We start from the raw sequence: 57671 nt of genomic DNA on the forward strand, positions 1-57671 counted from the left end.
TACGGTTAGTTCTCTCCGATAGTTCTCTCGCATTTCGAACTGTCGGAAGCAGCCAAAACGGAGATGGTAACCACTTTTTGCGGACAAGAGCATTTACTCTTAAAATGGGGCATTTTTTCTCAAAATCCGCTAAAGTGTGTTGGGAGTAAAACACTCAGCGACAGTGACTACGCCGCATTAACACGAGAAGCTATGCTCTACAGCCTTGACAAAGACTGCGATGATTACGAAATTCATAAAAAGTCTGACGATACAGACATTTACAGCTCACTCGACTATGAGGACATCGACTTCGGGGAAATACTGTCATTTGACTAACAAATTCCGCACCGAAAAAGTATTGAAAATAGCTTGAAACAATATTTTTGCATTGCAAATAAAATAATTGCAATCGTTATTTTCCGAGCTGAAATCTATGTGCATTTTGCAAAGTTTTTGTCGCAAAAAGTCTTTGTATTTTTAGAATTGTATGATTTACTTTTTTACTCTGTTGTGCTATAATTCATACGAATTTAAAGTTATTATAGCTTATTTTTATTTTTTACAATAATTTTTAATAAAGGTGGTTGAACATTTGTGGCAGAGTCAAAATCAATAAGAAATCTTACGCAGGGAAAAATATTCAGTCAGATTTTGCTTTTTGCTATTCCTGTAATAATCGGAAACCTTTTGCAGGAATTATACAATGTAGTTGATACTCTCATAGTAGGTCAAACTCTTGGAGAAATAAAATTAGCGGCGGTCGGCTCTACAAGCTCGTTAAACTTTTTTGCACTTGGATTTTTTATAGGACTGTCGGCAGGCTGTTCGGTAATAACCTCTCAGCACTTTGGCGCAGGAAATATAGAACGGGTAAAGAAAAGTGTTGCCGCACACATACTCATCGGTGTAGTGTCCTCGGTTGTACTCACCGCTGCGTTTGTATTTTTGGTAAATCCGTTTCTTACAATGCTCGGCACAACAAAAGAAACCTTTGACTACGCAAGCCAATACCTCACTATAATTTACCTTGGCATACCTGCAACAATGCTCTACAATCTTACCGCATCACTTCTCCGCTCGGTGGGCGACAGCAAAACTCCGCTGTATCTGCTGTTATTTTCTTCTGTACTCAATGTAGGACTTGACCTGCTGTTTATAGTAGTATTCAAGTGGGATGTATCGGGTGCGGCAATAGCAACGGTTATTTCTCAGCTTATTTCCGCCGTACTCTGCTGCATTTATATATACTTCAAGGTTAAAATGCTTTTGCCTACAAAAGATAGCTTTAAAGATATAAAAAGAATGATTACAGACGAGCTTAGGGTAGGCTGTCCTATGGGGCTTCAAAATTCCGTTATCTCAATAGGAATGATGGTTTTGCAGTATTTTGTAAATCAGTTCGGCTCTTATGCGGTTGCGGCTTACACCATTGGCAACAGAGTACAGCTGCTTATTCAAAATCCTATGAACTCTATGAGTACGGTAATTGCCACCTTTGCAGGGCAAAATGAGGGCGCAGGCAAGTATGACAGAATCAAAAAAGGCGTTAATAACTGCCTTATGCTTTGCATTGCCTACTCAATAATTGTGGGCGCAATTTCAATGCTTTTTGCCACACAAATTACAGGAATATTCACAAGCGGCAGCTCTCAGCAAACAATAGATTACTCCGTACAATTCATATTCTGGAACTGTCCGTTTGAGTGGTCGCTCGGTATGCTGTTCATTTATCGTGGCACAATACAGGGACTTAAAAACGGCATTATTCCAATGATTGGCTCTCTGATTGAGGTTGCCATGAGAATATGCACACCTGTTCTTTTCAGCTCAATAATCGGCTATGCGTCAATATGCGTTGCAGGCCCTGCCGCATGGACTGCAAGTATGCTGCTTATGCTTGTTGTGTATTATGTAAAAATGAAAGGCTTTGCGAAGGAAAAATCACTTGCATAAAATTAGGGAACTTTTCAAATGAGAAGTTCCCTTTGATTTTTATTGACAGAAATTTTTGATTGCTATAAAATTATTAATGGTGATAAAATGAAAATTTAAACTGAAAGGCTGTATCTTCGGGAGCTTACGCACGAAGATTTTGACGCTTTATATAAAGTGCTGGCGGATTCCGACATTATGCAGCACTACCCCTACACTTTTGATGAAAGCAGGGTACAAAATTGGATAAACAGGAGCATTGAGCGCTACCATATTTTCGGATTTGGATTGTGGGCGGTTTGCCTTAAAAACACAGGTGAAATGATTGGCGACTGCGGAATTACAATGCAAATGATTAATAATCAAATAAAGCCTGAAATCGGGTATCATTTAAGAAAGGATATGCAGCATAAGGGTTTTGCAAAAGGGGCAAGCATTGCGGTAAGAGATTGGACATTTATTAACACTCCTTTCAATACCGTGTATTCCTATATGAAAAAAGATAACATTGCCTCCGCCGCTGTCGCTGTGTCATACGGTTGTAAAAAACTTGATGAATTTATTGACAGTGAAAATGAAACAACTGTTGTGTACGGAATCACAAGGAGAGAGTGGGAGAAAATTCAAAATATAATTTTATACAAAAATTAACTTGATGTATATTGAAAAACATTTTATATGCTGATATAATAAAATTGTAAATTGTTGACTAAGCCTTGGCTTTTTCATAAATATTTTTATAAGGAGATTAGTGTTTGACAAAGACTAATACAACGGTAATAGTAGCATAATCGGGAGGTTTGCTGCTTTTACCGACAAACCTCCCAAAAGGTTTTTGATTTTACTTTTTGGAGGATTATGCTCTATGAATAGAGAAAACAAGAAAAAATCATATAAAAAAGGTTATTATAAATCACACGTCTGCAATGAAAGTTTTACCTGCAAGGTATGCGGCAGACTTGTTGTGCCAAACGGTGCAGGAAGTGACCACCGCAACCACTGCCCTTACTGTCTTACGAGTATGCACCTTGATATTGAACCGGGTGATCGTGAGGCTGACTGCGGAGGAGCAATGGAACCCGTTGCAGTATGGGTGCGCAAAAACGGCGAATGGGCAATTATTCACCGCTGTAAAATCTGCGGAGCATTAAGTTCAAACAGAATTGCCGCTGATGATAATCCCATGAAACTTATGTCCATTGCAATGAAACCCGTATCATCTCCCCCGTTTCCGCTTGAAAAAATTGAGGAAATGACAAAACTTATGGGCGGTGACGGCGAGCTTAAATGGTAATAATCTGACTGCAAATCAAAATGACTCCTTGTCGGTTGGCGAGGAGTCTGATATTATTTTTAAACATTTACATATTAAATTATTTTTAGAAAACAATAACACAAGGAGGTTTATATATGTGTACTGCCGCAACATACAAAACAAAGAATTTTTATTTTGGACGAACTCTTGACTATGAATTTTCGTACGGTGACGAAATAACCGTTACTCCGAGAAACTATGCCTTTGATTTTCGCCACACAAGCGCTTGCACCTCTCACTATGCTATAATCGGAATGGCACATATTGTGGGAAATTATCCCCTTTACTATGATGCAATCAACGAAAAAGGCCTTGGAATGGCAGGACTTAACTTTGTTGGAAATGCCGTTTACGCAAAGCCTGTAAGCGGAAAGGAAAATATTGCTCAGTTTGAATTTATACCATACATTTTAGGCAAATGCGCAAATATTAACGAGGCAAAAAGCTTGCTTGCAAGCATAAATCTTACAGATACACCGTTCAGCGAAAAACTCCCGACCGCTCAACTTCATTGGATAATTGCCGATGAGAACGGCTGCATTACAGTGGAATCTATGGCAGACGGACTGCATATTTACGATAATCCGGTTGGCGTGCTTACAAACAATCCGCCGTTTGAAACACAAATGTTTATGCTCAATAATTATATGTCACTTTCTCCCAAACAGCCGCAAAACGCCTTTGCAAACGGGCTTGCGCTTAACTCGTACAGCCGAGGAATGGGCGCACTCGGACTTCCGGGTGACCTCTCCTCTGCCTCACGCTTTGCACGAGTTGCGTTTACAAAAATGAATTCAATTTCTGCCGACAGTGAAAACGAAAGTGTAAGTCAGTTTTTCCATATTCTCGGCTCGGTAGACCAACAGCGAGGCTGTTGCGAAGTGAGCGAGGGCAAGTATGAAATTACGATTTATACCTCTTGCTGTAACACAACAAAGGGAATTTACTACTACACAACCTATAATAATCATCAGATTTCCGCCGTTGATATGCGCAAAGAAAATCTCGACAGCACCGAGCTTATGCGCTATCCGCTGATTGAAGAACAGCAAATTAATTTTCAAAACTAAAGCAACAGACCGACACAACAAAAGTGTCGGTCTGTATTTTATTCTGCGTTTTTGAGCGCCTCTTCCATTGGAATTTTTTTGATTTTTCTAAACTGCAAAGCGCCTACAACCGCATATGCGAGTATTCCGAAAACGAGCATTTTTACATAAACCATAGGTTCTATGTAGAATGAAAGCCAACCCGAAAAACTGCTTATCAATTCACTGTATATTATCTTCATCAATAAATATGAAATTGGCAGGCTGATTATTACCGAAAAAATTGCTACAATAGCTGTTGAAATAATGTAAAGCCTTGTAATTTCACCGTTCTGATAGCCGAGTATCTTTACTATTGATACCGAATTTGCATTCTTTTCTATTATGATTTTAGAAAGCAAATATACAAGCAGCATATAGAGAAGTATTGCAAATGCCGAAACCATTGGGAACATTCCACCCATTGAATCGGTCAGTTGGTCAGAGATTACTGTCAAATCCTTTTGAGTAATCTTGCTTGCAATCAGCTTATCGTCAATGTCTGTTATTTCTTTATTTGAAAAATATCCGCTGAAATAATCTTCTGACTTATCAAACTCGGTTCTGAAATTTTCTATATCCATAAATACCGCCAATGACGCAGGATATTTATATGTACCGCTAATTGTAAGGCGATAGGTTTTGTCATCATACTTTGTCTTTAGGTCAAGATTATCTCCAACCTTTAAGCCGAATTTTTCCAAAATACCCTCAGATACATAAACCGAGTTTCTGTCTATAAATCCTGCTTTTACATAGTCCGACTCCTTATCCACACCATATACCGTAATTTCATCGGATTTTTCGGAATTTTTAAAATTGGTTTCAAGCGTAGTTACCGCATATTTTTCTGCACCCTTAGTATCGGTTTCAACGGGCATTTTCAATATATACTGATAATCGCAAATCATATTGTCGATTACCTCTGTCTTATAATTATCAAGCAACGGCGGCAACATAAGACTGAACATAAGAATTAGGTTTGAAAAAAGTATACCTACAAACAAAACAATGTAGCTTGACTTGTTTTGAAAAATAACACGAAGTCTGAACCTTGTCATAAACTTAAAGTTAGGTAACTTGGCAACCTTTTTCTTTTCCTTTTTGCTGAGGTCACGACGCAAAAATTTAAGCGGTGAAAGCGCCAGCTTTTTGCTGAGAATAAATATATTGACTATCACCATAATAATGCAAGGCACAACGGTTGTTATTACAAACGCATAACCGTTCCACAATGTAACATACGGACCGAGGCTGTAACTTTCGTAATAAATATTGGCAACAATATCCTTAAGCACAGTATAGCCGAGCACATTACCGAGTATTGCACCCACGATTGTAACCACAACAGGGAGCAAAAGATAGTGCCTTAAAAGCTCGCCCTTGGTATAACCCGACGCCCTCAGTGTTCCGATAACGGCTGATTCCTTTTCAATGGTATTTGAAGTAGTGACTGCAAATACAAATGCCATAATTGCAATTACAATGTATAAAAGGGTTATCATCATTGAGGTATCAGAACCAATGTCATCGCCCGAAAAATGTATAGCCTGATTGTCAAGCTCGGATACAAAGTTATTCATCACAGCATTTTTAGCAATTAATTCTTTTAGGTCGGTGTTTTTATCGTGCTTTTGCTGTTCGGTAAGTGAGCTGTCGTTGAAAGTATATGAATAGCAGTAATGTAAATGCTTATCCGATATTTTGTCAAAGGCATTGTCGGTAACCACAGCAACGGTAAAATTCTGCGCATCAAACATCATATCGGTATTATTTTTAAATAATGCCGTATAATCGGGAAAAGCAACATAACCGCTCACCTTGTACTGCCTGCCGTCAAGCTCTGCCTTGTCGCCGATATTAATATTGTTGTTCTCGCCAAAAAGTCTGTCAATCGCAATTTCATCGTCCTGTTTCGGGAACTCGCCCTCAAAAAGCTCGATTTTATCTACATCATTTCTGTTCTTATAAATTCTGTATGCAGCGTTTTTATAGCTTTCTTCCTTGTAAAAATTCTCGTACAATTTAATGTCCTGATTTTCGAGCTTAGTATTCAGTTCATCGGTCATTTTATCATCGAGTACAAAGTAGCCGTCCTCAATGTTATTTTTATCAAAGCTCTCGTCAAAAGCGGTTTTCATACTTGAACCTGCAACAAGAAAACCCGATACAAATCCTATTGTAGCCACCAAAAATATGAAAATAACAATATACTTTCCTATGTCGCTTTTAAGCTCTCGTGGCAATCGCCTGTTAAGCGGATTTTTCATAAATTCATCTCCTTACCAATCAAGATCTTCGGCTTTTACCTTTTCGCTGTTCTCGTATTCCTTACGAATGTTTCCATCTCGCAGTTTAATAACCTTGTCTGCCATCAGCTTGATAGCGTCATTATGAGTTACAATAATTACTGTATTTCCGTACTTTTGATTTATAGTTTCAATCAGCTTTAATATGTCCTTTGAAGTCTTGTAGTCAAGTGCGCCCGTTGGTTCATCACAAAGTAAAATATCGGGATTTTTTACAATAGCTCTGCCGATTGAGGTTCTCTGCTGCTGACCGCCCGAAAGCTGACTCGGCACTTTGTCCTTATGCTCCCACAATCCGAGTGTGTGCAAAAGCTCATCGGTATTGAGTGGATTTTTGCTCAAATATGCGCCAACCTCTATATTTTCTTTAACAGTCAAATTCGGAATCAGATTGTAAAATTGAAATACATATCCGAGGTGGTTTCTGCGGTAAAGCGAAAGCTGTTTTTCGCCCATATCTTCAATTCTGCTGCCGTCAATAGAAATACTTCCGCCGTCTGCTTTTTCAATACCGCCAATAATATTCAAAAGCGTAGATTTACCCGAGCCTGACGGGCCAAGTAAAACGCATATCTTGCCCTTTTCAACACCCGTAGTAATACCTTTGAGTACCTTTGTGCGGTTATCCCCTGTTCCGTAGTATTTTTCTATACCCTTAATTTCAAGAAACATACTTTACCTCCTGTTATTATATGAATATATGTTTATCTGTTCATATGTTCGTTAATGATAATTTATCACAAAAAATCAAATATTGTCAAGTAAAAATAATTAATAAAAACTTTAACATATCAATTTAGTTAGTTTTAGCTAACTCTTGCGTTTAAAAATATCTGCCATGTATGGAATTTGCCGACATAGCAGATAAAAATTATACTTTTTCAACTTTCATAGGAATATATCCTGCTTTGATTACAACATCACGCAGAACTTTTTCTTCAACTGCCTGCTTTGCTCTTACAAAAGCAGAATTTTCCGACAGCTTAACCTTTGCAAGGTAATTTTCATCTGAATTAAAAGCGTTTTCAACACGCATTGCACAATTCTTGCAAGTCATACCGTCAATAACGATTTTATATTCATAATTGAAATTTTTTGCATTGCTGTCCTTTGGCTTAACCTTTTTTACACTGTCGCCGCCTGCGCCACAGCAACCGCTTTTAAGGTTTTTTATGTATTTTAAAACACCAAACACACAAATAACAGCGATAATTGCACAAACAATAATTGTAGAAATAATAGTATCCATAGTAATCCACCCTTATAGTTAGTTTTTGCTAACCTTAGTATATCACTCTCTTTTTACCTTGTCAAATAAAAAATTGTGCTGATTTTGCGGTAATTTTGTATATTATAAATGTTTGGGGATTTTGAGGAATTGTGGTTAAAAACAGAGTTTAATAAATCTAAAATTTAGGTCAACCCTTTTTAAAGGGTTGCGGGTTTGGGCAGAGCCCATTAAATAATTAAAACGGACTAATTTTCAATAAAAATAAACTGTTAAATTTATATCATAGAATAACTAAACCTTAGACTAATCAATACTTTAGTAAGAAACAAAAGCTAAGACCAATGAGTGGCAGAGAGTGAGAAAGTTACACTTGAAAGGTCTTAGAGAAAAGATATTCTAAAGGATGAAAAAGCTTATATGCGTATCTGATTTGCCCTTGAAAGTGGAAAATTAGTAGTTTAGTAGCGTGGCTTTTCTTTTGTTGCTGTCGCATTTGGCTTTCGCCGTTGTGTTCAAACCGCCAAACGGCAAGCCGTTTGGCTATCAAAAGTTTGCGATAGCATAAAGCATTTGTGGGCGTTGCCCACACCCACAAACTTTGAAAAGGTTGACCAAACTTTTATAATTGCTTGATAAAGCAATTTTCTAAACCATAATTTATTCCAATTTTTCAATAAAAATCCAAAAGCAATCCCTCCGAAAATATCGGAGGGACTACTGCGTGACTATCAAAAATTATATTAATTTCTAATTACCAAGTTCCGACATTATAGCCTGTACCTGTCTTTGTTGTTTTAGCATAGTAATCGGTGTCTTTTGAACCTGTGTTAATATCAACTGTCTGTGAAGAACCGTTAGTAAAGATTACGCTGTCGCAAGAAGACGGAACAGTCAATGTATAAACTGCCTGACCGTAGTCATTATTCTCTACAAAATTCATTTTTGTACCCGGCCAAGCAACTTCACCCTGACTGCCGCTTGTCCAATAATAACAGTAAATTGTACCGTCCCAGTTAAGTGAGTTTGTAAATGTTACTGTGTATGTACCGCTTGGAGTTGTTGTAGGCTCTGTTGTCGGTTCTGCAGTTGTAGGCTGTGTTGTCGGTGCCGCTGTACTTGCTTGTGTTGTTGGCTGTGTAGGCTGTACAATATACTTATACTGACCTACTAAACTGCCGTCTGCAATATTATAAACCAAGTACATCTGAACAAGTGTAGCGTCAATTACATCAACACTGCCATCATCATTTGCATCTGCCGCAATAAGCTGCTTGTCTGTAAATGTGGTCTGCTCACTGATAAACATCTGTAAAAGTGATACATCATTGATTGAAATTCTGCCGTCCATATCTACATCGCCAATCCAAATTTTCTCGGCAGGAGTTGTAGGCTGTACTGTTGGTGCAACTGTCTGAGTAGGAGCAACAGTAGCTGTTGTCGGCTGAGTTGTTGGTTTTGCGGTTGTTGGCTGAGTTGTAGGAGCTGCTGTTGTAGGAACTTCACCTGAATCGTAAAGATATACAACATTGATTACGCCTGCGAAATAATTGCCTGTTGCATTTAAAGGAGTAATTACATTTTTACCTGCAACTGCAGAAGTTGTGTATGTGTCGCTTGAAGTAACCTTTGTTTTCTCGCTTACAACATCAGCGGCAATCTTTTTGCCTGTTGCAATATCAATATGGCTTGTAATTACTGTACCGGTAAATGTGATAGCACCGTTATTAATCCATACTTCGCCCGATGCAGGATAACCGCTTGCGCCCTGTCCCGGCTCCTGAGCTGTATTTGAAGTTGGGTGGAACATTACATAGCAAGCTGATGCAGGAACTGTACATTTGTACCAACCGTCGCCCTCGCTTGTCATTACTGTAGCGGTATTCCATTCGCCTGTCGGATTTTTGCCATCGTCTGTATATGAATAGCAACGAACATCTGACCAGCTTGACGGTTTTTTGTAGTGAACTACTGTGCTTGTAGAATTAAGCTTTTTGTACTTAAATGTAATAGTTGTGTCAGTACCCGAGAAAGTACCGCTTGTGTTTGCAGGGAAACTATCTGTATCAAGCTGATAACCCTGAATTGTTGCAGGACTTACAGAGTATTCATCTCCGCTTCTCATTTTGTTCTTAACAGAGTCTTTAACCTTTGTGCCGTTTGCATTTACATAGTTTACTGTAAGGTAACCTGAGGAAATACCCGAAGATTTGTATGTAAATGTTACAGTGTATGTCTTGCCGCTTTCAACTTTACCTGTTGTTGTGCCTGTTGTATTAACAAGATTATAGTCATAAAGAAGTGTTGTATCAGGTAAAGCACGGTATGTTGTACCTGTCTTATAAGTAGCTGATGTGCTCTTTAAAACATCGCCGTTTTCATCAACATGGTTTACCTTAAGTGTACCGTATGTAGGCTCTGCATTCTGAAGATTACCGAATGTAGATGACTGAACAAGTACGCAAGTACTTCTTGCAGGGATAGAATATGATTTGCCCGAAACTGTGCCAAGACTTTCAAGTCCTGCCTTTGTGCCGTTTGCAACAACTGTCCAGTCGCTGCCGTCAAGACCGATTGTGCAAGCCTGTGTACCGCTGTTTACGAGTACGCAAACCTTGCCCCACTCGCCTGCTGTATTGTTTGAATATGTATAAGCAACAACATAGCCGTATGATGACTGGAATGTAGGAGTTGAGAAGTTACCTCCCTTGAGCGGTGAGTAATTCTCTCTGATTTTAAGGAGACCCTTATAATAATCGGCTGTTTCAGAATATGTCTTTAAACGAGTCCAATCAATGGCATTGATTGAATCGGCTGATTTATAACTGTTGTGGTCGCCCTGCTTTGTACGGCAGAATTCCGAACCTGCTGTCATAAATACTATGCCCTGTGAAGTCAAGAGAAGTCCCATTGTGGCTTTCATCTGATCTGTAAGCGAAGAGGAAGTAGAGTTCCAATCCTTACTGCCGTTACTAAGCACCATCTTATCCCACATAATAAGGTTATCGTGGGCATCGGCATAAGCAATTGTCTGTGAAGGAGCTTTTGCACCGAAGCACTGACCCTTTACACCGTTTACAACTGTGTAAGTTTTACCATTATTACCCTGAATAAAACCGGTTGATGCATCGTTTGTACCACCCTTAATAGCATCACGGTATGAGTCGCAGAACATACCTACTCTTGCATCAAGCTGAGAAGCTTTGCTCTGAAAACAACCGTCGCTGATTGCGGATGAACCGCCTGTCCAAGGCTCACCGTACATAAGAATCTTCTTACCCGAACCGTCCGAATAAAGATTATCAAGGCTTGAGCGAATCTGATTCATAGTAGTAATGTCGTGAAGTCCCATAAGGTCAAAACGGAAACCGTCAATGTGGTACTCGCTTGCCCAATAGAGAATTGAGTCGATCATATACTTTCTGTACATAAGTTTATCGGATGCAGTTTCGTTGCCGCAGCCCGAACCGTTTGAATAAACGCTTGAACTTGTTTTTCTGTAATAATAGTTAGGAACTGTATCTGTAAAACATGAACCCTCGGTTACATATGTATGGTTGTAAACAACATCCATTACAACAGAAATACCTCTGTCATGAAGTGCCTGAATCATCTGCTTGAACTCTGTAATTCTTACATTACCGTCATATGGGTTAGAAGAATATGAACCCTCGGGAACATTGTAGTTTACAGGGTCATAACCCCAGTTTCTGTTTGTTGCCGAACCTGTGATTGTTTCATCGACAGAACCGAAATCATATACAGGCATAAGCTGAACGCAGTTAATACCTGATTTTACAAGGTAATCGGCGCAAGTAGATACAGCGTTTGCACTTGTGTCTGAGCTGATTTTTGTGCCGCCCTCTGTGAAAGCAAGGTACTTGCCCTTGTTGTCATCGCTGACGCCTGATGTGTCCGATACAGAGAAGTCACGAACATGAACCTCCCATACCACTGCCTCCTGAGCATTGTTGAAAAGCACATGGTTATCGCTGTCCCAACCCTCAGGGTCGGTTGAATCAAGGTCAACAACCATTGAACGGTTACCGTTTACACCTGTTGCTTTTGAATAAACATCCTGTGTTTCGTTTGTTGTACCGTTTACGGTAACAAGGTAAGTATAGTATGTGTTCTTAAGGTCACCGTTTACAGTAACCGACCACATACCTGTAGAGCTGTTCTTTTTAAGGTTATAAGTGCCGAGAACAGCTGCGCCTGATTCGGAATCGGAACCTGTTGCATAGAGTTTAACCTTTACGGCAGATGCCTCAGGTGACCACACCTTAAACTCTGTTGAGCTTTTTGTGTAATTTGCACCAAGATTTTTCTCGTTGTAAGCATTGCTCGCATAGTTTTCAAGATAGCTTGCATTGTAGTAATTACCTGCCGACACTGCTTCGGTATCTGTGGTTGCCGCTGTTGTTGACAACGAAGTCATACCAAAGAGCATTGTAGCACTAAGTAAAACTGCAAGCGTTCTTTTTAAAAACATTTCTTTCTCTCCTTTTTTCTATTTGCTTTATATATTCAAATTTTAGCAAATATTTCAAAGTTTTGATTTCTTTTACAGAAAATAAATAAGCACATTAAACCAAAGTTTTACTGTGCTTATTGTGTATAATTAACAAAATTGTTTTCTGCCCAAAAAATCAGTCAAAATCCGTAATAAGCTGCATATCAGTCGAAAACACAAATTTAACAGGAATAAGTATTTTCTTGTTCTACACGCAAGAAATATTATTGCAATTTAACACGGCATGGCAACAATAAATACAGAACTGATTTAATTATATATGACAGCATATGACAGTGTTCACTAAGTCAACACATTTCAAATATTTGTTCCGAATATTATTTATGTAATTAACAAATTTGTATAGCATTTTAACTATAATACTCATCAATGATATTTTTATGGTTACAAATTTATACTTTTTTGTTTAGTTCTGTATCTGAAAAATGACAAAAAATTTACAATAAATCTATATAAAAAACAAAATTGTATTTTGTTAAAATATACAAAGATAAATATATATCTATACTTTTGTGCGTATTCGCCTTGACTTTTATCGTAAAACGATGTATTATCTTGCCTAAGGGTGATTAGTAATCACAAAGAAAGGTTACTTTTATTTTATGTTACTGTTCAGAATTAATACTTATTCTAACAATGCTAATATTACCTACGGTATTGATGTAATTGACAAAGAGCGAACTGTCAGGCAATATGCCAATCTGTCCGATAATGCGGAGGAGATAAAGAAACTTGTTATTCTTTGCAATTCTCTTGATATTGAGGAATGTCACATTGACGATATAGTAGAAGATTTTTTAACTGATTTCAAAACATATTAATATAGCTATTTTCTTGCAGATGTGCTATACTTATATCATAACTTATTAGGGTGATATCAGTGATATGTAATTTATGTCCAAGAAAATGCAATGCACAAAGAAGTGAATCAAGCGGCGGCGGCTTTTGCCGAATGGGAACAAATCCCGTAATAGCGAGAGTTGCACCTCATTTTGGCGAAGAGCCTTGCATCAGCGGAGCAAACGGCAGCGGTACAATTTTTTTCAGCGGTTGTACTCTCGGTTGTGTTTATTGCCAAAATTACGAAATTTCTTCTTTACACAGAGGCAGAGAAATTACACCGCAGGAGCTTGCCGACTGTTATAAACGACTTGAAGAGCAGAATGTTCATAACATTAATCTTGTTACAGCAGATCATTTTGCGCCTGCAGTTGTAAAAAGTTTTGAAATTTACAAACCGAAAATTCCGATTGTGTATAATTGCAGTGGTTATACAAGTCCTAAAATCTTAAATATGTTTGACGGAATAGTTGACATCTATCTTCCTGATTTCAAATACAGCAATAATGAGCTTGCACTTAAGTATTCACTCGCACCAAACTATGTAGAAACTGCAACCGTAGCAATTAAAGAAATGCTGTTTCAGGTTGGGTTTCCACAGTTTGATGACCGACAGATGATGCAGAAAGGCATAATAGTAAGACATCTTATTCTGCCGTCACACACAAAAAACAGTATGGGCGTTCTTGATATACTCAAGAAAAACTACGGCAATCAAATACTTGTCAGCCTTATGGGGCAGTACATACCTATGGGCAATGCTGATAAATATGAAAAGATTAACCGTAAAATTACAAGGCGGGAATATCAGAAAGTAAAAGATTACTATATGATGCTCGGCTTTGACGGCTTTACTCAAGAGCTTGACTCAGCCGACCGTAAATATGTTCCCGACTGGGATTTTTAATGTTGTGTAAGAATCAAATTTATTGATTAGTATCAACATTCATAATATAAATCAAATTTTTAAGCGACAGTTAGTTTATGCTGTCGCTTGTTTTTATTCGGTTAATTCTTGTTGCCATTCAATTTTATGCGTGTTATAATTAAAAAAATTACAGAGTATCAGGGAGTTATTATGGACACATTACTTACCCTTGGTTTAAACCTTGTTTCTTTAAGCCTTACGATTATAAGTACCGTTGTATTTATACAAAATTCATACAGTCAAAAGATGTCACGATATTTTACCGCCTGTCAGATTTTAATTATAAACTGGATAGTATGCCATATTTTTGACATTTTCACCACAAACCTTTCGGTAAAAATAATTCTCAGCAATATCGGCTACCTGTCTGTATGTTCTATAGGAGCCATGTTTCTCACCTTTGCTCTGCATTATGTAAAAGCCGACATAACGAACAGCAAGATTTTTAAAGTAATAATATTTTTGCCATCTGCCGCTCTGTTCTTTCTTAAAATCACAGATCCTATTTTTCATTTATTTTTTAAAAGTTATCAGAGCAACGAAGTAATCGGCGGAAACGGATTTTACATAACGGTTGCATATAATTACTTGTTGCTGATAATATCCGTTTGTTTAATGGTAGGAAAAAACATTAAATCTTTTAAAGAGAATTTTCCGCAGATACTTTTGATTTCGCTTTCGGCAATAATTCCCATTACTTTCAACTTAATTTCTTTGCTTGATGTTTTTTCAATAAGCTATGATTTTACTCCTGTATCTTTTTCAATAACTTCTTTACTGATATTTTTAGCTGTTTATAAATACGAATTTATTACCATTCCTCCGCTTACCGTAAAATATCTTATGAGCTCAATAAACGAAGGAATAATTGTTACAAATCAAAAACATAAAATTACCTATATTAATGACGCAGTAAAAAAAGCCTTTAATCTTGATGACAGTATTTTACATAAAGATTGTATTACAGCATTTATGCGTATTGCGGAAATCACAAACAGCGATATTTCAAAATTCAGCGATTTACTGAATAAAAACTCAGGTTCATTAGATGTTTCCGTTTCGGAAAACAAATACTTTGAAATCAGCAAAATGCCCGTTTGCAACGAAAAAAGAATCGTATCCGAAATATTTGTTTTTTATGATGTAAGTACATACTATATGCTGAATAAAAAACTGTCAGAAAAAAATCAAGAACTTACAAAAGCAAATACACAGCTTGCTAAGATGAATGTAATAGAAAAACGACTTGCCGTTGAAAAAGAGCAGTCAAGAATTGCTCAAGAACTTCACGACTCTATAGGACACAGCCTTGTTTCAATTATGACCTTACTCAAGCTTTCACAAATTGATAAGAGCAGTTCAGATGAAAATATTGCAAAAGCCCTGCAAGCATCGGAATTATTGCTTAGCGATGTAAGGAATTGTGTATCGGGCATAAAAACAAACTCGCAATCAAGTGTTACCCAAGGAATAAAAAATTTCATTCAAAATTACAATTCTGGCAACAATAATATTAAATTTACCGCAATAGGCAGCGAAAAGGAATGTCACCGTTTTGCCGCCGACATAATTTTAAGCGTTGTGCGTGAAGCGATTACAAACTCTGTAAGACATGGCAAAGCAAACAAAATTGAAGTAATAATTAAATTTTCAGAGAATTGTATTCGACTTTATATAATAGATAACGGCATAGGCTGTGACAAAATAATTGCCGATTACGGACTTAACGGAATGAAAGAAAAAATAGAATCAATAGCCGGAAACATTGATTTTTCGTCATTTACGGGCGGCGGCTTTTCCGTAAAGGCATATATTCCCTTGGAGGTGAATCAGCTTGATTAAGGTAATAATTGCAGATGACGATGACATTTTCAGAAACGGCTTAAAAATTATTATTGAGCAGGATTCCGACATAAAGGTATGCGGTCTTGCAGGCGACGGTAATGCCGCATATAATTTGTGCAAATCGGAAAATCCCGACATTGTACTTATGGATATGCAAATGCCATATTGTGACGGCTCAGATGCTACCTTTAAAATAAAGCAGGAGTTTCCTAATATTAAAATACTTGTACTCACAACCTTTGATGACAAAGCAACAATAACTAAAGCTTTGTCAAGCGGAGCAGACGGATATGTGCTCAAAGATGTAGACGAAATAAAAATAGTTAATGCTATAAAAAGCACAATGCTCGACATAAATGTTTTCGGAAAAACCGTTTTTGACAGCTTGAAAGGAAAACTTGCAAAAAACAATACGCACACAGTAAAACTTACAAACAGAGAAACCGAATTACTTGTCAATGTGGCAAAAGGACTTAGCAACAAAGAAATTGCTAAAACTATGTTTTTATCGGATGGAACTGTGCGAAACAATATTTCTGCACTTCTTTTAAAACTTAATTTAAAAGACAGAACTCAACTTGCGGTTTATGCAGTAAAAAATGATTATATTTAAAAAGCTTAACGGCTCATTTTAAATTTATTGAAATGAGCCGTTTTATCTTAAAAACAGTGACAAATGTCATCTATCATTATATTCTTTTATATGCTATATTAATGGCATATAAAAGAAGTGTAGGTGATGTTATGAAAAAGCAAAATAAAAAATTACTGTTAGGTCTTGCTGCCATTATGTTGGTATCTGTTTGCATATTTATTTTTATCACTCAAGGTTTTTCGGGTACTCACAGATGGGGCGGTTTTCAGTACGAAAACAACAAATATTATAATAACAATACCGCTACCATAACAAAAGCATACTATCCTAAAAAACAAATGGTTATTCCCTCTACAATCTGTTTTTATAAAGTTCGGGCTTTGGGCGGTTATGTTTCAAGTCGCTCACTATGGGGTGTTGACAGAACCGGAATGTTTGAGAATGATAAAGTTGTCGAAGAAGTCATAATATCAGAAGGTATTGAAGCAATCGTTGACGGATGTTTTCATAATGCGATTGCCTTAAAAAGTTTGGAATTTCCAAGCACAATAAAAGATATATCCGTTACTGCTTGCAAAAATCTGACAAGTGTAAAATTTTCAGAAAATACAGTTGAAATAGAAGATTTATCATTTCAGGATTGCTCTTCATTGGAAAAGATTATTCTCCCTGAAAATATCGCTTGCGACGGTATATCCAATTATGCTTTTTACAACTGCACATCTTTACAAGAAATAAACATACCCGATTCAGTAACCCGTATCAATAATTGGACATTTTATAATTGTGTTTCGCTAAAACAAATTGATTTATCAAAAAATATTACAGAAATATCTAAATGTGCTTTTAGCAAATGCTCCGGTTTAGAAAAAATATATATTTACGAAAAATGCACCTCAATAGCAGACAATGCATTTGACGGGTGCTGCAAGTTAACCATATACGGAATAAAAGGTTCATATGCAGAACAATATGCAAACGAACACAATATACCTTTTGAAGAATTAGATACAACATATGAGCCTACAAACTAGAAAGTAGTAGTTTGTTAAAAATCAGCGGAATATAGAGGATATTGCATATTCCGCTGATATTATTTTTATAATATTTATTTTACCAAGGTGATATGATGAAAAAAATAAAAAAATATAAACTACCTATCGGGATATTGTGCGTAGTGTTAGTGATATTTATATTGTTGCAAATCTTTTCAAGTGAACATTGGTGGTTTGGGTACACATATGAAACCGATGGATATACAAATAAATCGGCAACAATTGTAAAGATAAACTACCCGTCAGAGAAAGTTGTAATTCCTTCAACAATATTTTTCCATAAAGTAAATGCTTTAGGCGGATATGTTACAGGATACAATTTGTGGGGAGCAGAAAGGAAAGGAATGTTTGAGGATAACGATATAGTAAAAGAGATTGTTGTTTCTGAAGGGATAGAGTATATATTTAACAGATGTTTTGACCATTGTATTTCATTAGAAAGCATACAACTCCCAAGTACTATAAAACAATTCTCTTTTACGAATTGTGAAAGTCTGAAAAATGTTAATTTTAATGGTGATGTAAAAGAAATTGAAAGTTTATCATTTGAAGGCTGTTCTTCATTAGAGACTCTTGTAATTCCGGATAATATTACTATTAGAGGTATCGCGTCCGGTGCTTTTGATGGATGCACATCTTTAAATAGCATAAATATTCCTGATAATATTAGAATTATAGAAGATTATACATTTAGTGATTGTACATCCTTAAAACAATTGTTTTTGTCCAGAAATATTTCACATATTTATTCGAGAGCTTTTGAAAATTGCACTTTGTTGGAGAAAATTACTATCTATGATAAAATTGAGTATATTGCTGATAATGCCTTTGAAGGTTGTGATAAGCTCACAATCTATGGAATAAAAGGCTCATATGCAGAACAATATGCAAACGAACACAATATACCTTTTGAAGAATTAGATACAATATATTAGCCTACAAACTAGTAAATAGCTGTACAACGGATAAATTTTATTTGACCTAAGGTGAGACATTATGAGAAAAATTATATGTATTCAGATATCTATTCTGTTACTATTTTGTGGTTGTACGCAAAAAGAAACAACAAAACAAGATTTTGAATATTACAAAACAAGCGGATATAATTATACACTAAAAGATGGAAAAGCGGTACTTATTGAAAAAACGGTTAATAAAGATGATGTGATTGTTATTCTACCTGATGAAATAGACGGATATCCTGTTATAGGGATAGGCAGGTATCATTATACTTTTATTTACGGAGAAACAACAAGAGGAATGTTTGAGAATAATGAAAGTATCAAAACGGTCGTATTGCCATCAAAATTGAAAATGATAGATTCACAGGTTTTTAATTGGTCTTCGATTCAATGTATTGAGTTTCCAAATACGCTTTGCAATGTTGAGCAATTTGCATTGTCAAGCTGCGCTTACTTAACTGATGTAAAGTTTGGTGAGGGACTAAAAACAATTTCTATGGGTATGTTTTCGCATTGTACAGCATTGGGAGAGATTTCTTTGCCCAAAAGTATTGAAAAAATTGCTTCATATGCATTTGAAGGATGCGAGTCTTTAGAAAAAATCGTAATTTATAACAATTGTGTAGAAATAGATGACACCGCTTTTGAAGGCTGTGACAAACTCACAATCTATGGAATAAAGGGTAGTTATGCAGAACAGTATGCAAACGAACACAATATACCTTTTATGGAAATAAAGGAATAATTAAAACAATGGATAAGGAAATAATTAAAGATAACAAAATAAAACTCATCATATGTATTATACTTTCATTATCAATTTTCAGCATATATATTCCTATTAATACAGGCGGATATTTTACAATAATAATGTGGTTTGTTCAAATTATCATACCAATTATTTTCGGAGTGCTGATAAAGGAATATAAAAACTTTTGTATTTGTATAGCCGGTCTGACTTTATCAAATATACTAAGCAGTATTTTTATATGGATATGGGTACAAAACCAAATTACAATGGTAAAAGAATCAGTTAAAAACTATGGATCGGTATTTGCAATTGCCACATTCGGTATAATTGCAGATCTTTCAATTATATTTACTGTCTTTGTATGCATAGAGTGTATTATATACTTTATTGTACGATATAAAAATTACAAACAAAAATTAAACAGCTGACTTTAACCGACAGACAACAGATTTATTATAGTCTTTGCCTGTCAATTTTTTTATATTTTGTTTTTAAAAAAATTAATATTCATTATGTATTGTTTTATTTGTAGAATTATGGTATAATCAATTAAAAATTTCTTAAACGAGGGATATATTATTATGGAAAAGAAAAGAAGTAACTTTTCCGGTGGCCTGGGATTTGTATTTGCTGCGGCAGGCAGTGCAGTAGGCCTCGGAAACATCTGGCGATTCCCATATCTTGCCGCACAGTACGGCGGCGGTATTTTTATTTTGGTTTACCTTATATTAGCCGTAACCTTCGGTTTTGCAATGCTTACCGCTGAAATTGCCATAGGCAGAAAAACAAAATTAAGTCCTGTACTTGCTTACAAAAAGCTCAACAGCAAATTCGGCTTTTTGGGCGTACTTGCAGTTATAGTTCCTATCATAATCTGCCCTTACTACTGTGTAATCGGCGGTTGGGTAACAAAGTATGTTACAGTATATGCACAAGGTCTTGTTACACAAGCGGCAGGAGATAATTATTTTTCCGACTTTATCAGTAATCCGTGGTCACCGCTTATATTCTTTCTTATATTTATGGGAATAAGCGTATGCGTAATTTTGCTCGGTGTTAAAAACGGCATTGAAAAAATCAGTAAATTCCTTATGCCTATGCTCATTATTCTTACAATCGGAATTTCGGTTTATGCACTGACACTTCCGGGTGCGCTTGACGGTGTTGCCTACTACCTTGTACCGGATTTCAGCAAATTCTCCATAATGACGGTTGCAGGTGCTTTGGGACAGCTTTTCTACTCTATGAGCCTTGCAATGGGTATTATGGTTACCTACGGTTCGTACACAAAGAATGAAATTAACCTTACAAAATCCGTAAATCAGATTGAAATTTTCGACTCAGCCGTTGCTCTCCTCGCAGGTCTTATGATTATTCCTGCTGTTTATGTATTCAGCGGCGAAGCAGGTCTTGCAAACAGCGGCCCCGGACTTATGTTTATGACACTTCCAAAGGTATTTAATCAGATGCCCGGCGGCGACATAGTTGCCCTGCTGTTCTTTATCCTCGTATTCTTTGCGGCAATCACAAGTGCCATTTCAATTATGGAGGCTATCGTATCCTCGCTTATGGATAAGTTCCATGTAAAGAGATGGGTCGGCTGTATCGTAGTAATCGGTCTTTGCTTATTGATGGGTATTCCGTCATCACTCGGCAACGGAATTTGGTCTGATTTTAAGATTTTCGGAATGGATATTCTTTCATTCTTCGACTTCTTCAGCAACAGTATTCTTATGCCGATAGTAGCATTCTTCACCTGTATCCTCATAGGCTGGGTTACCAAGCCAAAGACTATTACAGACGAAGTTACACGCAACGGTGAACCCTTTAAAAGAAAAGGCTTGTTCAATGTTATGATTAAATATGTTGCTCCTGTTTGCCTCATAATTATTCTCGTAACATCAATCCTCACCCAGTGCGGAATTATCAAAATCTAAAACAAACCAAAACACTCTGCCATATTGCAGGGTGTTTTTTATTTGCCAAAATTAATAGTACCGCTTTTTTTCGTACTTTTCGGGTAAAATAAATTTAACATTTACTCGGAGGTAACAACGATGGAAAGCCGGTTTTTAACAGCAGAAAATCTCTGCAATTTTAAAAAGCATTTAATTTTACAAGAAAAAAGCAAGGCAACGATAGAAAAATATTTGCGAGACGCAAAAGCTTTTTTGACTTTTGTCAGCAAAAACGAAATAACAAAAGAAACAGTTATTGCATACAAAGAACATTTAAAGGAAAATTATGCCGTACGGAGTGTAAACTCAATGCTTGCAAGCATAAACTGCCTATTTGATTTTTTGGATTGGCTTGATTTAAAAATTAAAGCCTTAAAATTACAGCAACAGGTGTTCTGTTCTGAAGAAAAAGAACTCACAAAAGCGGAATACACAAGGCTTTGCACAGCGGCAAATCGCAAACATAACGAACGATTAAATTTAATTTTGCAAACCATATGCGGAACAGGTATTCGAGTAAGCGAATTGCAATTTATAACCGTTGAGGCTGTAAAACAAAGCGAGGCGATTGTATCGCTCAAGGGCAAAACACGCTCGGTATTTATCGTAAAAGACATAAAGAAAAAACTGCTTTGCTATGCGGCAAAGCAGAAGATTAAAAGCGGTATGATTTTTATAACACGAACAGGCAAACCCATAAATCGCACAAATATATGGCGTGAGATGAAAAACTTATGTAAAGAGGCAAATGTAAACCAGAAAAAGGTATTTCCGCATAATCTGCGTCACTTGTTTGCTCGCGTATTCTATGCTATTGAAAGGGATATTGCAAAACTTGCGGATATACTAGGTCACAGCAGTATAAACACAACACGAATTTATATTATTTCCACAGGCACAGAACATCGCCGCCGTATGGAAAATATGCATTTGATTATTTAGTTTATAAAAAATAAAAAGAGCTATCCAAAATGGCGATTACAACATAATCAGCATTATGTTGTAAATTGATATAATTATAAGTTCAGTATATCATATTTTAATCAATTTTACAACAGATACAGATACATAAAAGATAAAAATATCCAAATTGTCACTTTTTAATACAAAGCAAATAAGCCTTTTCAAGATTGATTATGACAAGGCTTGCTTTTTTATGCTCATTTTTAGTTTTTAGCACTCACAAATCATTGGTGAGTGCTTTTTGTTTTTCCGCAGTACAACATAATGCTGATTATGTTGTTTATTATTTAGGTGAGTTATATGAGTATAAATATATCAAAGCAAAAGCGTGAGGATTTACTTGCTAAAATCAAAGAAATTCGCACTTTTATATCCAATGCACCGCAGGACGAGAACACTGGAAATCTACTCTCTTACCTTTCCGATTTGGAAAAGGATATAAATGGAAAGAAATATGGACTTGTTTTTGAGGAACACCGAGAAGAAATCGATGAAGTACTTGATACGCATACGCCGGTTTTGACAGAAAACAAAGACTTGTTCATTGATAATGGTGGACAGATGAATTTTCTTATTGAGGGCGACAACCTTGCATCGCTCAAGTTGCTTGAAAAGACGCATAAAGGCAAAATTGACCTTATTTACATAGATCCGCCATATAATACAGGTAAGAATAGTGATGAAGGCGGTGGCTTTATCTATGATGATGCATTTGTTGATGAAAATGACCTTTTCATTCACAGTAAATGGATTTCGTTTATGGAAAAGCGATTGAAAATTGCTAAAAGACTTTTATCACAAGATGGCGTTATTTTTATATCAATAGGGAAAGAAGAAAACGCTTCATTGAGAATACTATGTGATGAAATATTTGGCTCAAAAAATATTTTAGGTCAAATTGTAAGAAGAACAAAAACAACGAGTTTTCGTGGTAATTATTTTGCTTTGCGTTTGGATTATATTTTATGCTATTGCACTGGCTCGCAATTTCCCACAAAATTTATGGATATAACAGATAAATCAAAATATATAAAAGTTGAAACAAAAGGAAAATATAAAGGCGAAATATACAAGGATGACACGGCATTTTATTTGTCAACCTTAGAAACCCGTCCCAATCAAAGATATTGGATTGAATGTCCTGATGGTGAATTGGTGATTCCTCCCGGAACTACATTTCCGCTATTCAATGCTGATGGCGAGAGGGCTACGCCCAATAGTGGAGATGGTGTTTGGCGCTGGGAAGTGGAACAATACAAGCTAAAGAAAGAATACTTATCTTTCAAAAAAACTAAACGTTCCCCTTTGATTAACAAAAAAGGTGAACAAGCTCATTGGAATATTTATACTAAATCATATTATCGTGAAAAAAAAGATAACGGTAATATTCCTACCGAATTACTTTTGGATTTTATTAATAGATCTGGTACAAAAGAATTAAAAGACTTAAACATCAATTTTTCTTTTCCTAAGCCAAGTTCTCTTATATCATACTTGATAAAGATAACAAACAAAACAAAATCAATAAACATACTCGACTTTTTTTCAGGTTCAGGTACAACAGGTCACGCAGTTATGAAATTAAATGCAGAGGACGGCGGCAACCGTAAATTCATTCTCTGCACCAACAACGAAAACAACATCTGCCGTGATGTAACCTACGAACGCATTAAGCGTGTCATCGACAAAGAAAATTATTCAGCGAGTTTAAAATACTACAAGGTGGATTATATTCCTATTTCAGACCGTATGTATTACGAATATGCCGATGAACTACTTTTGCATATTCGTGAACTTGTTGAACTCGAAAACGGTGTTAATTTTACGGGTAACAATGAAATTGGAATCGTGCTTACCGAGGAGGAACTGGCAGATTTCGTTGCCAATGCAGATACCCTTACAAAATGCAAAAAGCTCTATATGGGTCACGATATTTTGCCAACGGGCAAGCAAGAGAAAGATCTGCAAGCACACAATATTGAAATCAGCATTATTCCCGATTATTATTATCGTGATTTACAGGAGGGTTGATTATGGAATTAAAAGAGTTTCAGCTTAAAACGGTAAAATTGCTTTTTGAGGCAATGGAAAAGCCTGTTCGTGACATAATTCTTAAAAGTCCCACTGGAAGCGGAAAGACGATTATTTTAACCTATTTTATGCACCAATACATACAGTCTTATTCTAGAACAGTTTTTGTATGGCTCACACCGGGCAAGGGTAATCTTGAGGAGCAAAGTAAAAAGAAAATGGACAAGTATATCCACGCCTCGCATACCAAATTGCTTTCCGATGTAATGACGGCAGGCTTTGAAGAAAATGACAACTGCTTTATAAACTGGGAAAAACTCACTAAGAAAGGCAACAACGCACTGAAAGAAAGTGAACGCACCAACTTTTTGGAGCATATTCAGCACGCATTAAATGACGGATTGCATTTTGTAATCATCGTAGATGAAAGTCACCAAAACGACACCATAAAAGCAGATGAAATAATACAGTACTTTCACACGGATAAAATTATCCGCTGCTCTGCAACACCGAAAGGTATTACAAAAGCGGAAATGATTGAAATATCTGAGGAAGAAGTAATTGCATCAGGACTTATCAAAAAATTGGTTGTTATCAACCAAAATTTTTCTCAGAGTGTAGAAACAGAAAACCAAACAGAATTTTTAATTAAAAAGGCACTTGCAAAGCAGCAAGAGCTTCGTGCCGCATATTTACAACACAACACGGACATCAATCCGCTTATTGTTGTTCAATTACCGAACAAATCGAATAATTTACAAGATGATGTTGAACGCTACTTTGAAACACAAGGCTTAACCTACGAAAACGGTCAGCTTGCGGTTTGGCTGTCCGATATGCACGAAAATTTAAAGGACATTAACAAGTTAAATGCGACATCAACAGCAATTATTATCAAACAAGCAATTGCAACAGGTTGGGACTGCACGAGAGCGCAAATTCTTGTAAAACTTCGTGATAATATGGATGAAACCTTTGAGATACAAACAATCGGTCGTATTCGACGTATGCCGGAAGCAAAACATTATGGCTACGATTTGCTTGACAGCTGTTATCTTTATACTTTTGACAGCAAATTTACCACAGGAGTTAAAACAGCGTTGGACAAAAGTGCCTTAAATGCTTGCACTTTATTTCTTAAAAACGAGTATAAGGATATTACTCTTACCGGCGAACAAAGGACAATGATTACTTCTTCACGAAATCCCAAAAAAGCATTGCAGGCTATAGTTACCTATGCAGAAAAAGAATACGGAACAGGCACAAACAAAATGGTAAACCGCACTCGTTTGCAAGCTGCCGGCTATGAATTTAGTAAAAATATCATAAAACACACCCTTTCTGGTGAATCGGCTACACTTAATTTTAAATATTCTGATATGAATGATATAGCAGTTACAGAAAAATTAAACACTCATATACATGGGCGAGATTATCATAACAAAATCGGTAAAATTGGTTTTGAAATTGGTATGGAATATTCATATATGAATACCATTATCCGCAAATTATTTGATAAAAACTTTAAGTACAGCCGTAAAATTCTCACATTAGAGCCGAGAGAGGTTTACGCTTTTGTTATTAACAATGTTGACATGCTGCGTCATTTAGTGCGAGAGGCAATGGCGTATGAAATGGCACAGATGCAAATTGATGTGCCGTCTAAATCGCTTTATGAATTTCATATTCCGCAGTCTTGTTTGTTTACATACAACGCAGAAGCAAAAACGCAGCTGATTATGAGTAAAAATGTTTATCAAAACTATCTTTCATCAGCCGCACCCCGTTCTACTCCGGAAGTGAAATTTGAAAAATTTTGCGAACATTCAAACAGCGTAGAATGGTGGTACAAAAACGGAGATAAGGGCAACGAATACCTTTCTATTGTATATCAAGATAATTCGGGAAAACAAAAACTCTTCTATCCGGACTACATTCTAGGTGTAAACGGAAAAATTTGGATAATAGAAACAAAGGGCGGATTTGACTGCAACGGAAACAGTCAGGATATTGATATTTATACATCAAAAAAATTCAAGGTGCTAAAAAATTATCTAATTGAACACGGACTTAAAGGCGGAATTGTACGCAATGATGCAACCACGGATGAGTTATGTATCTGTATGGATAACTATTCTGATGATATAAGCAGCAACAATTGGCAAGTGCTTAGAAATATATTGTCGTAATAGGGCTTAGAACATTTCAAACATGATTTTTAATGATCAGCTATATAAAGCACTGTTTTTTTCGTCTTTTAATTTTCGTTTATATTCTCTTCCTCGACAAGTAATTTTTCCCTTCGACAAATATAGTAAAAAAATCATAACCACCCGTCAAACGGGTGGTTTGCACAGGGGCTATAAGCCCTGTTACCAGCTCGCGTCTCAAGGCGCGGGCTTTCACTTTGTTCAAGCCTTATTGCTTTTGCCACTTTGGCTACCCCTTAAGGGGTTTATTTAGCAAATGGATCTTCGTATTCTTTTACGCTTAATTTATCCAAGGCTATGTCTGCTTTTTCTTGATCTTGTATATATTTTCTTATTGTTGATTCGTTAAGCCCAACTGTCGACACATAATAACCCTCTGCCCAAAAGTGCCGATTGCCAAACTTGTATTTTAAATTTGCGTGTCTGTCAAACATCATAAGTGCACTTTTACCCTTTAGGTACCCCATAAAACTTGACACACAGACTCTTGGTGGTATACTTAAAAGAAGATGTACATGGTCGGGCATCATATGTCCTTCAAGTATTTCTACACCTTTGTATTTACACAATGTTCTTATGATCTCTTGCAAATCTTTTCTATACTGATTATATATTATTTTTCTTCTATACTTTGGTACTATTACTATGTGATATTTGCATAACCACTTTGTGTGTGATAAACTATTATATTGATTTGCCATAAATATTCTCCTTTCTTCTACAATAAGACTTGAACATCCTCATTGTATCAAGATTGGAGAATTTTTTGTATAACATTCGACGCGCACCCGCATAGCGGGTGGTTGTTTGTTCTGCACTTGCGTGCAGAACTGCCTAAAGGCAATAATCAAAACCGCTCAACAGAAAATCAATCTGTTGAGCGGTAATTTATCATGCGGAATATTTTCTTATTCTAAGGTGAATGCCCATATCGTCAGCAATTTTCTGACAAGCCTCTATATCCTCTTTCGGAATGGTATCTACAATAGAGAACTGAGTGTGACCAAAGTATTTTTTAGCGTCTGCCGCAAATTTAAGCATAGATTCATACGCATTATTAAATACAGGTCTGCACACCTCGTCATATTTTTCTGACGAACAGGTGTTAAGGCTGATTGATACCGAGTCAATATATTTTGACAAAAGCTCTGCAACAGGCTTTTTGTTTATAACATCACCAAGACCGTTTGTATTAAGTCTTAGCTTAATATCCGGGTGCTTTTCTCTGACATACTGCGCAGTAGCAATGAGATTGTCGAGGGCGTTGGTAGGCTCGCCGTAGCCGCAGAACACAAGCTCGTTAAAGCCTGTAAAATCGAAATCATCAACTGCTTTTTTAATCTCCTCAATACTCGGATCGTGCTTATGCCACAGTGTATCTGCATTACCTATTGCATCGGTATTGTTGCGTATGCAAAAAGTACATCTGCATGGACATTTGTTAGTCAGATTAGCATAAATTGATGTTTTATAAACATAAAGTATGTCAGCCATTTATTTTCTTCTCCCTTATAAATACATTATATTTCTCCGTTAATCATTTTTATAAAATAATTATGTACGGTTAAATCATTATTTAATTCAGGGTGAAAAGCAGTTACCAACTGTTTCCCCTGCCTTGCCGCTACTGTTTTTCCGTCAACTTGAGCAAGAACTTCTACACCGTCGCCAACTCGGCTTATATACGGAGCTCGTATAAAAGTCATAGGAATTTTTCCTTCGTTCGCAAAGCTGTCTTCGGCATAAAAACTTCCGAGCTGTCTGCCATAGGCATTTCTTACGGCCTCAATATTCATAGAGCAAAAATACTTTCTCGTATCATTCTCTATGCTGTCGGCCAAAAGCAATAAGCCTGCACAAGTGCCAAAAGTCGGCAGTCCGTCATTGATCAACTTTTTAATCGGCTCAAAAAGCCCGAGTTCAAAAAGTAATTTTCCGATAACGGTGCTTTCGCCGCCCGGAATTATAAGACCGTCAAACGGCTTTTTCAAATCATCTAAACAACGGATTTCAAAAGAGGACACACCGAGTTTTGCAAGCATTTGTTCGTGCTCAATAAAAGCTCCCTGCAAAGCAAGTACACCTATCTGCATAATTATTTGCCTCTCTCAGCCATAAGGATTTCAATTTCCTGCTCGTTAATTCCTACCATAGCTTCGCCTAAATCTTCTGAAAGTTCAGCAAGCATTTTAGCGTCATTAAAGTTTGTAACAGCTTTAACAATAGCAGATGCTCTTTTTTCGGGATTACCCGACTTAAAGATACCCGAGCCGACAAATACACCCTCTGCGCCGAGCTGCATCATAAGCGCAGCATCAGCAGGAGTAGCAACACCGCCGGCAGCAAAATTAACAACAGGCAATTTCTTATTCTCGTGAACATACAAAACCAAATCATACGGAACCTGTAACTGCTTTGCAACTTCAAAGAGTTCATCTTTTGCCATAGATGCGATTCTGCGAATTTCAGACTGCATCATTCTCATATGACGAACAGCCTGCACAACATCGCCTGTACCCGGCTCGCCCTTTGTACGAATCATAGATGCGCCCTCATTAATTCTTCTTAATGCCTCGCCTAAATCTTTGGCGCCGCATACAAAAGGTACATCAAAAGCGGTTTTATCAATGTGATACTTATCATCTGCAGGAGATAAAACTTCGCTTTCGTCAATGTAGTCAATCTCAATTGCCTGTAAAATCTGTGCTTCTGCAAAATGACCGATACGGCACTTTGCCATTACAGGAATAGAAACTGCGTTCTGAATACCTTTAATCATCTTAGGGTCGCTCATACGAGAAACTCCGCCTGCCGCACGAATATCGGCAGGAATTCTCTCTAATGCCATAACTGCGCACGCACCCGCAGCCTCGGCAATTTTAGCCTGTTCGGGAGTTGTTACATCCATAATAACTCCTCCCTTGAGCATCTGCGCAAGGTTTTTATTTAATTCAAATCTATTTTCCATTTATTATACTCCAAATTCCTAAAATAAGCAAATGTGCTTATTTTAAAGCAAGTTTTTTCTTAAAATCAATTCTGTCGAGGGCAAAACCGAGAACAATGTAAATCAAAGCACCCATACCCGGCTGTAACCACCAAGTAGCAAGCTCTGCAACTGCGCCTTCAAAACCGTACATCAAACCGTTTGCAATGAAATAACCGCCAACTGTTACCATAGTAGTCGGAATAATCATTAAAAGTGATGACCAGTTAATAATCTTATTGTCCTTGCCACGCTTTCTCATAGCCATTCTGCAAAGAACAAACGGAACAGCATTAAAAGCCTTGATGATAGCGGTAGGAATTGCCCACTGAGGATAACCGGAAATCAAATCTGCAAGCGCACCGCCGATTGATGAGGCAATAATGCCATACGGACCGGGCAAAATGCTTGCGGCAAGATAAATCATTGAGTCACCGGCGTGTGAATATCCGAACATTGACGGAATTTTAATAAACGCAGTAGTAACTGTTACCAAAGCCGCACACATTGCTGTAATAGCAATGAGCTTTACATTAATTTTTGACTTAGATTTTGAAATTGTATTTGATTCCATAGCTATCCCTCACAAAAGTATTTTTAAGTGTTTTTCAAACTCAATGCCCTCATTGCGGTCAATACCCAACGCTACGGTATCACGCAAAGAAGTTTCTATGAATTTTACTGCCAGACTAACGGTATCTCTCAAAGTGTCGCCTCTTAAAAGTCCGGAAAACATTACCGAGGCAAACAAATCTCCCGTACCCGAATAGCTGCCACCTATTTTTTTACAGCTTACAGTGAATATCTCATCTTCAGATGCAATAAGATTTTGCACATTAACAGTGCCGTCAGCGGATTTATGCTCAATGCCCGTAATTATTACGATTTTTACACCGTAGCGTTTTAGCAAGGATTTGCCAAGCTCGGCAACTTTATCCATAAAATCGAGATTGTCTGCACTTTTTATAAAGTCGCTGTAATCTATATCGCAAAGGATACAGCACTCTGTAAGATTAGGTGTAATTACATCAGCAACAGTCACCAGCTTTTTCATTTTACAGGCAAGAGCGTCTGTAAAAAGGCTGTATGTTCTGCCGCCGTCACCCATAACAGGGTCCACAAGTACAAGCGTGTTCTCTGTTTCAAAGCTGTGTATAAACTCAAGAATTTTATCAACCTGTTTTTCACTTGATAAAAAGCCTGTGTAAATGCCGTCGGGCTGAAAACCGAGTTTTTTCCATTCCGATGTGTAGTAATCGAGCTTGTCGGTGCAGTCGTTGCAGTAAAAACTCTTAAAGCCGGTCTGGCTTGTAAGCACCGCAGTCGGCATAGGGCAAGCCTGAATACCCATAACGGACAAAACAGGTATAGCCGCAGTGAGCGAGCATTTTCCAAGACCTGAAAGGTCATTTATTAAAACAGCTTTTTTTGTCATTAAATCACGCCTCAAAATTTCTGAACAGTTCAACATTTATCTTGTGATGTTCCCATTATACAACAATAGTGTCACTATTAAAATAGACAATTTTCGTAAATTTTATAAGGACAGTTTGCGAAGCATAAAAATTCCGCCTGCACTTTTTTCTGCGAACAGGCGGTAATAATTGATTTTAAATGAATATAAATTTGTAGTGGCGATTTATTTTCAGTGGGCAACAAATTAAAAAAGCAACTGACAATTCGTTCCGAATATAAAATTTATTAGTTGTTGTAATACGCAATGTCCTCGCACAATTAATCTTCGCACTTTTGAGCAATCTTTTTCCTATCCTCTGCCTCGAACACCTCAAGACACATATTATAAATAGAATTTACCTCAACATCGAGGTAAACCTCATCCTTAAAAAGTGCATATTGCAGTGTTGATGTTATATAAAGATAATACAATGCCTGTATGCTTTCAAAAGAAACATCAAGATTTTTAGCTATATGATGAATAAATGTATCGTATCTTTTTGGTATTCCCGAAAAGAAGTCATAACCCTGCTTTTTATATTTAGGCGAAGTATACACCTGATAAACAAAACGCATATGCTCGCCGTAGTTTTTTTGCATCCAACGGGGGAATTTTTCGAGATAATTCTTTAAATCGGCTCTTGAGCGTGGGGCTTTTTTCATAAACTCTCGCTCAAATTTAATCATAGCATACTGCACCGATTCGGTAATTATCATATCTTTACTTTCAAAATAGTGATATAATGCTTGGTTAGTTTTAAATCCGCAATATTTGCATAAAAGCTGTAAACCTGTATTTTCAAGTCCGTTATCCATAAAAGCCTGAAAGCACTTGTCAAGGCACTCACATTTACGCTTTTTATAAACAGCTGCATCAAATTTTTTCATTCTATCACCCCATACTGCTCTTGTGTCAATTATAAATGTACCGGTAGTTTTTGTCAATAGCAACGCGAATTATTCTGAAAGTCCGGAGTTTAAATTAAGAGAATAGTTTTTTGAATTATGGTTTAGCTTAGTTTCAGTCGGGCAACAAAGTAAAGCAAAGCCTAAACTTTCCGCCCCAAAATTAAAAGTTTGGTCAACCTTTTCAAAGGTTGTGGGTGTGGGCAACGCCCACAAATACTTTATGCTATCGCAAATTTTAATAGCTAAACGGCAAGCCGTTTGGCGGTTTGAACAAAACTGCGATAGCTAAATACGAGAGTATAAAAAAGGAAAAACACCAAAAATTGCACTATAAATGCTTGCGTTTATAGCGGTGCGTTTTAATTATTTTTTCCTAAAAGGCTATCGCCTGTTTTCAAACATTGTCTAAGCACGCAAACAGCAAAGCTGTTTGCGCCCGATAATTTGATGTAAAGGAAACTTTTTATGGGCTCTGCCCAAACCCGCAACCCTTTAAAAAGGGTTGACCTAAATTTTAAATTTATTAAACTAAACTTTATGCACTAAACCACCATTTACCAACACTCATAAAAACAGCCTTGACTGTAAAGTCAAGGCTGTAAATAAGCTATAAACTATTAAATTAGTTGTTGATAAGCTTGTCTTCGTTTGACCAGCTGTAAAGCTTTCTAACTTCCTTACCAACTACTTCAGCCGGATGCTCAGCAGCTTTTCTTCTCATAGCACGGAAGTGAGCCTGACCGCCTGCCGGTGACATATCGAGGAGGAAGTCCTTAGCGAATGTACCGTCCTGAATATCAGAAAGGATCTTCTTCATAGCCTTCTTAGTATCCTCAGTAACAATCTTTGGACCTGTGATGTAGTCGCCGTACTCAGCTGTGTTAGAAATAGAATATCTCATACCCTCAAAGCCTGACTGATAAATAAGGTCAACGATGAGCTTCATCTCGTGGATACACTCAAAGTAAGCGTTTCTTGGATCATAACCTGCCTCGCAAAGTGTTTCAAAACCTGCCTGCATAAGTGCGCAAACACCGCCGCAAAGAACAGCCTGCTCACCAAAGAGGTCTGTTTCTGTTTCTGTTCTGAATGTTGTTTCAAGAACGCCGGCTCTTGCGCCGCCAATGCCGAGTGCATAAGCAAGTGCGAGATCCTTAGCCTTACCTGTTGCGTCCTGCTCAACAGCAACAAGACATGGTACACCCTTACCGGCCTGATATTCACTTCTTACTGTATGACCAGGGCCCTTAGGAGCGATCATAGTAACATCAACATCTGCCGGAGGAACGATCTGACCAAAGTGAATTGCAAAACCATGAGCGAACATAAGCATATTGCCTGCCTCAAGGTTAGGAGCGATATCCTTCTTGTACATAGCTGCCTGCTTCTCATCATTAATAAGAATCATAATAATATCGGCACGCTTTGCAGCCTCAGCAGCTGTATATACCTTAAAGCCCTGTGCCTCTGCCTTTGCCCAAGACTTACTACCCTCATAAAGACCAATGATTACATCACAGCCTGAATCCTTAAGGTTAAGAGCATGAGCGTGGCCCTGGCTACCATAACCAATGATTGCAATTGTTTTGCCGTCAAGCAAAGAAAGGTTACAATCTGACTGATAGAAAATTTTTGCTGTCATATTTTCCATTTTAAAAATCCTCCTTACCGCTATGCGGTTTATATAAAAAGATTTATGTAAATCTGCAAGATTAAACGGACACCGCAGCAGCACCCTTATCAAGTGCAACTGTACCTGTTCTTACAATCTCACGGATACCATAAGGCTTCAATAGCTCTACCAAAGTGTCTACTCGGCTTGTACACTCGCAGTACTCAACGGTAACACTTGTAGTAGAAAAATCAACTACTTTACCCTGCATAAGCTCAACAGTGGTGAGAATTTCGCCACGCTTTGGCGCAGGACAATGAACTTTTATAAGTATCAGCTCTCGGCTGATAAAATCACCTTCGGCAAGTCTTTTAACCTTTATTACGGGAATCAGCTTATTAAGCTGCTTTTCAAGCTGCTCTACAACATATTCGTCGCCATTTGCAACAATGGTAATTCTCGACACATTAGGGTCGGTAGTTACACCCACCGCAAGTGAGTCAATGTTGAATCCTCGTCTTGAAAACAAACCCGAAATCTTAGAAAGAACGCCCGCCTGGTTTTCAACAAGTATTGATAAAGTATATTGCATAACAGCACCTCATTAAATCGACGGAGTGTCGGGATATACATCGCACACAAGGATGAAAGGCTTGTCTGAATCAACAATATTTTTAATAATCTCTTCAGCCTGCTCGTTTGAGCTTGCCTCTGCATGGTCAATGCCATAAGCCTCTGCAATCTTGAGAAAATCAGGATCACCCTCAAGTATAGTGGCGCTATGTCTGTGTCCATAGTGATTATCCTGAAGTTCACGCACCATACCGAGTCTTGTGTTGCGCATAATTATAATTTTAATGTTAAGGTTATTACCGGCAATAGTTGCAAGCTCGTTTAACTGCATCTGGAAACTGCCGTCACCGCAGACAACAAGCACATCTCTGTCTGGTCTTGCAAACTTTGCGCCAATAGCAGCCGGCACCGAATAACCCATAGTTCCCATACCGCCTGTTGTAAGGAATCTTCCCTCACGAATACGGAAGTTGTTTGCACACCAAATCTGATTTTGACCTACATCGGCAACAAGAATTGCCTTTGAACGGAACATTGCGCTCAAATGACCTACAAGCGTTCTCGGTTCTACATAACCGTCAAACTTAGGAGGTTCTCTGAATAAATCCTTTTTCCAGGTTTTAACAGCCTCACTCCACTGGTTCTGAACCTTGTAGTCGCCAATGTTTTCATTGAGCATATCCATAACATTCATCATATCGCCAACAATCGGGATAGCTGTCTTAACATTTTTTCCGATTTCCGCCGGGTCAATGTCTATGTGAATTACAGTTGTTCTTTTACTCATCTGGTCAGGCGCTGCTACGGCTCTGTCGCCAAGTCTTGCACCGCACACAATAACCAAATCCGCCTCGTGCAAAGCTCTGTTTGCAGCCGGCTTGCCGTGAGTACCAAGCATACCGAGATAAAGCTCATGGTCAGACGGCATAACTCCTATGCCCATCATTGTAGAAATTACAGGAATACCTGTTTTTTCTGCAAAAGCCTGAAACTTTGGCTTTACACCCGAGCTTAAAACGCCGCCGCCCGATACAATAATCGGTCGCTTGCAGTTCTTGATTGCCTCAACCGCACGCTTAACCTGAACGATATGTCCCTTTGTGGTTGGCTTGTAGCCAATAATATTTACGGTTTCGGGGTACTCAAACTTTTCTATTTCATTTTGCTGAATATCAATCGGAATATCAATAAGTACAGGGCCCGGTCTGCCTGTTTTGGCAATATGAAAAGCCTCTTTAAAAATTCGTGGCAAATCCTCAGTTTTGCTTACAAGATAGCTGTGCTTTACAAACGGCTCGCAAGCGCCTGTAATGTCAGCCTCCTGAAATACATCTCTGCCAAGCAAATCACTGCGTACCTGACCTGTAATTGCGATTATCGGAATAGAATCCTGATAAGCGGTAGCAATACCTGTAATAAGGTTTGTTGCGCCTGGGCCTGAGGTTGCTACGCATACACCGGGAATATCACTACATCTTGCATAACCGCTTGCTGCGTGAGCCGCATTCTGCTCCTGACGAACAAGCACGTGCTTGATTGAAGAATTATAAAGCGAATCGTAAAAAGGGCAAATAGCCGCACCCGGATATCCGAAAACCACTGAAACACCCTCGGCTTCCAGACATTTTACCATTATATCGGCACCGTTTATCATTGCTTTCTGCACTCCTGTCCTTTTTAATTAAGTAACCAAGCAAAGCCTGACTTTGCTTTACAGATTATTATACTATATTTTATATCAAAAGTAAAGGGCGATAACACATTACAAGCGACTTTTTTCTAAAAATTTTTTCTTTTTCAGCCAATCACACCAATGCCCTCAAGCAAAATTTTAATACCAATCAGCACGAGTACGATTCCGCCGACAAGTTCCGCCTTTGATTTATACTTTGTACCAAATAAACTGCCTATTTTTACGCCGATTGCCGATAAAACGAAAGTCACCACACCAATAAACGACACTGCCGGAACGATTTGAACCTGCAAGAAAGCAAAAGTTACACCGACAGCCAAAGCGTCAATACTGGTAGCAATCGCAAGCAAAAGCATTGATTTAACATCCATAGCCGAGTCAACTTCCTCATCTTTGCCGAATGATTCTTTTATCATATTTCCGCCGATAAGGGCAAGAAGAGCAAACGCAACCCAATGGTCATACTGTTCAATCATTCCGGCAAAAAAGCTGCCCAAAAAATAGCCGATAAGCGGCATAAGCGCCTGAAATCCGCCAAACCATGCGCCGGCAATGCACATATGTTTAGCCTTGATTTTGCCGAGTGAAAGTCCCTTGCATACCGAAACCGCAAATGCGTCCATTGACAGTCCCACTGCAAGAATGAAAAGCTCTATTAAGCTCATACCTAATCCTCCAAAAATACATTTCATATAAATCTATGCGCTTTTCATATGCAATATTAAAACGGTTCTATTATAAATGTTGGGTTAGTTTTATAAATTATGGTTTAACGAAATACTTAGTCTGATAATTATAAAAGTTTGGTCAACCTTTTATAATTGCTTGGTAAAACATTATTTAAGCCATAATTCACCCCCGTTTCTGACAAGGAACCCCATTAAAAGTCAAAAAGACTCGCAGACAACATTTTGCAAATGCCAACAACTTAAATATTATAAATTAAGTTATTAAATTAAAAACATTTCCTTTGTGCTGTCTGCGAGTCTCATCATTTAAAATATTACCGGGTGAAATTCACCAGTATGTCGATAATACTATACGCAAAAGCGTACCGACTACTCCCTCTTAACAATAAGTAAGGATATATACGGATAAATCCGTAATTTTTAAAGTCCCATAATCAAGCCGTAAGGCCAGGCAATAAGTCCGCCAATATCATAAATATCGGTATAGCCGAGCTTGCACAGCGTTTGTGCCGCCATTCTGCTGCGACTGCCTGTCCTGCAATAAACCACAAGCATAGAATCCTTACTCGGTATAACTTCTTTTGCCGATTCTGCGGTAATATCATCAACAGGAAAAAGCACTGCGTCTTTCACATGTCCCGTTGCATACTCCTCTTCCTCTCGCACATCAAGAATTATACAATTCGGATTTTCGTCTATGAGTTTTTTTGCATCCTCAAAGCTGTTTACAGTATGAATTATACACATTAATAATCACTTAGTTTTTCCAATATCGTGGCGGAAGTGCATACCCTCAAAGCTGATTTTATCAACCGCTGCATATGCCTTTGCAAGCGCCTCATCAAGTGTAGGCGCAGTTGCAGTCACGCCGAGAACTCGACCGCCGTTGGTGTAGAATTTACCGTTTTCATACTTTGTACCTGCGTGGTAAACGGTAGCGCCCTCTACCTGACCGTTTTCGTCCATACCAAACATTTCAATGCCCTTTTTATATGCAACAGGATAGCCGCCGCTTGCCATAACTACGCAGGCAGCCGCACCGTTGTCCCATTCAATGTCAAGGTCGGCGAGCTTTTCGTCAATAACAGCCTCGCAAATATCTACAAGGTCGGTTTTAAGTCTTGGAAGAACTACCTGAGCCTCAGGGTCACCAAAACGAGCATTGTACTCAATTACCTTTGGGCCGTTTGGTGTAATCATAAGTCCAAAGTAAAGGCAACCCTTAAAAGGTCTGCCCTCTGCTACCATTGCGTTGATTGTAGGAATAAAGATTGTGTCCATACATTCCTTGGCAATCTCGTCTGTATAGTAAGGGTTAGGGCTGATTGTGCCCATACCGCCTGTATTAAGTCCCTCATCATTATCGTAAGCTCTCTTGTGGTCTTTTGAGCTTACCATAGGCTTTACGCACTTGCCGTCGGTAAATGCGAGAACAGAAACCTCCGGACCTGTAAGAAATTCCTCAATAACAATTCTGTTGCCCGACTCGCCAAACTGCTTGTCTTCCATAATGGATTTTACAGCATTCACAGCCTCGTCAACAGTCTGAGCAATAATAACACCTTTACCGAGTGCAAGACCGTCAGCCTTAACTACGATAGGAGCAGTATTCTCTGCCTTTAAATATTCAATAGCATTTTCTGCGTTATCAAAGGTTTCGTATTTAGCGGTAGGAATACCGTACTTTTTCATTAAATCCTTTGAAAATACCTTTGATGCCTCAATTACGGCCGCATTTGCATTAGGGCCAAAGGCTCTTATGCCGGCAGCCTGAAAAGCGTCTACAAGGCCTGCTGCAAGTGGGTCATCGGGAGCTACGAAAGCAAGGTCAATATTCTTTTCTTTTGCGAAAGCGACAAGTGCCTCTTTGTCCATAACACCGATATTTACGGTTTCGGCATCTCTTGAAATACCGCCGTTGCCCGGTGCGCAGTAAAGCTTTGTGCATTTAGGGCTTTCAAGAAGTTTTTTAATAAGTGCGTGTTCTCTGCCGCCTGAGCCAATCATTAAAATATTCATATTGTCACCCCGCAAATTAATGGTGGAAAAGTCTGATGCCTGTAAATGACATAGTCATTCCGTACTTGTTGCAGGTATCAATTACATTGTCATCTCTGATAGAACCGCCCGGCTGAGCAACATACTGTACACCTGAGCGCTTAGCTCTCTCAATGTTGTCGCCAAATGGGAAAAATGCGTCTGAACCGAGTGAAACGCCGCTGAATGTTGCGAGCCATTCTTTCTTTTCCTCTCGTGTAAGAGGCTCCGGCTTAGTTTTAAAGAACTGCTCCCAAACGCCGTCTGCAAGTACATCCTCATAATCGTCAGAAATATAAACATCAATAGTGTTATCTCTGTCAGGTCTGCGGATATTGTCAACAAACGGGAGGTTAAGAACCTTTGGATGCTGTCTTAAGAACCAAATATCCGCCTTGTTGCCTGCAAGACGAGTACAGTGAATTCTTGACTGCTGACCTGCACCAACACCGATAGCCTGACCGCCCTTTGCATAGCAAACTGAGTTTGACTGAGTGTATTTAAGAGTGATAAGAGCAATAAGAAGATCACGCTTAGCCTCTTCCGTAAGCTCTTTGTTCTCTGTAACAATGTTCTGCATGAGCATAGCCTCGTCAATTTTAAGCTCGTTTCTGCCTTGCTCAAAAGTTACACCGAATACATCCTTATGCTCAATCGGAGCAGGAACATAGTTCGGATCGATTTTTACAATGTTATATGTGCCTCTGCGCTTTGTCTTAAGCACTTCAAGAGCCTCGTCTGTATAATCCGGAGCGATAATACCGTCAGAAACCTCTCTCTGCAAGAGCTTTGCTGTCTGAACATCGCAAGTGTCTGAAAGTGCAACCCAGTCGCCGTATGATGACATTCTGTCTGCACCTCTTGCTGCTGCGTATGCAGATGCGATTGGTGAAAGCTCCAAATCGTCAACAAAATATATTTTCTTTAATGTATCCGAAAGCTCGGTAGCTACCGCAGCACCGGCAGGGCTGACATGCTTGAAAGACGCTGCTGCCGGCAAGCCTGTTGCCGCCTTAAGCTCACGCACAAGCTGCCATGAGTTGAACGCATCAAGAAAATTAATGTAACCCGGTTTGCCGTTGAGTACCTCAACAGGGAGTTCGCCCTCGTTCATATAAATTCTTGAAGGTTTCTGATTAGGGTTACAACCGTATTTAAGTGCAAGTTCCTTCATTGGAGTTCATCCTTTCATAATCAGATTATTTATTCTTATTAATAATTCTTGACTCTGCTGTATCTGTTGCAATGTCAATGTAACGAACAAAAAGTGATACCTTGTTATCCTCGTCAAGTGCATTCCATACTTTCTGAGCAAATGTATCAATATCATCGTTGCCAATCTCTACAAGTGTAGGCTCACCCTCAAAACTTGGGAGTGGAGTGCCGTCGCCCATATAAGTATGAATATATCTGCCGAGTCCCTGTAAAGGTGTTGAATACATAAATGTGTATCTCTGACAGCTGTCGGGAATACCGTCTGCACTCTTAAGAATAGACATAGCATATTCCATAATGCCGCCGCTGCACTTTACAATACCTGAAATACGAGGTGTGTAGTTAGGGCCGTCAGGCTCAAACTCTCTTGTGCGGAGTGACTCTTCAAAGGTTTCGCCCTCGTTCATAAGCTCGTAAATTGTATCTGTCTGGTCACCGTTTGTAACAATAGTCTTGTTGTCAAGCTTTCTTACAGGTGAGTAGATGATGAGTGACGGGTCAATAAGCTTTGATTCGTCAAAAGCCTGTGTCTTTATGCCGTCCTCAGTTTCAACGAAAATTCTGTTTCTGCTGTTTTCGCTTCTGCCCATAATAAAGTAAGCAATTACAGCCTTTGTGCCGTCGGCACTTCTGCCTATAACAATTCCTCTGCCCGGATAAGTAACAGAAGAGATTTCTTTTTCAAGTGAAATTGGTTTCATTGTTTACCTCCGAATTATTCGGCAATTACAGTAGTATTGCCGTTTACCTTTATTTTATCTTCGCAGAAAAGCGAAACAGCCTTAGGAAGAATTTTCCATTCCGCCTGTTCCATAACTCTTTTCTGTAAAATTTCGGGTGTGTCGCCGTTTTGAATTTCAACAGCTTTCTGAATGATGATAGGACCGCCGTCACATACCTCATTTACAAAATGTGCTGTTGCACCTGTCACCTTTACTCCCCTTGCAAGAGCCTGCTCATGAACCTTAAGCCCGTAAAAGCCCTCGCCGCAGAAAGACGGAATAAGTGACGGATGAATATTTATAATTCTGTTTTCAAACGCTCTGATTACACCTGTACCGAGGATTGTCATAAATCCCGCAAGCACAACCAAATCCGCATTTTTTGACTTTAAAAGCTCGGTTAATGCCTTATCGTATTCGTCAAGGCTTGCATAATCCTTTCTACGGATTATATCGGTAGCAATATTGTGATTCTTGGCTCTCTCAAGTGCATAAGCATTCGGATTTGAAGAAATAACGCAGGTGATTTTACCGTCCTTTATCTCCCCTCTTTCCGATGCGTCTATAAGAGCCTGTAAATTAGTACCGCCACCGGATACAAGAACAACAATATTTTTCATTATTCAATTACAACTCCGTCATTGACCTCTACTACTTCACCGATGATTACAGCGTCCTCACCGTTTGCCTTGAGAACCTCAAGAGCCTTGTCTGCCTCGTCCTTGCTAACGGCAACGAGCATACCTACACCCATATTGAATGTATTAAACATATCGTGCTCTGAAATACCGCCGACTCTCTGAATAAGGTCAAAGATTGGGAGAACAGGAACAGCGCTCTTATTAATCTTAGCTGAAAGACCGTCATTTAACATACGAGGAATGTTCTCATAGAAACCGCCGCCTGTAATGTGAGATACAGCCTTTACTTCAACTTCCTTCATAAGAGCAAAGAGTGGTTTTACATATATTTTTGTAGGAGTGAGGAGAGTTTCACCGAGAGTTTTGTCAAGCTCAGGGTATGTATTATTGATTGTGTTTTCGTTAATATCAAAAACTTTTCTTACAAGTGAAAAACCATTTGAGTGAACACCTGAAGAACGAAGTGCAACCAAAACATCGCCTGCCTTGAGCTTAGAGCCGTCAATCATCTTTGGCTTGTCTGCAAGACCTACGCAAAAACCTGCAACATCGTATTCGTCAACAGGCATAAGACCCGGATGCTCGGCTGTTTCGCCGCCGATAAGCGCACACTCTGACATTACACAGCCGTCTGCCACACCCTTAACGATTTCTGCAACCTTTTCAGGATAGTTCTTGCCGATTGCAATGTAGTCGAGGAAGAACAACGGCTTTGCACCGCAGCAAATTACATCGTTTACGCACATAGCAACTGCATCAATACCGATAGTATCGTGCTTATCCATAAGGAAAGCAAGCTTGATTTTTGTGCCTACACCGTCAGTACCGCTAACGAGTACAGGCTCTGTCATACCGCTTACATTTGGGGCAAAAAGGCCGCCAAAACCGCCGATACCTGAAACAACGCCGTCAATTTTTGTGCGTGCAACATGCTGTTTCATAAGTTCAACCGACTTATAACCTGCTGTTACATCAACACCTGCTGCCTTGTAGCTCTCTGAAAAACTCTTCATCTTCAATCACTCCAGATTATTTTTTATTAATTTTCTTTGCAAATTTATCAACAAATATAGTTCTCGGAATTTCCGCAGGATACTCTCCTGTAAAGCAACCGTTGCAAAATCCGACATCTGCACCCTCGGCAATTTGATTAAGACCCGAAACGCTGAGATAGCCGAGCGAATCCGCACCGATTTCCTTACATATTTCTTCCTGTGAAAACTTATTTGCAATAAGCGACTCCTTGTTGTGAATATCCATACCAAAATAACATGGACAAACAAAAGGCGGAGAGCTTATGAGCATATGAACCTCTTTTGCACCTGCGTCACGCAAAAGTCTTACAATATGATTTGCGGTTTCGCCACGCACAATAGAGTCATCTACAATAATAATTCTCTTACCGCTTACATTTGCCTTGAGGGCAGTAAGTCTTGTTCTGAGAAGTCTTTTCTTTTTATCCTTGCCTGTTCCGACAGTTCTGCCAATGTATTTATTCTTAACAAAGCCTGTTCCATACGGAATACCCGATGCCTTAGCATATCCCTGCGCCGCAATAATGCCGGAATCAGGAACACCGCACACCATATCCGCCTCAATAGGATGCTCATTATAAAGCAGTTCGCCTGCCTTAAATCTCGCATTATGAACACTCACTCCGTCAATTACACTGTCGGGACGAGCAACATAAACATATTCAAAAATACACATAGATGTGTTGAATGCCTTAATTCTCGACTTGTAGCTATGGAAACCCGTTTCGTCAATTACAACCATTTCGCCCGGTTCGACATCACGCACAAATTCACCGCCGAGGCTGTCGATAACACAGCTTTCTGAAGTTATAACATAGCTGTTGTTGATTTTTCCGATGCAAAGCGGACGAAAACCATTCTTATCTCTAAAGCCGATAAGTCTTGACGGGCCGCAAAGCACTGCGGAATATGCACCCTCCAGCTTATCCATAGCAAACAAAACAGCTGTTTCAAGGTCATTTGTAGTACAACGCTCGGTTGCAATTACATAAGACATAACCTCAACATTTGAGTTTGACTGGAAAATTGCGCCGCCATGCTCAAGCTGTTTACGAATTTCAGCAAAATTAGTGATAGCGCCGTTGCTCGCAATTGCAAGCGAACCTGCTATATATCTCATAACAAGCGGCTGATTTGCCGCTCTGTCAAGACTTTCGTGCGCACTGTAACGCACATGGCCAATGGCAATATTGCCGTCACCGAGTTTTTCAAGCGCCTTTTCACCTAATACCTCAGACACCATACCAAACTCTTTTACAGTAGTAAAGTTTTCGTTATTGTTTACGGTAATACCTGCGCTCACCTGTCCCCTGTGCTGAAGTCCGTAAAGAGCCTCTCGGGTAAGGGATGCAATATTGAAATCATCACTGCTGTCTTTATAAACGCCGAACACGCCGCATTCATCATTTACCTTGTCTTTGTCATATATATCAACATACTTAATCAAAGTTCTGCCACCTTAAGCTGCATAGCCTCATCCTTTTTGGCTACGCCTTCTTCCATATCTGCTTTCATTTTCTCAAGCTTTTCTGCAAGACTGTCATCAGAAAGAGCGAGCATTTCAATCGCAAGAATAGCGGCATTTGCAGCGCCGTCAACAGCAACTGTTGCAACAGGAATACCTGTTGGCATCATAACTGTTGCAAGCAAAGCGTCCATACCGTCAAACGCAGCCGATTTGCAAGGAATACCGATTACAGGCAAAGTTGTTTTTGCCGCAAGCACACCTGCAAGGTGAGCAGCCATACCTGCTGCTGCAATGATTACTCCAAAGCCGTTTTTCTTTGCGTTGCTCGAAAATTCAATAGCAGCGTCGGGAGTTCTGTGAGCACTCATAACATGCACTTCATATGGAACACCAAATTCCTTAAGCTTTGTGACAGCCTTTGAAACGATAGGGAAATCACTGTCAGAACCCATAATAATAGCAACCTTTTTCATCATTACACTCCTTAACTTTTAACAGCACCGCATAAAACGGCGGTATAATTATTTCGATAAAGATGCCGAAAGCGGCAAAAGTCTTTACCGTAAAATCACTTTAACTACCATTATATAAAAAATCCAATTAAATTGCAATATGTGACAGGAATAATTTTGCTTTTCATTATTAAAGTTATGGTTTAAAAGTAAAAAATATCTTCAAATAACAAATAATCCGCCACTTTGCAATGACGGATTACTAAACCTGAGTATTATTTCTTAATTTCATTTAATCAGGTGCTTTCATATTTGGGAACAGAAATTCCATTTTCTCATCGTCAAAATGGTCATCAATATACTGCACAAAGGCGTTATCGGTATTTGGATTTACCGCTCTGTCCTGCCATCTGTAAACCGCTGCACAAGACATAAACGCATTGAAAGCCATAAATATAATGAGTACAGCTGTCATTACACCGCCTGCACGCTTTGGTATTTTTTCAATTAATCTTGCAAGCCAAGGGTAAACAAAGCGCACCCATACAAGTCCTAAAAAGCCCCAAATAAGCGCATACATAAGGTTTGTGCGTCCGTTAAAATTCAGCGGAGTATCACTGTAATCCCACGACACCGTACCGAAAAGCGTTTCCTGAAACCACGAGCAAAAATATTCAAAGCTTGCACCCACCACAGCACTGATAACATAAATAAGCGTATCGTTGAGCTTGTAGAGCTTATAAAGCACTACCGTCAAAAAACAAGCGCCGCCGCCATAAACGGGGATAAAAGGCCCGTACACAAGACCGACTCTCACCTGAAAATTACCGTCAATCATAAATGCCCATATTGTTTCGAGCACTGTACCGAAAAGCGAACCGATTACAAAAAGGTAAAACAGCTTTGTAAAACAAAGTCCGAACGCAAACGGGCGCTCCTCCTTGTTTTCAAAAACAGCCGTATATTCGGTCATATTCTTATCCTTTACCTCGCCGACCTTGTCGGAAATCATACCGAGATAAACACTTGTTTTAAGGTCCGGAAAAGCGCCGGCAAGTCGCCTTCTCAATATATTCTCGGTAAAAAGTCTGTTACAGTTTTCGCCTATAAGTTTTATTTTTTCCTCGTCCGCATCATCTCCGAGCAATTCTTCAATATTGCTTAAATATTTTATTCTGCGTTTTAATCTTATAACCGTAATCACAGAAAAAATATAGTCAAGCAAAATTATTGCAAGCAGAGCAAACAAAATTATATAGCTGACTGTAGTCGGAATAAGCATAACAAGTGCATCGGATACGGGCATAAATATTTTTATAAAACCAAATCCGAAAATTCCTGCCAACAATGCATAAGGCAAAGATATATAACTGCCGATGCTAAATTTTGCCTGCGAATAATCCCATACCTTAAAGCCGAGTATTTTTTCAAACAAAAATCCCGACAATACTATTATACCTGTTGTAAGTGCGATTGACGCAACAAGCAAAAGCAGCGGATAATTCTCAAGCGGAGTGAGAACCAATCTGCATATTACAGCTGTAAGTCCGTACATTGGAAAAAACGGCGAGGTAAGAAAGCCGTTATTTCTGAATTTTTTATTTACAGCAAGGTTTCGTATTACATTACCAACCCAGCCTAAAAACGAAAATATAACGAATGTCCATAGAATAAGAATCATTAATTCACTTCCTATAAAAAAGCACCTAAGGGTGCAGAAAAGAACTGCACCCTTATGCCTTATTTTTGATTTAAGATTGTACTATTTTACTTAGTCGGCTCATCTTTCCAGATTTCCTTAATTGCGGCAACATTTCCTGCAATCGACTGAAGTTCTGACGGAATGATAATTTTTGTAGCCTTGCCGTCAGCAGCCTTTGCAAATGCCTCAAGCGACTTAAGCTGAATAATTCTGTCTGTCGGAGCAGCCTCGTTAAGCATACGAAGTGCGTCTGCGTTAGCTCTCTGAACTGTAAGAATAGCCTCAGCCTCACCGGCAGCCTCTCTGATTTTCTGTTCCTTAACAGCGTCAGCCTTAAGAATAGCAGACTCTTTAAGACCCTCGGCAATAAGAATCTGACTGCGCTTTTCACCCTCGGCATCAAGGATTTTAGCTCTTCTTTCACGCTCTGCCTTCATCTGCTTTTCCATTGCGTCCTGAATTTCACGAGGAGGAAGAATGTTTTTAAGCTCAACTCTCTTTACTCTGATACCCCATGCGTCGGTAGCCTCATCAAGGATAATTCTGATTTTATCGTTGATAGTGTCACGGGAAGTAAGTGTGCTGTCAAGCTCAAGCTCACCGATAATATTACGAAGAGTTGTAGCTGTAAGATTTTCGATAGCGTTAAGTGGGCGCTCAACACCGTAGCTGTAAAGTTTAGGGTCTGTAATTTCAAAATAAACTACGGTATCAATCTGCATAGTAACATTATCTCTTGTGATAACAGGCTGAGGCGGGAAGTCAACTACCTGCTCTTTTAAAGATACTTTTCTTGAAACTTTGTCGATAAAAGGAATTTTTACATGCAAGCCCGTACCCCAAGTTGAGTGATAAGCACCGAGTCTTTCAACTACATAAGCGTGCGCCTGCGGTACGATTTTAACATTGCTGATTATAGCAATTAAAATGATTAATAAAATAATTGCAATTACAATTAACGGTCCCATTCTGATTTCTCCATTCAATAATTATTCTCCCTGCCAAGGTTCAACTATCATTTTTACACCCTCAATGGCAAGAATTTTGACTTTATCGTCTTTTTTTACAGGTGTAGGATTTTTCAGCTTTGCGGTCCAGACTTCACCGCTCACCTTTACCTGACCCACTGCTTCCAAAGTGTCAATATCGGTAAGCATTACACCTGTTTGCCCAATAAATCTGTCGGAATTTGTTTTTACCTCCTTATGACCTTTTTTATACTTATCCACAAGCGGTTTTGTAGCAATGAGCGTACCGCAGGTAACTACGATAAACACTATAACCTGAACAAGCACAGACGAAGTAATAAGAGAGGATACGGCAGCGCAAAGTGCACCTACGACAAACCATATTGAAACAAGCTGATTTGTTGCGGCCTCGCCCACAGCCATAACCACTGCAATACCAATCCAGACAAAAGGCATATACTCTTCCATATTCACATCTCCTTTCACAACAACATTCTACCATAAGAACAATATACAGTCAATTATTTTTTCAAATTATACTATAATTTTTAATAGATTTATTAATATTTAATTGATATTCTGTTAAAATCTATTCTCGCCCACAGCATTGTATTCCGTTTTGAACATTTCAAATTACGGCTTAATATTATTTTATCCATAGTATATATACATATTTACTTAACATAAAAAGCTAAACTACGCTTTATGATATTTTAAAAGGGCATTATTTCAACAGAAATAATGCCCTAACTCAAAATTAACACTATTATTTAAATAAAATTTTATATCTGATTTTTGATTATCCGCATAAACACTATACTTTCAAGCATTTTGAAATATAGGAAAGCACTCATTTTACCACGAATTTACCACGATTGAATGAGCCTTGATATGACGTAAGAATTTGAAAAGGACACCGTATAGTTTGGTGTCCTTTTACATGAAAATCATTAGTCGCTATTGATTGTTATTATACATTTTGTTAATTGTTCTTATTTCTTTTACGTTTTTTACCGAAAATCATGAGTATTGTCCGAGAGTGATTGGTCTTGCGTATGGTTAACCCTAAAGTTATGGAAATAAGACTTAGAAGCAAACTTAAGAGTGTGTTGATAGTGCATTATCTTAAAATTTTGTTATAATGGTATCGTAATTTAAGACACTTCAAGAGACATTTCTTAATGAATCTGATATACTGTAAACACTACAGAAAGAAGGATTATTATTATGTCTCGAACAAGAAGAAATTTCTCTGCCAAATTCAAATCAGAATTAGTGATTGAACTGCTCAAAGGAGAAAAAGACTTAAATACAATCGCAACCGAAAACAATATTCAGCCGAATCTTCTCCGCAACTGGAAGAAGGAGTTCCTCGATAAAGCATCCGTGGTTTTTAATGACACACGAGAGGATAATCTGAAAGAAAAACTCGCTTTAGAACGCAAGGAAAAAGCTGAATATGCGAAAAAAGTTGGCCAGCTCACCATGCAGGTGGATTGGTTGAAAAAAAAATCTGAAGAAACACTTGGACCTGACTACGAGAGTAAATTTAGTCCAAAACCTTTTGAAGACTAAAGAACTTCCAGTTAAAACAGGAGCTACACTTCTTGATATCAATCGTACCAGTGTTTATTACAAGGGCATGCCCATATCTCAGGAGGAGTTGGATTGCAAATCGATCATAGATCGATTACACACGGATAATCCGGCCTGGGGAGCACGACAACTGTCTGCTCAACTGAAGAAGCGTGGGCATCAGGTTGGTCGCCGGAAAACGCGCCGTTATATGAATGAAATGGGGATTGATCCAATTTATCCAAAAATGAACCTTTCTAAACGTATGCGACAGGCTAAAGTCTGCCCGTATCTGCTACGTAACGCCGTTATCGACCGTCCAAATCAGGCATGGTCAATCGACATTACATACATCCCCATTAAGCGTGGATTTCTGTATCTGACCGCTGTGATTGACTGGTACAGCCGCTGTATCGTTGGCTGGGAAGTCGATGATACTCTGGATACCAGAATGGTCATAACTGCGTTAAAAAAGGCGTTTATAGTGGCAAAACCTGTTATCCTGAATTCAGATCAGGGCTGTCAGTTTACAAGCAATGAGTACATGAATTTCCTCAAAGAGAACCAGATCCGTCAAAGCATGGATGGTAAAAGCCGGTGGGCTGACAATATCATGATTGAACGATGGTTCCGAAGCTTCAAGTACGAGGAAGCATATCTGACCCAATATAACAATATCAGAGAAGCACGGAAGGCAATCGGTAAATATGTGCACACTTACAACTTTGAACGTTGTCATTCTGCACTCAATAAGCAAACACCGGCATCCTGCTATTATCCGATTCTGTTACTGGATGATCATGCAGCCTAAGGGGGGATTTTCTCCCCTACCCAGTTACATATATCAGTTCATTATAAAAAGCTTAGATTTTTGTCTTGACAACTGAACCACTATATGTATAATAGGAATTGAAGTTAAATTAGATGCTAAAAATTTGTAATTAAGAAGGAGGGATTCGTCATGTTGGTATTCCAAATGCGTAATGTAGATAAAACATCTACTGTTTTGAAACAGACTAAAAACAGTGATTACGCAGATAAATAAATACGTTAGATTAATTCCTACCAGTGACTAATCTTATGACTTTTTAAACAGATAACTAAAATTACAAACAAATCGTTTAACTTCTGTATTTATTTATAGATGTAATCACTTCAGGAGTGATTACATGAACAAAAATATAAAATATTCTCAAAACTTTTTAACGAGTGAAAAAGTACTCAACCAAATAATAAAACAATTGAATTTAAAAGAAACCGATACCGTTTACGAAATTGGAACAGGTAAAGGGCATTTAACGACGAAACTGGCTAAAATAAGTAAACAGGTAACGTCTATTGAATTAGACAGTCATCTATTCAACTTATCGTCAGAAAAATTAAAACTGAATACTCGTGTCACTTTAATTCACCAAGATATTCTACAGTTTCAATTCCCTAACAAACAGAGGTATAAAATTGTTGGGAGTATTCCTTACCATTTAAGCACACAAATTATTAAAAAAGTGGTTTTTGAAAGCCATGCGTCTGACATCTATCTGATTGTTGAAGAAGGATTCTACAAGCGTACCTTGGATATTCACCGAACACTAGGGTTGCTCTTGCACACTCAAGTCTCGATTCAGCAATTGCTTAAGCTGCCAGCGGAATGCTTTCATCCTAAACCAAAAGTAAACAGTGTCTTAATAAAACTTACCCGCCATACCACAGATGTTCCAGATAAATATTGGAAGCTATATACGTACTTTGTTTCAAAATGGGTCAATCGAGAATATCGTCAACTGTTTACTAAAAATCAGTTTCATCAAGCAATGAAACACGCCAAAGTAAACAATTTAAGTACCGTTACTTATGAGCAAGTATTGTCTATTTTTAATAGTTATCTATTATTTAACGGGAGGAAATAATTCTATGAGTCGCTTTTGTAAATTTGGAAAGTTACACGTTACTAAAGGGAATGTAGATAAATTATTAGGTATACTACTGACAGCTTCCAAGGAGCTAAAGCGCTCGGGACCCCATTAAGTATTTTTAAAAGCATGGTCGCAAGTTTCACTAGCAGCCATGCTTTTATTGAATCATTGTAGGACATTTTAAAGATAATTGCCCACTTTAAAATTAAACATGTGCTTAGAATCGTTCTAGGCAACACCAATAACAATCACTAATCACAAGTGATTTGTGATTAATCACTTGTGATTTACAAGGTGTAACGATATAATTAAATGGAAAACGTGCAAAATATTTACATAAACAGGAGGGAGAAACTTGGAACTAGCATTTAGAGAAAGCTTAAAAAAGATGAGAGGTACCAAATCAAAAGAAAAATTCTCCCAAGAATTAGAAATGAGTAGATCAAATTATTCATTGATTGAATCAGGAAAATCAGATCCGACATTAAAAACATTGGAACGAATTGCAGAATTGACAAACTCAACCTTAGTTATTGACTTAATTCCTAATGAATTAGAACAAGTAGAGTTGCAAATAGAAGAAGAGAAGCAATGATTGTCGTTAATATATTTAACGAAATTGTTGCTTATTTTTTTTAAAAGCGGTATACTAGATATAACGAAACAACGAACTGAATAAAGAATACAAAAAAAGAGCCACGACCAACTTATTTTCCGCCAAGAAAATAAGTTGCGAGCCTTAATTGATTACCACCAATCAATTAAAGAAGTCGAGACCCGAAATTTGGTAAAGTATTTAATTACTTTATTAATCAGATACTTAAATATCTGTAAACCCATTATATCGGGTTTTTGAGGGAATTTCAAGTCTTTAAGAAGATACCAGGCAATCAATTAAGAAAAACTTAGTTGATTGCCTTTTTTGTTGTGATTCAACTTTGATCGTAGCTTCTAACTAATTAATTTTCGTAAGAAAGGAGAACAGCTGAATGAATATCCCTTTTGTTGTAGAAACTGTGCTTCATGACGGCTTGTTAAAGTACAAATTTAAAAATAGTAAAATTCGCTCAATCACTACCAAGCCAGGTAAAAGCAAAGGGGCTATTTTTGCGTATCGCTCAAAAAAAAGCATGATTGGCGGACGTGGCGTTGTTCTGACTTCCGAAGAAGCGATTCACGAAAATCAAGATACATTTACGCATTGGACACCAAACGTTTATCGTTATGGTACGTATGCAGACGAAAACCGTTCATACACGAAAGGACATTCTGAAAACAATTTAAGACAAATCAATACCTTCTTTATTGATTTTGATATTCACACGGCAAAAGAAACTATTTCAGCAAGCGATATTTTAACAACAGCTATTGATTTAGGTTTTATGCCTACGTTAATTATCAAATCTGATAAAGGTTATCAAGCATATTTTGTTTTAGAAACGCCAGTTTATGTGACTTCAAAATCAGAATTTAAATCTGTCAAAGCAGCCAAAATAATCTCGCAAAATATCCGAGAATATTTTGGAAAGTCTTTGCCAGTTGATCTAACGTGCAATCATTTTGGGATTGCTCGTATACCAAGAACGGACAATGTAGAATTTTTTGATCCCAATTACCGTTATTCTTTCAAAGAATGGCAAGATTGGTCTTTCAAACAAACAGATAATAAGGGCTTTACTCGTTCAAGTCTAACGGTTTTAAGCGGTACAGAAGGCAAAAAACAAGTAGATGAACCCTGGTTTAATCTCTTATTGCACGAAACGAAATTTTCAGGAGAAAAGGGTTTAATAGGGCGTAATAACGTCATGTTTACCCTCTCTTTAGCCTACTTTAGTTCAGGCTATTCAATCGAAACGTGCGAATATAATATGTTTGAGTTTAATAATCGATTAGATCAACCCTTAGAAGAAAAAGAAGTGATTAAACTTGTTAGAAGTGCCTATTCAGAAAACTATCAAGGGGCTAATAGGGAATACATTACCATTCTTTGCAAAGCTTGGGTATCAAGTGATTTAACCAGTAAAGATTTATTTGTCCGTCAAGGGTGGTTTAAATTCAAGAAAAAAAGAAGTGAACGTCAACGTGTTCATTTGTCAGAATGGAAAGAAGATTTAATGGCTTATATTAGCGAAAAAAGTGATGTATACAAGCCTTATTTGGTGACGACTAAAAAAGAGATTAGAGAAGCGCTAGGCATTCCTGAGCGGACATTAGATAAATTGCTGAAGGTACTGAAGGCGAATCAGGAAATTTTCTTTAAGATTAAACCAGGAAGAAATGGTGGCATTCAACTTGCTAGTGTTAAATCATTGTTGCTATCGATCATTAAAGTAAAAAAAGAAGAAAAAGAAAGCTATATAAAGGCGCTGTCAGAGTTTTTTGACTTAGAACATACATTCATTCAAGAGACTTTAAACAAGCTAGCAGAACGCCCAAAAACGGACACACAACTCGATTTGTTTAGCTATGATACAGGCTGAAAATGGAAGAAGTTTTAATTGATGATAATATGGTTTTTGATATTGATAATTTAAAAGGATTTCTTAATGATACCAGTTCATTTGGGTTTATAGCTAAAGAAAATAATAAAATTATAGGATTTGCATATTGCTATACACTTTTAAGACCTGATGGAAAAACAATGTTTTATTTACACTCAATAGGAATGTTACCTAACTATCAAGACAAAGGTTATGGTTCAAAATTATTATCTTTTATTAAGGAATATTCTAAAGAGATTGGTTGTTCTGAAATGTTTTTAATAACTGATAAAGGTAATCCTAGAGCTTGCCATGTATATGAAAAATTAGGTGGTAAAAATGATTATAAAGATGAAATAGTATATGTATATGATTATGAAAAAGGTGATAAATAAATGAATATAGTTGAAAATGAAATATGTATAAGAACTTTAATAGATGATGATTTTCCTTTGATGTTAAAATGGTTAACTGATGAAAGAGTATTAGAATTTTATGGTGGTAGAGATAAAAAATATACATTAGAATCATTAAAAAAACATTATACAGAGCCTTGGGAAGATGAAGTTTTTAGAGTAATTATTGAATATAACAATGTTCCTATTGGATATGGACAAATATATAAAATGTATGATGAGTTATATACTGATTATCATTATCCAAAAACTGATGAGATAGTCTATGGTATGGATCAATTTATAGGAGAGCCAAATTATTGGAGTAAAGGAATTGGTACAAGATATATTAAATTGATTTTTGAATTTTTGAAAAAAGAAAGAAATGCTAATGCAGTTATTTTAGACCCTCATAAAAATAATCCAAGAGCAATAAGGGCATACCAAAAATCTGGTTTTAGAATTATTGAAGATTTGCCAGAACATGAATTACACGAGGGCAAAAAAGAAGATTGTTATTTAATGGAATATAGATATGATGATAATGCCACAAATGTTAAGGCAATGAAATATTTAATTGAGCATTACTTTGATAATTTCAAAGTAGATAGTATTGAAATAATCGGTAGTGGTTATGATAGTGTGGCATATTTAGTTAATAATGAATACATTTTTAAAACAAAATTTAGTACTAATAAGAAAAAAGGTTATGCAAAAGAAAAAGCAATATATAATTTTTTAAATACAAATTTAGAAACTAATGTAAAAATTCCTAATATTGAATATTCGTATATTAGTGATGAATTATCTATACTAGGTTATAAAGAAATTAAAGGAACTTTTTTAACACCAGAAATTTATTCTACTATGTCAGAAGAAGAACAAAATTTGTTAAAACGAGATATTGCCAGTTTTTTAAGACAAATGCACGGTTTAGATTATACAGATATTAGTGAATGTACTATTGATAATAAACAAAATGTATTAGAAGAGTATATATTGTTGCGTGAAACTATTTATAATGATTTAACTGATATAGAAAAAGATTATATAGAAAGTTTTATGGAAAGACTAAATGCAACAACAGTTTTTGAGGGTAAAAAGTGTTTATGCCATAATGATTTTAGTTGTAATCATCTATTGTTAGATGGCAATAATAGATTAACTGGAATAATTGATTTTGGAGATTCTGGAATTATAGATGAATATTGTGATTTTATATACTTACTTGAAGATAGTGAAGAAGAAATAGGAACAAATTTTGGAGAAGATATATTAAGAATGTATGGAAATATAGATATTGAGAAAGCAAAAGAATATCAAGATATAGTTGAAGAATATTATCCTATTGAAACTATTGTTTATGGAATTAAAAATATTAAACAGGAATTTATCGAAAATGGTAGAAAAGAAATTTATAAAAGGACTTATAAAGATTGATTATATAATATATGAAAAGCTATTATAAAAGACATTAGTATTAAATAGTTTAAAAAAATGAAAAATAATAAAGGAAGTGAGTCAAGTCCAGACTCCTGTGTAAAATGCTATACAATGTTTTTACCATTTCTACTTATCAAAATTGATGTATTTTCTTGAAGAATAAATCCATTCATCATGTAGGTCCATAAGAACGGCTCCAATTAAGCGATTGGCTGATGTTTGATTGGGGAAGATGCGAATAATCTTTTCTCTTCTGCGTACTTCTTGATTCAGTCGTTCAATTAGATTGGTACTCTTTAGTCGATTGTGGGAATTTCCTTGTACGGTATATTGAAAGGCGTCTTCGAATCCATCATCCAATGATGCGCAAGCTTTTGAATATTTTGGTTGATCGATATAATCATGAATCAATCGATTTTTAGCCTCACGCGCTAAGTTAATATCTGTGAACTTAAAAATTCCTTTAACAGCTTCTCTGAAAGATTTTGAATTTTTTTTAGGAATGGTGGTAAAGATATTTCTTAGGAAGTGAACTTGGCATCTTTGCCAACTTACGTTGGTGAAGGATTTTCTAATGGCAGAGACTAATCCTTTGTGCGCATCAGAAATAACGAGTTCCGTACCTTGTAAACCGCGTTCTTTTAGGTATTCAAAAAATGTTGTCCAGGTCTCTTCGCTTTCGCCACTTTGAATCATGAAGCCGATAATTTCACGGTCGCCATCTTTGGTTATTCCAATCGCTATATGACAGCTTTTTGAGAGTACTCGATTTTCTTCTCGTACTTTTATATAGAGTACATCGGTCATTAAGTAAGGATAATTTTTTTCTGATAATAAACGATTCTGCCACTCGTTAACCATAGGTTCTAGCTGTTCTGTTAAGCTAGAAACGAAGGACTTAGAGACGGATTTACCACAAAGTTCTTCCACAATTTTTGATACTTTACGAGTTGAAACGCCTGATACATACATTTCCAACATTGAAGCCATGAGGGCTTTTTCGTTTCGTTGATAACGTTCAAACACTGTGGGTGAAAAATGGCCATCACGTGTTCTGGGTACTTTTAATTCTAGCGTGCCTACACGTGTCGTAAAGCTGCGCTCATAATAGCCATTTCGTTGACTTTGTCGGTTTTCTGTTCGTTCATATTCTTTTGCTTGAATATATTCTGTTCGTTGATTTTCCATTAGTTGATTAAATACCGTTGTTAAAATATTTTTAGAAACGTCATCCTTTACAGAATATTCAATAATGCTTTGAATCTCTTCGCTTTTCAGTGTAAAATGTACTTGGGTCATGTAAAAGTCCTCCTGGGTATGTTTTTGTCGTTAATAAAACAGCTAATACACCGGTTGAACCAGCAAACATAGAAGTAAACAATCCTACGTTTGTCATATCACCTGTTTTTACAGGGTTCTTTTGTCCGCTAGGCTTTGTTGGAGTAGTTGGCTTGCTCGGTTTCTGTGGCTGTTGTGGACTTACAGGTTTATTTGTTACTTTTTCTTTTACGGTAACTGTAATTGTTTTTTCAGTAATTGCACCATTTTTATCTACTACACGGAAAGTTACATGATAAGTGCCAGCCTTAGAAGTATCTACATCATTTGCAATAATGTTATCTTTTGTTAAAATAATCGTTCCGTCCTCTTTATCTGTTGCTGTCACATTTGCCAATGGGTCGAACGTATCGCCTACATTCAATGTAACATCATTTGCTGAAATGATTGGAGCAGAGTTAAGGTCGCCTGTATTTTGTTTCACAGTTACAGTAATCGTTTTTTTAGCAGAAGCTCCGTTTTTATCTGTTACTTTATAAGTCACATGGTAAGTACCAGCCTTAGAAGTATCTACATCATTTGCAACAATATTATCTTTTGTCAAAGTGATAGTTCCGTCCTCTTTATCTGTTGCTGTTACATTTGCCAATGGGTCGAAAGTATCGCCTACATTCAATGTAACATCATTTGCAGAAATAGTTGGTGCTGTATTATCTTCTCCTTGTGAGTTTAACGATAATTCTACTTTTAAAACAACGTTTCCGTCTTTATAAGTACCGCAATCATACTCATAAGTAACTGGTTTTTTTACATCATCTACCGTTATAATTCCTGTATCTTTATCTAAAGTTCCATTTGCAGTAACTTTTACTTTTGAAATATCTATTCCTTGTTCAACATCTTTTTTTAAGTCGATTTTATTCCCTTTAATATCAATATAACCGTTGCCTACAAAAGCATGATTATTTTCAAGAACTTTATTCTCTCCGACATTTAACCAGTATAAATCATCGCAAATTAATTTTTTAATTTTTGTGTTTTTACTTATATCAAGACCTCTTATCCCTTGTTCAAAAATTTCACCGCAACGTAGCATTTCAAGTTCTAAATTATTGCTTAAATCTAATTTTTTAATAGTTGTATCATGACAAAAAAGGCGTGTCAGTTTTGTGTTTTTTGTTACATCTAATTCAGCTATATTTGTCATATAACATGATAGTTGTTTCAAATTAGGGTTCTTACTTATATCAAGTGTTTTTACTTTTGTATCTCCTATATCTAAAGTGACTAATTGCGGATTATGTGTGACATCAAGTTCCATTAATCCTGTATTGCTACAAGATAGTTGTTCTAAGTTAGGATTGTTTGTTACATCTAAATTGGAAATAGAGGTACTATCTGCAAATAACGTATTCAATTTTTCATTCTTAGATACATCAAGACTGTTAATTGATGTATTATCGCAAACGAAAGCTTCCAAATTCGGATAACGTGTTAAATCAACGCTTCTTACTTTTGAAGAACGACAATCTAATCTTTTTAAAGATGAGTTTTTAACCGGACTTAAGTCTGAAACAGAAGTCGTAGAAACATCTAAAGACTGCAAATTTGTTAGATATTGAATACCCTCTAATGAAGATATCGTTTTCATATCATGCAAGTTTAAGAATTGGGCTTTTGATATTTCATCAACAGATAACACACTATCGCCGTCTTTATCAAATTCTGCAATGATTTGTTCTCTAAATACTTTGTCTGGAAAATGTGCTTCATCAATAGCAATGCTTCCAGCTTTTACTTCTGTATTTTTGCTTGCTTCAACGGTCTTATCTTCGGTAACCACTTCTTTTTCTGGTGTTGCAGGTGTTTCCTGTTTTGTACTTTCTTCTTTTAAAGTTTCTGCAT

General features: G+C 37.4%; 53 protein-coding genes (1 of these 53 only partly in view). 25 read left to right on the forward strand and 28 right to left on the reverse strand.

The window, feature by feature from the left end; translation table 11 throughout:
* The first annotated feature begins 63 nt into the window (after positions 1 to 63).
* From DXC23_RS06920 to bsh, 5 genes are all read left to right on the forward strand, one after another.
* Positions 64 to 318 carry a hypothetical protein gene (locus tag DXC23_RS06920; RefSeq protein ID WP_117705412.1) on the forward strand — a complete coding sequence of 85 codons (255 nt, stop codon included), beginning with the start codon at positions 64 to 66 and terminating at the stop codon, positions 316 to 318.
* Positions 319 to 576: 258 nt separating this feature from the next.
* Positions 577 to 1935 (forward strand): MATE family efflux transporter, encoded by a 1359-nt coding sequence (locus DXC23_RS06925; RefSeq protein WP_117705413.1) that lies wholly within the window; start codon positions 577 to 579, stop codon positions 1933 to 1935.
* 108 nt (positions 1936 to 2043) lie between these two features.
* Complete coding sequence (locus DXC23_RS06930) at positions 2044 to 2565, forward strand: GNAT family N-acetyltransferase (protein ID WP_242997448.1); 522 nt, start codon at positions 2044 to 2046, stop codon at positions 2563 to 2565.
* Between the two features lie 214 nt (positions 2566 to 2779).
* Positions 2780 to 3208 carry an RNHCP domain-containing protein gene (locus DXC23_RS06935; RefSeq protein ID WP_117705414.1) on the forward strand — a complete coding sequence of 143 codons (429 nt, stop codon included), beginning with the start codon at positions 2780 to 2782 and terminating at the stop codon, positions 3206 to 3208.
* A 116-nt stretch (positions 3209 to 3324) separates the two neighbouring features.
* Positions 3325 to 4299, forward strand: a complete 975-nt coding sequence (gene bsh, locus DXC23_RS06940; RefSeq protein ID WP_117705415.1) for a choloylglycine hydrolase — start codon at positions 3325 to 3327, stop codon at positions 4297 to 4299.
* Between the two features lie 38 nt (positions 4300 to 4337).
* Here bsh and DXC23_RS06945 read toward each other — a convergent pair whose 3' ends face one another.
* The 4 genes from DXC23_RS06945 to pulA all read right to left on the reverse strand — a co-directional run bounded on the left by DXC23_RS06945 (position 4338) and on the right by pulA (position 12346).
* Positions 4338 to 6587 (reverse strand): ABC transporter permease, encoded by a 2250-nt coding sequence (locus tag DXC23_RS06945; RefSeq protein WP_117705416.1) that lies wholly within the window; start codon positions 6585 to 6587, stop codon positions 4338 to 4340.
* A 12-nt stretch (positions 6588 to 6599) separates the two neighbouring features.
* A complete protein-coding gene (locus tag DXC23_RS06950; RefSeq protein ID WP_117705417.1) occupies positions 6600 to 7298 on the reverse strand; it encodes an ABC transporter ATP-binding protein in 699 nt (232 codons plus the stop codon).
* Between the two features lie 199 nt (positions 7299 to 7497).
* Entirely contained in the window at positions 7498 to 7875 is a 378-nt protein-coding gene (locus DXC23_RS06955) for an ATPase P (RefSeq protein WP_242997441.1), read from the reverse strand.
* Between the two features lie 733 nt (positions 7876 to 8608).
* Positions 8609 to 12346 (reverse strand): type I pullulanase, encoded by a 3738-nt coding sequence (gene pulA / locus DXC23_RS06960; RefSeq protein WP_117705418.1) that lies wholly within the window; start codon positions 12344 to 12346, stop codon positions 8609 to 8611.
* A 644-nt stretch (positions 12347 to 12990) separates the two neighbouring features.
* Here pulA and DXC23_RS06965 point away from each other — a divergent pair.
* The 12 genes from DXC23_RS06965 (at position 12991) to DXC23_RS07020 (ending at position 26505) form a co-directional block, all read left to right on the forward strand.
* Complete coding sequence (locus tag DXC23_RS06965) at positions 12991 to 13209, forward strand: DUF6514 family protein (protein ID WP_117705419.1); 219 nt, start codon at positions 12991 to 12993, stop codon at positions 13207 to 13209.
* 59 nt (positions 13210 to 13268) lie between these two features.
* Positions 13269 to 14135, forward strand: a complete 867-nt coding sequence (locus DXC23_RS06970) for a radical SAM protein (RefSeq protein ID WP_117705420.1) — start codon at positions 13269 to 13271, stop codon at positions 14133 to 14135.
* A gap of 171 nt (positions 14136 to 14306) precedes the next feature.
* Positions 14307 to 15998 carry a histidine kinase N-terminal 7TM domain-containing protein gene (locus DXC23_RS06975; protein WP_158552484.1) on the forward strand — a complete coding sequence of 564 codons (1692 nt, stop codon included), beginning with the start codon at positions 14307 to 14309 and terminating at the stop codon, positions 15996 to 15998.
* Entirely contained in the window at positions 15991 to 16614 is a 624-nt protein-coding gene (locus tag DXC23_RS06980; protein WP_117705422.1) for a response regulator transcription factor, read from the forward strand. The genes DXC23_RS06975 and DXC23_RS06980 overlap by 8 nt, the downstream gene beginning before the upstream one ends.
* A gap of 131 nt (positions 16615 to 16745) precedes the next feature.
* Positions 16746 to 17630, forward strand: coding sequence for a leucine-rich repeat domain-containing protein (locus tag DXC23_RS06985; protein WP_158552486.1), 885 nt, complete (start codon positions 16746 to 16748; stop codon positions 17628 to 17630).
* Positions 17631 to 17725: 95 nt separating this feature from the next.
* Complete coding sequence (locus DXC23_RS06990) at positions 17726 to 18586, forward strand: leucine-rich repeat domain-containing protein (protein ID WP_158552488.1); 861 nt, start codon at positions 17726 to 17728, stop codon at positions 18584 to 18586.
* Between the two features lie 61 nt (positions 18587 to 18647).
* Positions 18648 to 19358, forward strand: a complete 711-nt coding sequence (locus DXC23_RS06995; protein ID WP_117705425.1) for a leucine-rich repeat domain-containing protein — start codon at positions 18648 to 18650, stop codon at positions 19356 to 19358.
* 8 nt (positions 19359 to 19366) lie between these two features.
* Positions 19367 to 19792, forward strand: coding sequence for a hypothetical protein (locus tag DXC23_RS07000; RefSeq protein ID WP_117705426.1), 426 nt, complete (start codon positions 19367 to 19369; stop codon positions 19790 to 19792).
* A 153-nt stretch (positions 19793 to 19945) separates the two neighbouring features.
* Positions 19946 to 21301 (forward strand): sodium-dependent transporter, encoded by a 1356-nt coding sequence (locus tag DXC23_RS07005; protein WP_117705427.1) that lies wholly within the window; start codon positions 19946 to 19948, stop codon positions 21299 to 21301.
* Positions 21302 to 21421: 120 nt separating this feature from the next.
* Entirely contained in the window at positions 21422 to 22264 is an 843-nt protein-coding gene (locus tag DXC23_RS07010; protein WP_117705428.1) for a tyrosine-type recombinase/integrase, read from the forward strand.
* 321 nt (positions 22265 to 22585) lie between these two features.
* Positions 22586 to 24316 (forward strand): site-specific DNA-methyltransferase, encoded by a 1731-nt coding sequence (locus DXC23_RS07015; protein WP_117705429.1) that lies wholly within the window; start codon positions 22586 to 22588, stop codon positions 24314 to 24316.
* Between the two features lie 2 nt (positions 24317 to 24318).
* Complete coding sequence (locus DXC23_RS07020) at positions 24319 to 26505, forward strand: DEAD/DEAH box helicase family protein (protein ID WP_199523055.1); 2187 nt, start codon at positions 24319 to 24321, stop codon at positions 26503 to 26505.
* 266 nt (positions 26506 to 26771) lie between these two features.
* On the opposite strand, the gene tnpA is transcribed toward DXC23_RS07020, so the two are convergent.
* The 22 genes from tnpA to DXC23_RS07130 all read right to left on the reverse strand — a co-directional run bounded on the left by tnpA (position 26772) and on the right by DXC23_RS07130 (position 47150).
* Positions 26772 to 27227, reverse strand: a complete 456-nt coding sequence (tnpA, locus tag DXC23_RS07025) for an IS200/IS605 family transposase (RefSeq protein WP_117705430.1) — start codon at positions 27225 to 27227, stop codon at positions 26772 to 26774.
* 190 nt (positions 27228 to 27417) lie between these two features.
* Complete coding sequence (locus DXC23_RS07030) at positions 27418 to 28020, reverse strand: TIGR04100 family radical SAM protein (protein WP_117705431.1); 603 nt, start codon at positions 28018 to 28020, stop codon at positions 27418 to 27420.
* 26 nt (positions 28021 to 28046) lie between these two features.
* Entirely contained in the window at positions 28047 to 28619 is a 573-nt protein-coding gene (gene pdxT, locus DXC23_RS07035; RefSeq protein ID WP_117705432.1) for a pyridoxal 5'-phosphate synthase glutaminase subunit PdxT, read from the reverse strand.
* 2 nt (positions 28620 to 28621) lie between these two features.
* Positions 28622 to 29494, reverse strand: a complete 873-nt coding sequence (gene pdxS / locus DXC23_RS07040; RefSeq protein WP_117705433.1) for a pyridoxal 5'-phosphate synthase lyase subunit PdxS — start codon at positions 29492 to 29494, stop codon at positions 28622 to 28624.
* Between the two features lie 37 nt (positions 29495 to 29531).
* Positions 29532 to 30086 (reverse strand): ECF transporter S component, encoded by a 555-nt coding sequence (locus DXC23_RS07045; protein ID WP_117705434.1) that lies wholly within the window; start codon positions 30084 to 30086, stop codon positions 29532 to 29534.
* Positions 30087 to 30095: 9 nt separating this feature from the next.
* Positions 30096 to 30947: a pyridoxamine kinase gene (locus DXC23_RS07050; protein ID WP_117705435.1), complete on the reverse strand. Its 852-nt coding sequence runs from the start codon at positions 30945 to 30947 to the stop codon at positions 30096 to 30098.
* A 299-nt stretch (positions 30948 to 31246) separates the two neighbouring features.
* Positions 31247 to 31855, reverse strand: a complete 609-nt coding sequence (locus tag DXC23_RS07055; protein WP_117705436.1) for a TetR/AcrR family transcriptional regulator — start codon at positions 31853 to 31855, stop codon at positions 31247 to 31249.
* 643 nt (positions 31856 to 32498) lie between these two features.
* The gene (ilvC, locus tag DXC23_RS07060; RefSeq protein WP_278286548.1) at positions 32499 to 33536 is read right to left on the reverse strand and encodes a ketol-acid reductoisomerase; all 1038 of its coding nucleotides are present in this window, start codon (positions 33534 to 33536) and stop codon (positions 32499 to 32501) included.
* Positions 33537 to 33588: 52 nt separating this feature from the next.
* Positions 33589 to 34080 (reverse strand): acetolactate synthase small subunit, encoded by a 492-nt coding sequence (gene ilvN, locus DXC23_RS07065; protein WP_117705438.1) that lies wholly within the window; start codon positions 34078 to 34080, stop codon positions 33589 to 33591.
* Between the two features lie 12 nt (positions 34081 to 34092).
* Positions 34093 to 35715 carry a biosynthetic-type acetolactate synthase large subunit gene (ilvB, locus tag DXC23_RS07070; RefSeq protein ID WP_117705439.1) on the reverse strand — a complete coding sequence of 541 codons (1623 nt, stop codon included), beginning with the start codon at positions 35713 to 35715 and terminating at the stop codon, positions 34093 to 34095.
* Positions 35716 to 35858: 143 nt separating this feature from the next.
* Positions 35859 to 36419 carry a manganese efflux pump MntP family protein gene (locus DXC23_RS07075; protein ID WP_117705440.1) on the reverse strand — a complete coding sequence of 187 codons (561 nt, stop codon included), beginning with the start codon at positions 36417 to 36419 and terminating at the stop codon, positions 35859 to 35861.
* 444 nt (positions 36420 to 36863) lie between these two features.
* On the reverse strand, positions 36864 to 37190 hold the full coding sequence (locus DXC23_RS07080; RefSeq protein WP_117705441.1) for a rhodanese-like domain-containing protein: 327 nt from the start codon (positions 37188 to 37190) through the stop codon (positions 36864 to 36866).
* A gap of 6 nt (positions 37191 to 37196) precedes the next feature.
* The gene (gene purD, locus DXC23_RS07085) at positions 37197 to 38462 is read right to left on the reverse strand and encodes a phosphoribosylamine--glycine ligase (RefSeq protein ID WP_117705442.1); all 1266 of its coding nucleotides are present in this window, start codon (positions 38460 to 38462) and stop codon (positions 37197 to 37199) included.
* A 16-nt stretch (positions 38463 to 38478) separates the two neighbouring features.
* Positions 38479 to 39654, reverse strand: a complete 1176-nt coding sequence (locus tag DXC23_RS07090) for a phosphoribosylaminoimidazolecarboxamide formyltransferase (protein WP_117705443.1) — start codon at positions 39652 to 39654, stop codon at positions 38479 to 38481.
* A gap of 25 nt (positions 39655 to 39679) precedes the next feature.
* Entirely contained in the window at positions 39680 to 40396 is a 717-nt protein-coding gene (locus DXC23_RS07095) for an IMP cyclohydrolase (RefSeq protein ID WP_117705444.1), read from the reverse strand.
* Positions 40397 to 40410: 14 nt separating this feature from the next.
* Positions 40411 to 41037, reverse strand: a complete 627-nt coding sequence (purN, locus tag DXC23_RS07100) for a phosphoribosylglycinamide formyltransferase (RefSeq protein ID WP_117705445.1) — start codon at positions 41035 to 41037, stop codon at positions 40411 to 40413.
* Entirely contained in the window at positions 41037 to 42071 is a 1035-nt protein-coding gene (purM, locus tag DXC23_RS07105; protein ID WP_117705446.1) for a phosphoribosylformylglycinamidine cyclo-ligase, read from the reverse strand. The genes purN and purM overlap by 1 nt, the downstream gene beginning before the upstream one ends.
* Before the next feature lie 16 nt (positions 42072 to 42087).
* The gene (gene purF, locus DXC23_RS07110; protein WP_117705447.1) at positions 42088 to 43539 is read right to left on the reverse strand and encodes an amidophosphoribosyltransferase; all 1452 of its coding nucleotides are present in this window, start codon (positions 43537 to 43539) and stop codon (positions 42088 to 42090) included.
* On the reverse strand, positions 43536 to 44033 hold the full coding sequence (gene purE, locus DXC23_RS07115) for a 5-(carboxyamino)imidazole ribonucleotide mutase (RefSeq protein WP_117705448.1): 498 nt from the start codon (positions 44031 to 44033) through the stop codon (positions 43536 to 43538). Before purE ends, purF begins: the two co-directional genes overlap by 4 nt.
* Positions 44034 to 44304: 271 nt before the next feature.
* Positions 44305 to 45693: a putative ABC transporter permease gene (locus tag DXC23_RS07120; protein ID WP_117705449.1), complete on the reverse strand. Its 1389-nt coding sequence runs from the start codon at positions 45691 to 45693 to the stop codon at positions 44305 to 44307.
* An 86-nt stretch (positions 45694 to 45779) separates the two neighbouring features.
* Complete coding sequence (locus DXC23_RS07125; RefSeq protein ID WP_117705450.1) at positions 45780 to 46682, reverse strand: SPFH domain-containing protein; 903 nt, start codon at positions 46680 to 46682, stop codon at positions 45780 to 45782.
* Between the two features lie 21 nt (positions 46683 to 46703).
* A complete protein-coding gene (locus tag DXC23_RS07130; RefSeq protein ID WP_117705451.1) occupies positions 46704 to 47150 on the reverse strand; it encodes an NfeD family protein in 447 nt (148 codons plus the stop codon).
* Positions 47151 to 47909: 759 nt separating this feature from the next.
* Here DXC23_RS07130 and DXC23_RS12665 point away from each other — a divergent pair.
* The 8 genes from DXC23_RS12665 (at position 47910) to aph(2'')-Ia (ending at position 54485) form a co-directional block, all read left to right on the forward strand.
* The gene (locus DXC23_RS12665; RefSeq protein ID WP_004615306.1) at positions 47910 to 48257 is read left to right on the forward strand and encodes a transposase; all 348 of its coding nucleotides are present in this window, start codon (positions 47910 to 47912) and stop codon (positions 48255 to 48257) included.
* On the forward strand, positions 48247 to 49068 hold the full coding sequence (locus tag DXC23_RS07140; protein ID WP_231299128.1) for an IS3 family transposase: 822 nt from the start codon (positions 48247 to 48249) through the stop codon (positions 49066 to 49068). Before DXC23_RS12665 ends, DXC23_RS07140 begins: the two co-directional genes overlap by 11 nt.
* Positions 49069 to 49218: 150 nt before the next feature.
* Positions 49219 to 49302: a 23S rRNA methyltransferase attenuation leader peptide gene (locus DXC23_RS07145; protein ID WP_001814874.1), complete on the forward strand. Its 84-nt coding sequence runs from the start codon at positions 49219 to 49221 to the stop codon at positions 49300 to 49302.
* 124 nt (positions 49303 to 49426) lie between these two features.
* Positions 49427 to 50164, forward strand: coding sequence for a 23S rRNA (adenine(2058)-N(6))-methyltransferase Erm(B) (gene erm(B), locus DXC23_RS07150; RefSeq protein ID WP_002292226.1), 738 nt, complete (start codon positions 49427 to 49429; stop codon positions 50162 to 50164).
* Positions 50165 to 50525: 361 nt separating this feature from the next.
* Entirely contained in the window at positions 50526 to 50765 is a 240-nt protein-coding gene (locus tag DXC23_RS07160) for a helix-turn-helix domain-containing protein (RefSeq protein WP_002380754.1), read from the forward strand.
* Between the two features lie 394 nt (positions 50766 to 51159).
* Complete coding sequence (locus DXC23_RS07165; RefSeq protein WP_002380753.1) at positions 51160 to 52650, forward strand: primase C-terminal domain-containing protein; 1491 nt, start codon at positions 51160 to 51162, stop codon at positions 52648 to 52650.
* Between the two features lie 2 nt (positions 52651 to 52652).
* Positions 52653 to 53045, forward strand: a complete 393-nt coding sequence (locus DXC23_RS07170) for a GNAT family N-acetyltransferase (protein ID WP_000393259.1) — start codon at positions 52653 to 52655, stop codon at positions 53043 to 53045.
* Positions 53046 to 54485, forward strand: a complete 1440-nt coding sequence (gene aph(2'')-Ia, locus DXC23_RS07175; RefSeq protein ID WP_001028144.1) for an aminoglycoside O-phosphotransferase APH(2'')-Ia — start codon at positions 53046 to 53048, stop codon at positions 54483 to 54485.
* 129 nt (positions 54486 to 54614) lie between these two features.
* Here aph(2'')-Ia and DXC23_RS07180 read toward each other — a convergent pair whose 3' ends face one another.
* The gene (locus DXC23_RS07180; RefSeq protein ID WP_000195429.1) at positions 54615 to 55787 is read right to left on the reverse strand and encodes an IS256-like element IS256 family transposase; all 1173 of its coding nucleotides are present in this window, start codon (positions 55785 to 55787) and stop codon (positions 54615 to 54617) included.
* Positions 55735 to 57671 carry the 3' portion of an immunoglobulin-like domain-containing protein gene (locus tag DXC23_RS07185; protein ID WP_021361842.1) on the reverse strand. Its footprint extends 226 nt past the window's final position, so the window shows 1937 of its 2163 coding nt (coding positions 227-2163); the start codon falls outside the window, past its right edge; the stop codon is at positions 55735 to 55737. The genes DXC23_RS07180 and DXC23_RS07185 overlap by 53 nt, the downstream gene beginning before the upstream one ends.

This window comes from Eubacterium sp. OM08-24 (assembly GCF_003438075.1).
In the GTDB taxonomy this organism is placed as follows: domain Bacteria; phylum Bacillota; class Clostridia; order Oscillospirales; family Acutalibacteraceae; genus Ruminococcoides.

Excerpts from the sequence above, each read along its gene's own strand:
- DXC23_RS06945 (WP_117705416.1), bottom strand. The coding sequence starts at position 6,587 with ATGAAAAATCCGCTTAACAGGCGATTGCCACGAGAGCTTAAAAGCGAC.
- tnpA (WP_117705430.1), bottom strand. The coding sequence starts at position 27,227 with ATGGCAAATCAATATAATAGTTTATCACACACAAAGTGGTTATGCAAA.
- DXC23_RS07180 (WP_000195429.1), bottom strand. The coding sequence starts at position 55,787 with ATGACCCAAGTACATTTTACACTGAAAAGCGAAGAGATTCAAAGCATT.
- DXC23_RS06985 (WP_158552486.1), top strand. The coding sequence starts at position 16,746 with ATGAAAAAGCAAAATAAAAAATTACTGTTAGGTCTTGCTGCCATTATG.
- DXC23_RS07015 (WP_117705429.1), top strand. The coding sequence starts at position 22,586 with ATGAGTATAAATATATCAAAGCAAAAGCGTGAGGATTTACTTGCTAAA.
- DXC23_RS07000 (WP_117705426.1), top strand. The coding sequence starts at position 19,367 with ATGGATAAGGAAATAATTAAAGATAACAAAATAAAACTCATCATATGT.
- DXC23_RS07010 (WP_117705428.1), top strand. The coding sequence starts at position 21,422 with ATGGAAAGCCGGTTTTTAACAGCAGAAAATCTCTGCAATTTTAAAAAG.
- ilvN (WP_117705438.1), bottom strand. The coding sequence starts at position 34,080 with ATGCAATATACTTTATCAATACTTGTTGAAAACCAGGCGGGCGTTCTT.
- purM (WP_117705446.1), bottom strand. The coding sequence starts at position 42,071 with ATGAAGAGTTTTTCAGAGAGCTACAAGGCAGCAGGTGTTGATGTAACA.
- DXC23_RS06950 (WP_117705417.1), bottom strand. The coding sequence starts at position 7,298 with ATGTTTCTTGAAATTAAGGGTATAGAAAAATACTACGGAACAGGGGAT.
- purN (WP_117705445.1), bottom strand. The coding sequence starts at position 41,037 with ATGAAAAATATTGTTGTTCTTGTATCCGGTGGCGGTACTAATTTACAG.
- DXC23_RS07080 (WP_117705441.1), bottom strand. The coding sequence starts at position 37,190 with ATGTGTATAATTCATACTGTAAACAGCTTTGAGGATGCAAAAAAACTC.
- pdxS (WP_117705433.1), bottom strand. The coding sequence starts at position 29,494 with ATGGAAAATAGATTTGAATTAAATAAAAACCTTGCGCAGATGCTCAAG.
- DXC23_RS07170 (WP_000393259.1), top strand. The coding sequence starts at position 52,653 with ATGGAAGAAGTTTTAATTGATGATAATATGGTTTTTGATATTGATAAT.
- pulA (WP_117705418.1), bottom strand. The coding sequence starts at position 12,346 with ATGTTTTTAAAAAGAACGCTTGCAGTTTTACTTAGTGCTACAATGCTC.
- DXC23_RS07045 (WP_117705434.1), bottom strand. The coding sequence starts at position 30,086 with ATGGAATCAAATACAATTTCAAAATCTAAGTCAAAAATTAATGTAAAG.
- DXC23_RS07050 (WP_117705435.1), bottom strand. The coding sequence starts at position 30,947 with ATGACAAAAAAAGCTGTTTTAATAAATGACCTTTCAGGTCTTGGAAAA.
- DXC23_RS07005 (WP_117705427.1), top strand. The coding sequence starts at position 19,946 with ATGGAAAAGAAAAGAAGTAACTTTTCCGGTGGCCTGGGATTTGTATTT.
- DXC23_RS12665 (WP_004615306.1), top strand. The coding sequence starts at position 47,910 with ATGTCTCGAACAAGAAGAAATTTCTCTGCCAAATTCAAATCAGAATTA.
- DXC23_RS07030 (WP_117705431.1), bottom strand. The coding sequence starts at position 28,020 with ATGGCTGACATACTTTATGTTTATAAAACATCAATTTATGCTAATCTG.
- DXC23_RS07130 (WP_117705451.1), bottom strand. The coding sequence starts at position 47,150 with ATGGAAGAGTATATGCCTTTTGTCTGGATTGGTATTGCAGTGGTTATG.
- DXC23_RS06955 (WP_242997441.1), bottom strand. The coding sequence starts at position 7,875 with ATGGATACTATTATTTCTACAATTATTGTTTGTGCAATTATCGCTGTT.
- DXC23_RS07055 (WP_117705436.1), bottom strand. The coding sequence starts at position 31,855 with ATGAAAAAATTTGATGCAGCTGTTTATAAAAAGCGTAAATGTGAGTGC.
- DXC23_RS07095 (WP_117705444.1), bottom strand. The coding sequence starts at position 40,396 with ATGAAACCAATTTCACTTGAAAAAGAAATCTCTTCTGTTACTTATCCG.
- DXC23_RS06990 (WP_158552488.1), top strand. The coding sequence starts at position 17,726 with ATGAAAAAAATAAAAAAATATAAACTACCTATCGGGATATTGTGCGTA.
- DXC23_RS07020 (WP_199523055.1), top strand. The coding sequence starts at position 24,319 with ATGGAATTAAAAGAGTTTCAGCTTAAAACGGTAAAATTGCTTTTTGAG.
- DXC23_RS06935 (WP_117705414.1), top strand. The coding sequence starts at position 2,780 with ATGAATAGAGAAAACAAGAAAAAATCATATAAAAAAGGTTATTATAAA.
- DXC23_RS07090 (WP_117705443.1), bottom strand. The coding sequence starts at position 39,654 with ATGAAGGAACTTGCACTTAAATACGGTTGTAACCCTAATCAGAAACCT.
- DXC23_RS06995 (WP_117705425.1), top strand. The coding sequence starts at position 18,648 with ATGAGAAAAATTATATGTATTCAGATATCTATTCTGTTACTATTTTGT.
- pdxT (WP_117705432.1), bottom strand. The coding sequence starts at position 28,619 with ATGCAGATAGGTGTACTTGCTTTGCAGGGAGCTTTTATTGAGCACGAA.
- DXC23_RS06920 (WP_117705412.1), top strand. The coding sequence starts at position 64 with ATGGTAACCACTTTTTGCGGACAAGAGCATTTACTCTTAAAATGGGGC.
- bsh (WP_117705415.1), top strand. The coding sequence starts at position 3,325 with ATGTGTACTGCCGCAACATACAAAACAAAGAATTTTTATTTTGGACGA.
- ilvB (WP_117705439.1), bottom strand. The coding sequence starts at position 35,715 with ATGATAAACGGTGCCGATATAATGGTAAAATGTCTGGAAGCCGAGGGT.
- purD (WP_117705442.1), bottom strand. The coding sequence starts at position 38,462 with ATGAATATTTTAATGATTGGCTCAGGCGGCAGAGAACACGCACTTATT.
- DXC23_RS06965 (WP_117705419.1), top strand. The coding sequence starts at position 12,991 with ATGTTACTGTTCAGAATTAATACTTATTCTAACAATGCTAATATTACC.
- DXC23_RS07145 (WP_001814874.1), top strand. The coding sequence starts at position 49,219 with ATGTTGGTATTCCAAATGCGTAATGTAGATAAAACATCTACTGTTTTG.
- purE (WP_117705448.1), bottom strand. The coding sequence starts at position 44,033 with ATGAAAAAGGTTGCTATTATTATGGGTTCTGACAGTGATTTCCCTATC.
- DXC23_RS07120 (WP_117705449.1), bottom strand. The coding sequence starts at position 45,693 with ATGATTCTTATTCTATGGACATTCGTTATATTTTCGTTTTTAGGCTGG.
- DXC23_RS07075 (WP_117705440.1), bottom strand. The coding sequence starts at position 36,419 with ATGAGCTTAATAGAGCTTTTCATTCTTGCAGTGGGACTGTCAATGGAC.
- DXC23_RS06975 (WP_158552484.1), top strand. The coding sequence starts at position 14,307 with ATGGACACATTACTTACCCTTGGTTTAAACCTTGTTTCTTTAAGCCTT.
- DXC23_RS07125 (WP_117705450.1), bottom strand. The coding sequence starts at position 46,682 with ATGGGACCGTTAATTGTAATTGCAATTATTTTATTAATCATTTTAATT.
- DXC23_RS07165 (WP_002380753.1), top strand. The coding sequence starts at position 51,160 with ATGAATATCCCTTTTGTTGTAGAAACTGTGCTTCATGACGGCTTGTTA.